The sequence below is a fragment of the Microbacterium sp. NPDC077184 genome (assembly GCF_040687055.1).
GTDB lineage: Bacteria > Actinomycetota > Actinomycetes > Actinomycetales > Microbacteriaceae > Microbacterium.
In genome coordinates this window covers 1-54,825 of record NZ_JBFBMM010000010.1, presented here as the reverse complement: position 1 = coordinate 54,825, position 54,825 = coordinate 1, and the positions used below count along the sequence as shown (strand labels likewise).

Annotated in this window: 61 protein-coding genes and 1 riboswitch (1 of these 62 only partly in view); of the genes, 37 read left to right on the top strand and 24 right to left on the bottom strand. The window is 72.1% G+C overall.

The genetic code is table 11. The annotated features are described in order from the left end of the window. Nucleotides 1-760: the 3' portion of a LysR family transcriptional regulator gene (locus AB0O93_RS15545; RefSeq protein WP_363344882.1), read on the top strand. 221 nt of this gene lie to the left of the window's left edge; only the last 760 of its 981 coding nucleotides appear in the window; its start codon lies beyond the left edge, outside the window; the stop codon is at nt 758-760. A gap of 23 nt (nt 761-783) precedes the next feature. On the opposite strand, the gene AB0O93_RS15540 is transcribed toward AB0O93_RS15545, so the two are convergent. From AB0O93_RS15540 to AB0O93_RS15530, 3 genes are read right to left on the bottom strand one after another with little or no spacing between them, the layout of a single operon-like run. Continuing rightward, entirely contained in the window at nt 784-2,748 is a 1,965-nt protein-coding gene (locus tag AB0O93_RS15540) for an AarF/UbiB family protein (RefSeq protein WP_363344880.1), read from the bottom strand. Between the two features lie 55 nt (nt 2,749-2,803). Next, nucleotides 2,804-3,028, bottom strand: a complete 225-nt coding sequence (locus AB0O93_RS15535; RefSeq protein ID WP_363344878.1) for a hypothetical protein — start codon at nt 3,026-3,028, stop codon at nt 2,804-2,806. Next, on the bottom strand, nt 3,025-4,506 hold the full coding sequence (locus tag AB0O93_RS15530; protein ID WP_363344876.1) for an SDR family NAD(P)-dependent oxidoreductase: 1,482 nt from the start codon (nt 4,504-4,506) through the stop codon (nt 3,025-3,027). The genes AB0O93_RS15535 and AB0O93_RS15530 overlap by 4 nt, the downstream gene beginning before the upstream one ends. Nucleotides 4,507-4,539: 33 nt before the next feature. Here AB0O93_RS15530 and AB0O93_RS15525 point away from each other — a divergent pair, with 33 nt between their 5' ends. Next, nucleotides 4,540-4,932: an NUDIX domain-containing protein gene (locus AB0O93_RS15525; protein WP_363344874.1), complete on the top strand. Its 393-nt coding sequence runs from the start codon at nt 4,540-4,542 to the stop codon at nt 4,930-4,932. Between the two features lie 17 nt (nt 4,933-4,949). Here the strand turns inward: AB0O93_RS15525 and rlmN are convergent, their stop codons facing one another. After that, nucleotides 4,950-6,194 carry a 23S rRNA (adenine(2503)-C(2))-methyltransferase RlmN gene (gene rlmN / locus AB0O93_RS15520; RefSeq protein ID WP_363344872.1) on the bottom strand — a complete coding sequence of 415 codons (1,245 nt, stop codon included), beginning with the start codon at nt 6,192-6,194 and terminating at the stop codon, nt 4,950-4,952. A gap of 60 nt (nt 6,195-6,254) precedes the next feature. On the opposite strand from rlmN, the gene AB0O93_RS15515 reads away from it, so the two are divergent. Genes AB0O93_RS15515 through AB0O93_RS15505 form a run of 3 tightly spaced genes read left to right on the top strand, consistent with a single transcriptional unit; the run spans nt 6,255 to nt 8,272 of the window. Continuing rightward, a complete protein-coding gene (locus AB0O93_RS15515) occupies nt 6,255-6,731 on the top strand; it encodes a GNAT family N-acetyltransferase (RefSeq protein ID WP_363344870.1) in 477 nt (158 codons plus the stop codon). A gap of 1 nt (nt 6,732) precedes the next feature. After that, nucleotides 6,733-7,593 carry a hypothetical protein gene (locus AB0O93_RS15510; protein WP_363344868.1) on the top strand — a complete coding sequence of 287 codons (861 nt, stop codon included), beginning with the start codon at nt 6,733-6,735 and terminating at the stop codon, nt 7,591-7,593. A gap of 40 nt (nt 7,594-7,633) precedes the next feature. Then, nucleotides 7,634-8,272, top strand: coding sequence for a LysE family translocator (locus tag AB0O93_RS15505; protein WP_363344866.1), 639 nt, complete (start codon nt 7,634-7,636; stop codon nt 8,270-8,272). A gap of 23 nt (nt 8,273-8,295) precedes the next feature. Here the strand turns inward: AB0O93_RS15505 and AB0O93_RS15500 are convergent, their stop codons facing one another. The 6 genes from AB0O93_RS15500 to AB0O93_RS15475 all read right to left on the bottom strand — a co-directional run bounded on the left by AB0O93_RS15500 (nt 8,296) and on the right by AB0O93_RS15475 (nt 13,721). Then, entirely contained in the window at nt 8,296-9,174 is an 879-nt protein-coding gene (locus AB0O93_RS15500) for an NAD(P)-dependent oxidoreductase (RefSeq protein ID WP_363344864.1), read from the bottom strand. Then, nucleotides 9,171-9,971, bottom strand: a complete 801-nt coding sequence (locus AB0O93_RS15495; protein ID WP_363344862.1) for an enoyl-CoA hydratase/isomerase family protein — start codon at nt 9,969-9,971, stop codon at nt 9,171-9,173. Before AB0O93_RS15495 ends, AB0O93_RS15500 begins: the two co-directional genes overlap by 4 nt. A 17-nt stretch (nt 9,972-9,988) precedes the next feature. Then, nucleotides 9,989-10,750 (bottom strand): SDR family NAD(P)-dependent oxidoreductase, encoded by a 762-nt coding sequence (locus tag AB0O93_RS15490; RefSeq protein WP_363344860.1) that lies wholly within the window; start codon nt 10,748-10,750, stop codon nt 9,989-9,991. Between the two features lie 81 nt (nt 10,751-10,831). Beyond that, a complete protein-coding gene (locus AB0O93_RS15485; RefSeq protein ID WP_363344858.1) occupies nt 10,832-11,620 on the bottom strand; it encodes an energy-coupling factor transporter transmembrane component T in 789 nt (262 codons plus the stop codon). After that, on the bottom strand, nt 11,617-13,074 hold the full coding sequence (locus tag AB0O93_RS15480; RefSeq protein WP_363344856.1) for an ATP-binding cassette domain-containing protein: 1,458 nt from the start codon (nt 13,072-13,074) through the stop codon (nt 11,617-11,619). Before AB0O93_RS15480 ends, AB0O93_RS15485 begins: the two co-directional genes overlap by 4 nt. Before the next feature lie 11 nt (nt 13,075-13,085). Further along, a complete protein-coding gene (locus tag AB0O93_RS15475) occupies nt 13,086-13,721 on the bottom strand; it encodes an ECF transporter S component (RefSeq protein WP_363344854.1) in 636 nt (211 codons plus the stop codon). Next, nucleotides 13,714-13,823, bottom strand: a riboswitch (TPP riboswitch). (Overlaps the previous gene by 8 nt.) Before the next feature lie 38 nt (nt 13,824-13,861). On the opposite strand from AB0O93_RS15475, the gene AB0O93_RS15470 reads away from it, so the two are divergent. Next, on the top strand, nt 13,862-15,274 hold the full coding sequence (locus tag AB0O93_RS15470) for a D-alanyl-D-alanine carboxypeptidase (RefSeq protein ID WP_363344852.1): 1,413 nt from the start codon (nt 13,862-13,864) through the stop codon (nt 15,272-15,274). Nucleotides 15,275-15,294: 20 nt separating this feature from the next. Here AB0O93_RS15470 and AB0O93_RS15465 read toward each other — a convergent pair whose 3' ends face one another. The 4 genes from AB0O93_RS15465 to AB0O93_RS15450 are packed head-to-tail and all read right to left on the bottom strand — an operon-like array spanning nt 15,295 to nt 18,720. Then, nucleotides 15,295-16,254: a DnaJ domain-containing protein gene (locus AB0O93_RS15465; protein ID WP_363344850.1), complete on the bottom strand. Its 960-nt coding sequence runs from the start codon at nt 16,252-16,254 to the stop codon at nt 15,295-15,297. 12 nt (nt 16,255-16,266) lie between these two features. Next, nucleotides 16,267-16,806: a hypothetical protein gene (locus AB0O93_RS15460; RefSeq protein ID WP_363344848.1), complete on the bottom strand. Its 540-nt coding sequence runs from the start codon at nt 16,804-16,806 to the stop codon at nt 16,267-16,269. Then, complete coding sequence (locus AB0O93_RS15455; protein ID WP_363344846.1) at nt 16,803-17,651, bottom strand: LssY C-terminal domain-containing protein; 849 nt, start codon at nt 17,649-17,651, stop codon at nt 16,803-16,805. Before AB0O93_RS15455 ends, AB0O93_RS15460 begins: the two co-directional genes overlap by 4 nt. Before the next feature lie 7 nt (nt 17,652-17,658). Continuing rightward, nucleotides 17,659-18,720, bottom strand: a complete 1,062-nt coding sequence (locus tag AB0O93_RS15450; RefSeq protein WP_363344844.1) for an enoyl-CoA hydratase/isomerase family protein — start codon at nt 18,718-18,720, stop codon at nt 17,659-17,661. 98 nt (nt 18,721-18,818) lie between these two features. On the opposite strand from AB0O93_RS15450, the gene AB0O93_RS15445 reads away from it, so the two are divergent. After that, on the top strand, nt 18,819-19,826 hold the full coding sequence (locus tag AB0O93_RS15445; RefSeq protein WP_363344842.1) for an ATP-binding cassette domain-containing protein: 1,008 nt from the start codon (nt 18,819-18,821) through the stop codon (nt 19,824-19,826). Beyond that, complete coding sequence (locus AB0O93_RS15440) at nt 19,823-20,644, top strand: ABC transporter permease (RefSeq protein ID WP_363344840.1); 822 nt, start codon at nt 19,823-19,825, stop codon at nt 20,642-20,644. Before AB0O93_RS15445 ends, AB0O93_RS15440 begins: the two co-directional genes overlap by 4 nt. Here AB0O93_RS15440 and AB0O93_RS15435 read toward each other — a convergent pair. Further along, entirely contained in the window at nt 20,637-21,068 is a 432-nt protein-coding gene (locus tag AB0O93_RS15435; RefSeq protein WP_363344838.1) for a hypothetical protein, read from the bottom strand. The two genes, AB0O93_RS15440 and AB0O93_RS15435, sit on opposite strands and share 8 nt — an antisense overlap. 103 nt (nt 21,069-21,171) lie before the next feature. Here AB0O93_RS15435 and cofG point away from each other — a divergent pair, with 103 nt between their 5' ends. Genes cofG through cofC form a run of 4 tightly spaced genes read left to right on the top strand, consistent with a single transcriptional unit; the run spans nt 21,172 to nt 26,736 of the window. After that, nucleotides 21,172-23,592, top strand: coding sequence for a 7,8-didemethyl-8-hydroxy-5-deazariboflavin synthase CofG (cofG, locus tag AB0O93_RS15430; RefSeq protein ID WP_363344836.1), 2,421 nt, complete (start codon nt 21,172-21,174; stop codon nt 23,590-23,592). Continuing rightward, complete coding sequence (locus AB0O93_RS15425; RefSeq protein WP_363344834.1) at nt 23,589-25,085, top strand: NAD(P)/FAD-dependent oxidoreductase; 1,497 nt, start codon at nt 23,589-23,591, stop codon at nt 25,083-25,085. Before cofG ends, AB0O93_RS15425 begins: the two co-directional genes overlap by 4 nt. After that, nucleotides 25,082-26,095 carry a glucose-6-phosphate dehydrogenase (coenzyme-F420) gene (gene fgd, locus AB0O93_RS15420; RefSeq protein ID WP_363344832.1) on the top strand — a complete coding sequence of 338 codons (1,014 nt, stop codon included), beginning with the start codon at nt 25,082-25,084 and terminating at the stop codon, nt 26,093-26,095. Before AB0O93_RS15425 ends, fgd begins: the two co-directional genes overlap by 4 nt. Further along, nucleotides 26,092-26,736, top strand: a complete 645-nt coding sequence (gene cofC, locus AB0O93_RS15415; RefSeq protein ID WP_363344830.1) for a 2-phospho-L-lactate guanylyltransferase — start codon at nt 26,092-26,094, stop codon at nt 26,734-26,736. Before fgd ends, cofC begins: the two co-directional genes overlap by 4 nt. Before the next feature lie 3 nt (nt 26,737-26,739). Here the strand turns inward: cofC and AB0O93_RS15410 are convergent, their stop codons facing one another. The 9 genes from AB0O93_RS15410 to AB0O93_RS15370 form a co-directional block, all read right to left on the bottom strand. Continuing rightward, nucleotides 26,740-27,483 (bottom strand): sulfite exporter TauE/SafE family protein, encoded by a 744-nt coding sequence (locus tag AB0O93_RS15410; RefSeq protein ID WP_363344828.1) that lies wholly within the window; start codon nt 27,481-27,483, stop codon nt 26,740-26,742. Next, on the bottom strand, nt 27,480-28,502 hold the full coding sequence (gene cofD, locus AB0O93_RS15405) for a 2-phospho-L-lactate transferase (RefSeq protein WP_363344826.1): 1,023 nt from the start codon (nt 28,500-28,502) through the stop codon (nt 27,480-27,482). Before cofD ends, AB0O93_RS15410 begins: the two co-directional genes overlap by 4 nt. After that, nucleotides 28,499-29,338 (bottom strand): uroporphyrinogen-III synthase, encoded by an 840-nt coding sequence (locus AB0O93_RS15400; RefSeq protein ID WP_363344824.1) that lies wholly within the window; start codon nt 29,336-29,338, stop codon nt 28,499-28,501. The genes cofD and AB0O93_RS15400 overlap by 4 nt, the downstream gene beginning before the upstream one ends. 171 nt (nt 29,339-29,509) lie before the next feature. Beyond that, on the bottom strand, nt 29,510-29,803 hold the full coding sequence (locus AB0O93_RS15395) for a hypothetical protein (RefSeq protein ID WP_363344822.1): 294 nt from the start codon (nt 29,801-29,803) through the stop codon (nt 29,510-29,512). Then, complete coding sequence (locus AB0O93_RS15390; protein ID WP_363344820.1) at nt 29,793-30,194, bottom strand: phage holin family protein; 402 nt, start codon at nt 30,192-30,194, stop codon at nt 29,793-29,795. Before AB0O93_RS15390 ends, AB0O93_RS15395 begins: the two co-directional genes overlap by 11 nt. A 1-nt stretch (nt 30,195) precedes the next feature. Further along, nucleotides 30,196-30,570 carry a hypothetical protein gene (locus AB0O93_RS15385; RefSeq protein WP_363344818.1) on the bottom strand — a complete coding sequence of 125 codons (375 nt, stop codon included), beginning with the start codon at nt 30,568-30,570 and terminating at the stop codon, nt 30,196-30,198. A 101-nt stretch (nt 30,571-30,671) separates the two neighbouring features. Further along, complete coding sequence (locus AB0O93_RS15380; protein ID WP_363344816.1) at nt 30,672-32,177, bottom strand: FAD-dependent oxidoreductase; 1,506 nt, start codon at nt 32,175-32,177, stop codon at nt 30,672-30,674. Nucleotides 32,178-32,252: 75 nt separating this feature from the next. Then, nucleotides 32,253-32,603, bottom strand: a complete 351-nt coding sequence (locus AB0O93_RS15375) for a HepT-like ribonuclease domain-containing protein (protein WP_363344814.1) — start codon at nt 32,601-32,603, stop codon at nt 32,253-32,255. Beyond that, on the bottom strand, nt 32,600-33,052 hold the full coding sequence (locus AB0O93_RS15370) for a helix-turn-helix domain-containing protein (protein ID WP_363344812.1): 453 nt from the start codon (nt 33,050-33,052) through the stop codon (nt 32,600-32,602). Before AB0O93_RS15370 ends, AB0O93_RS15375 begins: the two co-directional genes overlap by 4 nt. Nucleotides 33,053-33,182: 130 nt before the next feature. On the opposite strand from AB0O93_RS15370, the gene AB0O93_RS15365 reads away from it, so the two are divergent. The 25 genes from AB0O93_RS15365 to AB0O93_RS15245 all read left to right on the top strand — a co-directional run bounded on the left by AB0O93_RS15365 (nt 33,183) and on the right by AB0O93_RS15245 (nt 54,236). Then, nucleotides 33,183-33,746 (top strand): HhH-GPD-type base excision DNA repair protein, encoded by a 564-nt coding sequence (locus AB0O93_RS15365; protein WP_363344810.1) that lies wholly within the window; start codon nt 33,183-33,185, stop codon nt 33,744-33,746. Between the two features lie 138 nt (nt 33,747-33,884). Next, complete coding sequence (locus AB0O93_RS15360; RefSeq protein WP_053546989.1) at nt 33,885-34,217, top strand: hypothetical protein; 333 nt, start codon at nt 33,885-33,887, stop codon at nt 34,215-34,217. Between the two features lie 20 nt (nt 34,218-34,237). Continuing rightward, nucleotides 34,238-34,549 (top strand): pore-forming ESAT-6 family protein, encoded by a 312-nt coding sequence (locus tag AB0O93_RS15355; protein ID WP_053546988.1) that lies wholly within the window; start codon nt 34,238-34,240, stop codon nt 34,547-34,549. Between the two features lie 19 nt (nt 34,550-34,568). Beyond that, nucleotides 34,569-34,913: a DUF6507 family protein gene (locus AB0O93_RS15350; RefSeq protein WP_363344807.1), complete on the top strand. Its 345-nt coding sequence runs from the start codon at nt 34,569-34,571 to the stop codon at nt 34,911-34,913. Continuing rightward, nucleotides 34,913-37,510 (top strand): hypothetical protein, encoded by a 2,598-nt coding sequence (locus tag AB0O93_RS15345; RefSeq protein ID WP_363344805.1) that lies wholly within the window; start codon nt 34,913-34,915, stop codon nt 37,508-37,510. Before AB0O93_RS15350 ends, AB0O93_RS15345 begins: the two co-directional genes overlap by 1 nt. Beyond that, nucleotides 37,507-37,983, top strand: a complete 477-nt coding sequence (locus AB0O93_RS15340; protein WP_363344803.1) for a hypothetical protein — start codon at nt 37,507-37,509, stop codon at nt 37,981-37,983. The genes AB0O93_RS15345 and AB0O93_RS15340 overlap by 4 nt, the downstream gene beginning before the upstream one ends. Next, a complete protein-coding gene (locus tag AB0O93_RS15335) occupies nt 37,980-38,864 on the top strand; it encodes a hypothetical protein (protein WP_363344801.1) in 885 nt (294 codons plus the stop codon). Before AB0O93_RS15340 ends, AB0O93_RS15335 begins: the two co-directional genes overlap by 4 nt. Nucleotides 38,865-38,908: 44 nt before the next feature. Continuing rightward, nucleotides 38,909-39,532, top strand: coding sequence for a hypothetical protein (locus tag AB0O93_RS15330; protein WP_363344799.1), 624 nt, complete (start codon nt 38,909-38,911; stop codon nt 39,530-39,532). A 142-nt stretch (nt 39,533-39,674) separates the two neighbouring features. Beyond that, entirely contained in the window at nt 39,675-40,145 is a 471-nt protein-coding gene (locus AB0O93_RS15325; RefSeq protein WP_363344797.1) for a hypothetical protein, read from the top strand. Nucleotides 40,146-40,321: 176 nt separating this feature from the next. Then, a complete protein-coding gene (locus AB0O93_RS15320; RefSeq protein WP_363344795.1) occupies nt 40,322-40,663 on the top strand; it encodes a hypothetical protein in 342 nt (113 codons plus the stop codon). 52 nt (nt 40,664-40,715) lie between these two features. Continuing rightward, nucleotides 40,716-41,231 carry a hypothetical protein gene (locus AB0O93_RS15315; protein ID WP_363344793.1) on the top strand — a complete coding sequence of 172 codons (516 nt, stop codon included), beginning with the start codon at nt 40,716-40,718 and terminating at the stop codon, nt 41,229-41,231. Beyond that, nucleotides 41,228-41,353 (top strand): hypothetical protein, encoded by a 126-nt coding sequence (locus AB0O93_RS15310; RefSeq protein WP_363344791.1) that lies wholly within the window; start codon nt 41,228-41,230, stop codon nt 41,351-41,353. Before AB0O93_RS15315 ends, AB0O93_RS15310 begins: the two co-directional genes overlap by 4 nt. Nucleotides 41,354-41,362: 9 nt before the next feature. Next, nucleotides 41,363-41,758 (top strand): Imm61 family immunity protein, encoded by a 396-nt coding sequence (locus tag AB0O93_RS15305; RefSeq protein ID WP_363344789.1) that lies wholly within the window; start codon nt 41,363-41,365, stop codon nt 41,756-41,758. A gap of 78 nt (nt 41,759-41,836) precedes the next feature. Continuing rightward, the gene (locus tag AB0O93_RS15300; RefSeq protein WP_363344787.1) at nt 41,837-42,061 is read left to right on the top strand and encodes a hypothetical protein; all 225 of its coding nucleotides are present in this window, start codon (nt 41,837-41,839) and stop codon (nt 42,059-42,061) included. After that, entirely contained in the window at nt 42,058-42,360 is a 303-nt protein-coding gene (locus AB0O93_RS15295; protein ID WP_363344785.1) for a hypothetical protein, read from the top strand. Before AB0O93_RS15300 ends, AB0O93_RS15295 begins: the two co-directional genes overlap by 4 nt. 40 nt (nt 42,361-42,400) lie before the next feature. Beyond that, complete coding sequence (locus AB0O93_RS15290) at nt 42,401-43,093, top strand: hypothetical protein (RefSeq protein WP_363344784.1); 693 nt, start codon at nt 42,401-42,403, stop codon at nt 43,091-43,093. A gap of 130 nt (nt 43,094-43,223) precedes the next feature. Then, entirely contained in the window at nt 43,224-43,694 is a 471-nt protein-coding gene (locus tag AB0O93_RS15285; protein WP_363344782.1) for an NfeD family protein, read from the top strand. Between the two features lie 53 nt (nt 43,695-43,747). Next, on the top strand, nt 43,748-45,229 hold the full coding sequence (locus AB0O93_RS15280; protein WP_363344780.1) for an SPFH domain-containing protein: 1,482 nt from the start codon (nt 43,748-43,750) through the stop codon (nt 45,227-45,229). Between the two features lie 117 nt (nt 45,230-45,346). Continuing rightward, nucleotides 45,347-46,114: an FHA domain-containing protein gene (locus AB0O93_RS15275; protein WP_363344778.1), complete on the top strand. Its 768-nt coding sequence runs from the start codon at nt 45,347-45,349 to the stop codon at nt 46,112-46,114. A 1-nt stretch (nt 46,115) separates the two neighbouring features. Then, on the top strand, nt 46,116-47,258 hold the full coding sequence (locus AB0O93_RS15270; protein WP_363344776.1) for a DUF6177 family protein: 1,143 nt from the start codon (nt 46,116-46,118) through the stop codon (nt 47,256-47,258). Then, on the top strand, nt 47,258-47,530 hold the full coding sequence (locus AB0O93_RS15265; protein ID WP_353998696.1) for a hypothetical protein: 273 nt from the start codon (nt 47,258-47,260) through the stop codon (nt 47,528-47,530). Before AB0O93_RS15270 ends, AB0O93_RS15265 begins: the two co-directional genes overlap by 1 nt. Then, entirely contained in the window at nt 47,527-48,876 is a 1,350-nt protein-coding gene (locus AB0O93_RS15260; RefSeq protein WP_363344774.1) for a hypothetical protein, read from the top strand. Before AB0O93_RS15265 ends, AB0O93_RS15260 begins: the two co-directional genes overlap by 4 nt. After that, nucleotides 48,873-49,688 carry a hypothetical protein gene (locus AB0O93_RS15255; RefSeq protein WP_363344772.1) on the top strand — a complete coding sequence of 272 codons (816 nt, stop codon included), beginning with the start codon at nt 48,873-48,875 and terminating at the stop codon, nt 49,686-49,688. Before AB0O93_RS15260 ends, AB0O93_RS15255 begins: the two co-directional genes overlap by 4 nt. Next, nucleotides 49,685-53,878, top strand: coding sequence for a type VII secretion protein EccCa (gene eccCa / locus AB0O93_RS15250; RefSeq protein ID WP_363344770.1), 4,194 nt, complete (start codon nt 49,685-49,687; stop codon nt 53,876-53,878). The genes AB0O93_RS15255 and eccCa overlap by 4 nt, the downstream gene beginning before the upstream one ends. Then, nucleotides 53,868-54,236: a hypothetical protein gene (locus AB0O93_RS15245; protein WP_363344768.1), complete on the top strand. Its 369-nt coding sequence runs from the start codon at nt 53,868-53,870 to the stop codon at nt 54,234-54,236. Before eccCa ends, AB0O93_RS15245 begins: the two co-directional genes overlap by 11 nt. Nucleotides 54,237-54,825 lie beyond the last annotated feature (589 nt).

Sequence of the window (54,825 nt, the reverse complement as noted above, 5' to 3'; positions counted from 1 at the left end):
GGCCGCCGCCGGCCGCGACGCGGTCGTCCGCGCGACGCGGCAGCTCTCCGGGCGTCTGCGCGTGGGCGCGGAGCAGTGCCTGGGCGTCGTGGACGTCCCCCCGCTGCTCGAAAGATTCCACCGCCGCTACCCTCTGGTCGACATCCACTTCGTCCAGGCCGGATCGCACGAACTGGCCGCCCAGGTCCGCGCCGGAGACCTCGACGTCGCGTTCGTGGCGACCACCGATCATCTGGCGTCGATGAGCCCGGCCGAGCTCGGAAAGCGTCCGCTGGTGCTGCTCGTGCCGCCGGGGGACCCCCTGGCCGCGTCCGCGCGCGTGGAGTGGGAGCAGCTGCGCGAGCGCGACTTCATCGACTTCCGCGAGTCGTGGGGCGTGCGGACCCTCACCGACGCCGCGTTCGCCGCCCACGGCATCACCCGCCGCGTCCCCTGCACGGTCGACGACATCCACACGCTCCTCGACCTCATCCACCGCGGCCTCGGGATCGCGCTGGTCCCGCAGCACGTCGCCGCGAAGCCGCAGGCGGCGGGACTCGTCACCGTCGCCCTTCCGCCGGAGGAGACCCCGGTCTGGATCGTGTCGGCCATCGCGTCGAGCACCGCCGAGCCCGCGGCGCTGCGCCTGCTGGAGATCCTCGACGTCGACGCGCAGGCCTGCGGCGTCGACGGCGCGGCGTGCACGGATACCGCGGCCGGGGAGCCGGAGACGCGGGAGACAGGAGCGGCCGTGCCCGTCGTGGCGGTGACCACGAGCTGACGCGGAACCCACGCCCGTCCCGCTCATCGACGCCGGAAGGCGCTCCGCAGCGACCGCAGGAGGAGCAGGAGCCCCCCGAGACCGGCCACGCTGCCGAGGAACGCGAAGGCCGGGACGTCACCGGTGAGCATGGGGCCGCCGTCGTCGACGGCGAGCAGGATGCCCGCGAACAGGAGGGTCGAGCCGACAACGGTCGTGGTGAGGCGACCGGCGAGCCCGTCGACCCAGCCGCGCTCGTCCGGCGATTCGAACGAGCGCAGGCGGACCGAGAGCGTCCCTTCCTCGAGTCCACGGGAGATGCTCTCCACTCGCCGCGGCATCCGCAGCAGCTGCTCTGCGAGGAGCGCCGACCAGGTCTGCAACGACATCGCGGCATCCTCGGGCGACACCAGCTTCGTCGCCATCCGCGGAGCGATGGTGAGCGCCCGCCCCACCATGTCGTAGTCGGGACACACCCGCCGGAGCGTGCCCTCCAGCGACGCCAGCGTGCGGAAGACCAGCAGCAGCGACGGCGGCAGAGCCATCCGGTTGCGGCGGAGGACGTCCAGGAGGAGCCGGAAGACGTTCTCGTCCATCCCGGGTCCGCCCCTGCCGCGCGAGCTGCGTATGCGGGTGAGGATGACGCCGATGTCGCGTTGCAGCGCCGCCGCATCCACGCCGTCGGTGCCGCACATGAGCAGGACGACATCCGTCACGGCGACGTCGTCCTCGTTCGCCATCGCGATGAGCATCGGCACCAGGAGCCGCCGCATGCTGCGCTCGAGGATGCCGACGGCGCCGAAGTCGATCAGGGCGATCCCGCCCTCACCGTCGAGGATGACGTTGCCGGCGTGGAGATCGGCGTGGAACACCCCGCGCACGGCGATCTGGTCGAACACCGATTCGAGCAGCCGGTCGGCGACCTCGCGCGCGTCGTCCTCGTCGAGCGCTCCGGGCGCCAGCCTCGCGAAGGGGGTGCCGTCCACCCGCTCCTGCACGATCATCTGCGCCGTGGAGAACTCCGGCCAGACCCGGGGCACGCGCAGGCCCGCCGCGCCGGATGCCTCGACGGCACCGCGCAGCATCCCGCTGTTCGCGACCTCGACGCGATAGTCCAGCTCCTCCCGAAGGGCGCGGGCGAACTCGTCCACGAGAGCGGCGGCACCGTAGGCACGCGCCCAGTCGGTCCGCCGCTCGGCCTCGGCGGCGAGCCGGACGAGGATGTCGAGATCCGTCGTGACCTGTTCTCGCGCGCGAGGGCGCTGGATCTTCACGACGACCTCCTCGCCGTCGAGGAGGCGCGCGGCGTGGACCTGAGCGACGGATGCCGCGGCGAGCGGAGTCGTGTCGATCTCGGCGAACACCTCCTCGAGGGGGCGACCGAGCTGCGCGCGGATGGCTTCCCGTGCCTCCTCCCACGGGATCGCGGTCGAATCCATCTGCAGGGTCGAGAAGGCGTCGATGAGCGCCGGAGGAAGGACGTCCTCGCGGGACGACAGCACCTGCCCCAGCTTCACGAAAGTCACGCCGGCGTCGTTCATGGCGGCCACCAGCGCTGCGGGGAGATCGTCGTCATCGCCGCGGCGCCGCCCCTCGTAGAACGTCAGGCCGTGCCTCGATCCGATCGCGAGGATCTGCGCGTACCGCTTCGCGCGGGCGCGGCGCCGGATGGCGTTCCTGATGACAGTGATCGGATTCCGCCAGCCGCGCGACGGCCAGAGGAACTCGACCGTGAGCACGGCGATCACGACCGCGGCGAACGTCCAGCCGATCGTGAGGGCGAGGAAGGCCACGGCGATCGGACCGCTGACCGTGAAGACGCCGGCGGAGTAGACCTCGGCCTGCTCGAGCGTCCAGATCGCCACGGGCGCGGCGACGAGGAAGACCACCCCCGCGACGACGACCGCTCGCAGCCACCCGACATGCACGTCGAGGAGGCGACGGACGACCCAGGCCGTCGTGACGGCGAAGGCGATGAGGATGAGCGTGAGGACGAGCCAATCCGGCATGGCCCGATTCTGTCAGCGGCCGCACGCGGCGTGAAGTGCGAGGCGGTCCTTGCGATCAGCCGCGTCCGCCCGAGCCTCGGCGCGCACGCGGCGGCGGAGAGGGCGGCACCTCTTTCGCGGCGATGATGTCGGCCACGGCGATGCGCTCGACCCCGCGCTTGCCGTCGACCACCACCGTCTCGGCGTCCGCGCCGAGCAGCTCGCCGAGCGCGTCGGTCGCCTGCCCCGACGGCAGCAGGTACCGCACGACGACGCGACGGCCGGGCTCGGGGAGCGTCACCACGAGCCCCGCGCGTAGTCCTTGAGGAAGACGCCGAACAGGTCTTCGCCCGCCTCGCCGCGGACGATCGGGTCGTAGACGCGGGCGGCGCCGTCGACGAGGTCGAGAGGGGCGTGGAATCCCTCTTCGGCGAGGCGCACCTTCGTCGGGTGCGGACGTTCGTCGGTGATCCAGCCGGTGTCCACGCTCGTCATCAGGATGCCGTCGGACTCGAACATCTCGCGCGCGCTGGTGCGGGTCAGCATGTTGACCGCCGCCTTGGCCATGTTCGTGTGCGGATGCCCGGGGCCCTTGTATCCGCGGCCGAAGACGCCCTCCATCGCGCTGACGTTGACGATGTAGGTGCGACGCGCGGCGCTGGCGGCCAGCGACGGTCGGAGCTTCGACACGAGGAGGAACGGCGCGGTCGTATTGGCCAGCTGCACCTCGAGCATCTCGAGCGGATCGACCTCGTCGACGCGCTGGGTCCAGGAGTTCACGTCGTGGAGATCGGGGATGAGCCCGCCCGCGTCGATCGCGGTGCCGGCGGCGAGTCGGTCGAGCGAGCTCGACCCGGCCAGCATCGCCTGCTCGGTGAGCTCGTCGGCGCGCTCGGCTGCCGCGGCGAGGATCGGATGCGCCGTCACGGACCGCTCGAGCGCCTGCGGGTGCTGGTCGTTCGTGTGCCCGAACGTCACGAGCGCGGGAAGCGGTCCGTCCGGGAGCGGCGCGAGTTCGGCGTCGACGAGCGGCTGGTACGCGCCCGGTGAGCGACGGACGGTCTGCGTGGCGTTGTTGATGAGGATGTCGAGGGGGCCGGCTGCCGCGACGTCGTCGGCGAGCCCGAGCACCTGGGCGGGGTCGCGCAGGTCGATGCCGACGATCTTCAGCCGGTCGATCCACTCGGGGGCGTCGGGGAGACTGCGGAACCGGCGCACGGCATCCCGCGGGAATCGCGTCGTGATCGTCGTGTGCGCACCGTCGCGCAGGAGACGCAGGGCGATGTACATGCCGATCTTCGCGCGACCACCGGTCAGCAGCGCCCGCTTGCCGGTGAGGTCGGTGCGCGCGTCGCGCTTGGCGTGACTCATCGCCGCGCACGACGGACAGAGCTGGTGGTAGAACGCGTCGACGCGCGTGTACGGCTGCTTGCAGATGTAGCAGGGACGCGCCTTGAGCAGGGTCCCCGCCGTCGGCGCGGTCGTCGCCGTCGAGATCGGGATGCCGCGGGTCTCGTCGTCGATGCGGTCGGGCGCTCCCGTGGCCGTCGCCGCGACGACGGCGCGGTCGGCCCGGGCGATGGCCTCCCGGATCTCACGGCGCCGCACGCGCTTGACGGCCTTGAACATCTTGGCCGTGGCCTGGCGCACGGCGACGAAGTCGGGATGCGTCTCGTCGAGTCCGGCCATGCCCTCGAGCACCCGCAGGGTGGCCGCGAGATCGTCGGGATCGATGCCGGACGGCGCCAGCGCGGTGGGGGCGGAGGTCTCGTCGGGCACAGGAGATTCTACGTCGCCTGTTAGCGTGCGACGATGACCTCTCCGCGCCGCATCCATGTCTCCGCGGCTGTGATCGTCGATGCGGAGTCCCGCCTGCTGCTCGTCCGCAAGGCCGGCACGACGGCGTTCATGCAGCCGGGCGGCAAGCCCGAGCCCGGCGAGACGCCGGCCGAGACGCTGTCGCGCGAGCTGGCCGAGGAGCTCGGACTGCACCTCGACCCCTCGGCGTTGCGGGCGCTGGGTCGATACGAGGCGGCCGCCGCCAACGAACCGGGCTTCGTCGTGGTGGCCGATGTGTTCGCCGCCGACATCGGGGCTCAGCATCCGGCGATCGGAGCCGAGATCGAAGAGCTCCGCTGGGTGTCGCGCGCCGACGCGCAGGACCTCGAGGTCGCCCCGCTCGCGCGGGACCACTTCTTGCCGTAGACGCGCGCGGAGAGGCGTCAGGCCTCGGTGGGCGTCGCCTCGGCCGCGGCCTCGTCCTCGGTGGTGGCGACGAGCTGACCGCACGCTCCGTCGATCTCCTTACCGCGGGTGTCGCGGAGGGTCGTCGGGATGCCGGCGTCGTTGAGGCGACGGACGAACTCGTTCTGCACGTCGCGCTCCGACGCGGTCCACACCGACCCGGGCGTCGGGTTCAGCGGGATCGGGTTCACGTGCACCCACCCGCGCCCGCGGGCGTTGAGCTTCTCGGCGAGGAGGTCGGCGCGCCAGCCGTGATCGTTCATGTCCTTGATGAGCGCGTACTCGATCGACACGCGCCGCTTCGTCTTGTCGAAGTACTCGCGTGCGGCATCCAGCGCCTCGTCGACCTTCCAGCGCGAGTTGACCGGGATGAGCTCGTCGCGCAGCTGGTCGTCGGGAGCGTGCAGCGACAGCGCGAACGTGACGGGGATGTCCTCGGCGGAGAGCTTCCGGATCGCGGGGACGAGACCCACCGTCGACACGGTGATCCCTCGCGCGCTCATGCCGAGGCCGTGCTTGTTGTCCACCATGACCCGCACCGCCTGCATCACGCGGGCGTAGTTGGCCAGCGGCTCCCCCATGCCCATGAAGACGATGTTGCTCACGCGCTCGGCGCTGTGGTCGTCGCGCTTCTTGCCGCCGAGGCCGCCGGCGGCGATGAGGGCGTTGGCGCGCACGATCTGCTCGACGATCTCCGCCGCCGACATGTTGCGCGTCAGCCCCGCCTGCCCGGTCGCGCAGAACGGGCAGTTCATGCCGCACCCGGCCTGACTCGACACGCACAGCGTGATGCGGCCCGGGTAGCGCATGAGCACCGACTCCACGAGGGCGCCGTCGTGCAGCTTCCAGAGGAACTTGATCGTGTCCCCGCGGTCGGTCTCCAGACGCCGCACCTCGGTCAGGAGCGGCGGCAGCATCCCGTGGACGAACTCCTCGCGCCCGTCGGCGGGGAGATCGGTCATCTCGGCCGGGTCGTGCGTGTAGTGGGTGAAGTAGTGCTTCTCGAGCTGCCCCGCCCGGAAGCCCGGCAGCCCGAGCTCCTTGACCTTCGCCACGCGCTCCTCGGGAGTGAGGTCGGCGAGGTGGACGGGCGGCTTGCCGCGCTTGGGGCTGGCGAACTGCAGCAGCGGCCGGCCCTCCTCGTCCTTCTTCTGCGACCAGCCCTCGGTGCGCGGGCGGACCTGTCGCGGCTCGGTGCGGCGCACGGGGGGCGGAGTGCTCATCCTCCGAGGGTACGGGAACGGCCTGGCCGCCGCCCGTGTGCGCGGCACTAGCGTGGACCCATGGGTCGGATCACCGTGCGCGACATCACCCCCGACGACGCCGGCGAGGTCCTCACCCTCCAGCGTGCCGCGTTCGTGCAGGAGGCGCTGATCTACCGATCGGTCGACATGCCCCCGCTCACCCAGACCCTCGACGAGGTGCGTGCGGAGCTCGAGGAGAACCTCGGATGCGTCGCCCTCGACGGGCCGCGCATGGTCGGCGTGGTCCGCGCCCGCCGGGACGGTGACCTCCTCCTCATCGGCCGGATCGCCATCGCCCCCGACCAGCAGGGCCGCGGCATCGGTACCACCCTGCTCGACGCCGTCGAGACGCGCGGCCGCGACGCCGGTGCGACCGAGGCCGAGCTCTTCACCGGGTCGCTCAGCGAGGCCAACCTGCGCCTGTACGAGCGGGAGGGCTACCGCGAGACCCAGCGCGTGCCGGGAGACGACGGCACCGAGCAGGTGTTCCTCCGGAAGCCCCTGACGAAGGACTGACATGGATGCCGCCTCCCGCCGCGAATTGGACGCCCTGCGTCGTCGCGCGTGGGGCGCGGGCGGCGGACTCGACGACGACCCCGCGGCGCAGGCACGGCTGGCCGAGCTCGAGGCGGAGAGTCGCGCCGAAAGCTCAGCCGGGCCGCCCGCACGAGGTGTCACCGCCGCGCCGGATGTCAAAGACAGGCCGGATGTCACCGCCAGGCCCGCCGCACCGGGCGTGGCCGGACCTCCGGCGGCGGACCCCGAAAACCCTCACCCGCAGCACCCGCAGCGACCCGCATCCCCGCGACGGACCGGACACCGCGCCCGGCTCGCTGCGGCACTCGTCGGCGGCGCCGCCGCCGTGACGCTCGCGGGGGCGTTCCTCGCGCCTCTCCTGGGAGACACGCTCCCCGGCGCCGACCACACCGAGCTGCGCACGATCGAGGATGCCGTCCGCGACGCGACGGTGTTCCTCGACGCCCCCGAGGCCCTGACCCTGTTCACCGTCCCGCTCGACGGCAGGCTGAGCGACATCACCGGCAACACCGCGACCCTGATCCCGCCCGCGCTGCCCGGCGACCGCGACAGCGAGTGGATCACCCCGGCCGGGCGCTACTACTCCGGTCAGCTGTGGCGGGCCCGCGCCGACTCCGACGAGCTCTGCCTCGTCGTCGAGCTCGCCGCCGGCACCCGCGGCACCTGCCTCCCCGAGGAGGCGCACCGCCGGAACGCCCTGCTCGTCGTCATCCCGGCATCCGACATCCCCGCCGATGACCGTCCCGAGGGGATGACCGAGACGGATGCCGTCGGCTTCTGGTGGCGAGCGGACGACAACGTCGAGGTCGTGCTCGCACCGCTCCCCGCGACAGCGCCGTGATCCCCGCGGCGCCGTGACGGGCAGGCAGTAGCCTGCTCCCGTGGTTCCCCTCGAGAATCTCCTCGCCTTCACGCTCGCCGCCCTGGTGCTCATCGTCATCCCGGGGCCGAGCGTCCTCTTCACGATCGGTCGCGCGCTCGCACTCGGACGCATCGGCGGCCTGCTCAGCGTGCTCGGGAACGCCCTCGGACTCCTCCCGATCATCGGCCTCGTGGCCTTCGGCGTCGGCGGGATCGTCGCGCGGTCGGCGGTCCTGTTCACCGCGGTCAAGATCGTCGGGGCGCTCTACCTCGCCTACCTCGGCATCCAGGCGATCCGTCACCGGAACCGCGCGGCCGGCGGCGCCGACGCGACCCCGGTCGCGGGATCGGCGTGGCGACAGCTCGGCGCCGGTTTCGTCGTGGGGGTGACGAATCCGAAGAGCATCGCGTTCTTCGGCGCGGTCCTCCCCCAGTTCGTCGACCTGGATGCCGGAGCGGTGCCCCTGCAGATGGTCGAGCTCGGCCTGGTGTTCTTCGCGCTCGCCCTCATCTCGGACGGCGCGTGGGCGCTCGCCGCCGCGGCGGCGCGCACGTGGTTCGGCCGCTCGCCGAAGCGCCTTGCGACGCTGTCGGCCACCGGTGGCGGCATGATGATCGGGCTCGGGGGCGTCCTGCTCTTCAGCGGATCGACCCACTGACCCGCCCGGCGGCCGACCCGTCCTCAGAGGAAGATGTCGGGGAAGAGCGCGTCGTCGGGGGTGCCGGGCACCGCGGCGTATCGCGAGAAGTCGGTGACGCCCGCCTCTTCCAGCACGTCTTCGACGATGAGCGTCTGACCGGTGTACGACGACGCCGGCCGCGTGACGACCTCGTAGGCGGCGTCGGCGTAGATCTCCGGCGTGCGACTGACCTTCATCATGCGGTCGCCGCCGAGGGAGAACTGCACTGCGGCGGTCGCGATCGTCGTCCGCGGCCACAGCGTGTTCGCCGCGATCCCGGCGGAGGCGAACTCCGCCCCGATCCCGAGCGTCGCCATGGTCATCCCGTACTTCGCCAGCGTGTAGCCGGTGTGGGCGCCGAGCCACTTCGGCGAGAGGTTCAAGGGCGGCGAGAGCGACAGGATGTGCGGGTTCTCGGCATCCTTCAGCATCGGCAGCGCCGCGCGCGAGAGCAGGAACGTCCCGCGCACGTTGACGTCCTGCATCAGGTCGTACTTCTTCATCGACAGAGCTTCGGTGCCCGACAGGTCGACGACGGAGGCGTTGTTGACGACGACGTCGATGCCGCCGAACTCGCCCTGGGTCATCAGGACCGCCTCGGTCACGTCGTCGTCGTTGCGGACGTCGCCGACGATCGGGAGGGCGTTGCCGCCGGCCGCACGGATCTGCTCGGCCGCGGTGTGCACGGTGCCTTCGAGCTTCGGATGCGGGGTGTCGGTCTTGGCGAGGATGGCGACGTTGGCCCCGTCGCGGGCGGCGCGCAGCGCGATCGCCAGACCGATGCCGCGGCTGCCCCCGGAGAGGAGCACGGTCTTCCCCGCGAGGCTCGTGCGCGACGCACTCGTCTCGCCGGGGGTGTTCACGGAGTCGTTCTCGGTCATCGGGCGTCCTTTCCGGAAGCGAAGGCCCGGATGCGTGCGGCCGCCTCCGGGGTGTCGAATCGTGCGCCGATCGTGGCGGACTCATCGGCGAGGTTGGCGGCGAAGTCGCGCTCCGCACCGGCGCGGACGAGCCGCTTGGCCTGACCGTACGCCCCCGTGGCCCCCGAGAGCCAGCTCCGGGCGACGGCGAGCGCCCGCTCGGCGACGTCGGCGGCCGGGACGACCTCGGTCACGAGACCCCAGTCGAGGGCCGTGTCCGCATCGATCGTGACGTCCTGCAGCAGCATCCGCAGGGCTCGTCGCTGACCGACGGCCGCGGGGAGGAGGGTGGAGACCCCGAGGTCGGGGGTGAGTCCGATCTCGGCGTACTTGCTCACGAAGCGCGCACTCTCGGACGCGACGATGTAGTCCGCCGCGAGCATGAGGCCGAGCCCGCCGCCGGCGACGGCGCCCTGGACGGCGGCGACGACGGGAATCGACGATTCCACGAACGCACGGATGCCGTCGTGGATGACGTGCGCGGTCTCGGTGACGGCCCCGCCGTCGGCGCCGGACGTGGCCATCTCGCGGACGTCGCCCCCGGCGCAGAACGCCGGCCCCGACGCCTCGAGCAGGATCGCCCCGACCGTGTCGTCCGCGGTGATCTCGCGCGCGATGTCACGCCAGCGTCGACCCATCGCGAATCCCATCGCGTTGAGCGACGCCGGACGGTTGAAGCGCACGCGTGCGAGAGCACCCTCGCGCGTGAGCAGGATCGACGAGGCGTCTGCGCCCGTGTCGGTGCCCTCTGCGGTCATGTCGGTGCCTTCCACGCTCATTTCGGTGCCATCCGGATCGCGCCGTCGAGGCGGATCGTCTCGCCGTTCAGGTAGCCGTTGTCGACGATCGCCATCACCAGGCGCGCGTACTCGTCGGGTTTCCCGAGCCGAGCCGGGTAGGGCACCTGCTGGCCGAGCGAGTCCTGCGCGGGCTGCGGGAGACCGGCGAGCATCGGCGTCTCCATGATTCCGGGCGCGATGGTGACCACGCGGATCGCGTGGCGGGCGAGCTCGCGGGCGATGGGGAGGGTCATCGCGTGCACGCCGCCCTTGCTGGCGGCGTAGGCGGGCTGTCCGATCTGCCCGTCGAAGGCGGCGACGCTCGCGGTGCTGACGATCACGCCGCGATCGCCCGACGCGTCCGGCTCGGTGCGGGCGATCGCCGCGGCGCCGTGGGCGATGACCGTGTAGGTGCCGAGGAGGTTCACCCGCAGGATGCGCTCGAAGTCGGCGATCGGGGTGGGGACGCCGTCCCGGTCGAGGACCTTCGCGGGCGGGGCGATCCCCGCGCAGTTGACGACGACGCGCAGGGGGCCCGCCTCGCTCGCCTGCGCCACGGTGGCGGCGACCTGCTCGGGGTCGGTCACGTCGGCCGCGGCGAAGGACGCGCCGATCTCGGCCGCGACGGCGGCCCCGGGAGACCCGGGGAGGTCGACGAGCGTGACGGCGGCGCCGGCGTCGATGAGGCGTCGGGCCGTGGCGAGGCCCAGGCCGCTGGCACCGCCGGTGACCAGGGCGGCGGAGGAGGTGAGGTCCATCCGTTCTCCTTCGAACTGCGCCCGGAGGCGTCGACATCACATGTCAGCTTAGGCGGGACTGCGTCTCACGAGGAATCGGGGTCAGCCGGGGCCGAGGATGAAGTTCCACGTGCCGACGGCGAGCGCGGCGGCCACGGCGACGAGGGCGATCCCCGCCCCCACGGCGATGAGCGCCCATTCGCGCCCGCCGAACGTCGAGATCCGCGCCCACGTCCGCGGCCCCGGAGCCCCGAAGCCGCGCGCTTCCATCGCGGTGGCGAGCTTCGCCCCGCGACGGATGGACAGCACGAGCAGCGCGAACGCCATCCCGAGGAACCGGCGCAGCCGCCCCCGGTCGGCAACGCCGCGCGCGCGGCGGGCGAGTTCGAGCGCGCGCCAGTCGTCGAGGAAGAGGCCGACCATCCGCAGGCCCGCGAGAGCGCCGAGCACGAACCGCGCCGGAAGACGCCAGATCTGCGACAGCCCGTCGGCGAGATCGGTGGGGTCGACGCTCGCGAACAGCACGACCGACGGCAGGGCGATGGCGAGCACGCGGAGCGTGGTCGCGAGGGCCAGCTCGAGCGATCCGTCGCTGACGCGCACCGCGAGCCACTCGACGTAGATCTGTCCGCTCGTCCGCCCGTAGAGGGCGATCGTCACGCCGGTGAGCGGAGCGAGAGCCCAGACGAGCCACGTCCGCCGCCAGAACTCGCCCCACCGGAGCCCCGCCCACGGCATCAGGAGCAGCTCGACGAGGAGCGCCGCGCCGGCCGAGACGACGTCGAGGGTCAGCACGAGCGGCACGGTGAGCACCATCGTCGCGGCGAGCTTCGCCACGGGGTTCACCCGCGCCATCGTGCTCGTGCGCGCCCGATCCGGTGCCAGCGTCATCGCGTCGCTCCGCGGATCTCGACCCGCGTGGCACGGAGGGCGCGCACGACGTCGGCGTCATGCGTGATCGTCACGATCGCGGACCCCTCGTCCCGCAGGCGCGCGAGGAGCGCGACCATCTCCGCCCACGTCCGCGCGTCCTGCCCGAACGTCGGCTCATCGAGGACCAGCACCCGGGGCGCCGTGGCGAGCGCCGCGGCCACCGTCAGGCGGCGCTTCTCCCCACCGGAGAGCGTGTACGGGTTGGCTGCGGCCAGATGATCCAGCCGGAGCCGCGCGAGGAGCTCGTCGACCACGGCCTCCCGCGCCGCGGCATCCTGTCCGAGAGCGCGCGGCCCGACCTCGAGCTCCCCCCGCACCGTTCGCTCGAGGAGCTGATGCTCGGGATCCTGGAAGACCGTGCCGATCCGTGTCAGCAGCTGGCGGGAGCGCCAGCGGATCGGTGTGGGACCCGCCCCGGCGGCGAGCGCGTCGGATGCCTCGAGGAGACCGGATGCCGGAGCGATCAGCCCCGCGAGCGTCAGCCCGAGCGTCGACTTCCCCGACCCGTTCGGCCCGGTGATCGCCAGCGCCGCGCCGGCGCGGACCTCCAGGTCGATGCCGGAGGCCACGGGGCTGCCCGCCACCCGCTGCACGGCCAGGTCGCGCGCCCGCAGCAGCACGTCACCGGGCGGCGACGCGGGAGGAGCGGGGTGCGGCGGGGGCGAGGCGGGGACCCAGACCCCGGCATCCGTCAACCGCGCGCGCTCGGCGCCCAGGACCTCGTCGGGTGTCCCGTCGGCGATCACCCCGTCGCCGCCCGCACCGAGGACGACCACGCGCGTGACCAGCGGGAGCCACACCTCCACGCGGTGCTCGACGACCACGAGGGTCGCCGGATGGGCGTCGAGGAGTCCACCGACCGCGGCGCGCACCTCCGCGGCCCCGTCCGGATCGAGGTTGGCGGTGGGTTCGTCGAGCAGGATCAGCCCCGGCCGCATCGCGAGGACGCCGGCCAGCGCCATCCGCTGCTTCTGACCGCCGGAGAGCTCCTTCGTCGGACGGTCCAAGGGGACGTCCAGCCCCACGGCGTCGCGGGCGGCGTGCACGCGCGGCCAGATCTCGTCGTGCGGGATGCCGAGGTTCTCGCAGCCGAAGGCGATGTCGTCGCCCACCCGGGCGAGGATCACCTGCGCGTCGGGATCCTGCAGGAGCAGGCCCGCGCGCCCGCGCGCGGCCTCCGCGGGAACGTCGTCGAGGAGCAGCTCCCCCTCGGACTCGCCCTCCTCGGCACCGCCGAGGACACCCGCGAGCCCCTGGAGGAGCGTGGACTTCCCGGCCCCGGATGCGCCGAGGAGGAGGACCCGCTCCCCCGGCTCGATCCGCAGGTCCACGCCTCGCACCGCCCAGGCGCGCCGCGACGCGTGCCGCCAGCCCCACCCGCGCACCCGCACCGCGGCCGCGGCGCCCGGCATCCGCGACACGCTCAGACGCGGGTGCGGTGCGCGCGACCCGACGCGAACCGGTCGAGCGCGCCGGTGGCGGCGAGCCCGCGCGCGATCGCCCACGACAGGGCACCGGCGATCACCGCGCCCGAGATCATCGTGCTGACGAGGTAGACCACCACGAAGGTGATGTCGGCGCCGGCGTACCAGAGCAGGAGGTTGTTCACGCCGCCGAAGAGCGCGGCCCCGATCCCCGCGAGGACGGCGACCGGCAGCGACCAGCGGCGGTAGAAGAAGGCGAGGAAGACGAGCTCGGCGCCGAGGCCCTGGATGAGGCCCGCCTCGAGCGTGAGGAACGCCCCCCACGTGTTGCCGACCAGCGTGAGGGCCGACACGGCCGCCGCGACGAGTTCGGTGTACACCGCCGCGCCGGGCTTGCGGATGATGAGGGCGCCGAGGACGCCCGCGAACAGCCAGGGTCCGTCGAGGAGTCCCTGGAGCCCCGGCAGGAGCGGTTCGAGGAAGGCGCTCGGACCGCGGTACGCGACGTTCCAGAGCAGGAAGACGAGTCCGCACGCGACGCCGAGGACGCTGGCGACGACGATGTCCACGACGCGCCAGCGGTGGGTCCGCGGCGGCGTCGAGGTGGGGACGGACGTGGACGTGGATGCAGACATCGATGCTCCTCCCTGCGCCGGCATGATCCGGATCAGGTTCGACGGTCGAAGCGTGGTTCGCTTCCTCTCAGCCCGGCTCACCGGACTCCCGTGGTTGTGCGCTCGAGTATAGCGGCGCCCGGGCGCGGTATCTTGGCCGGGTGAGCGTGGACGAAGCCCCCGCGACGACGCGTCGCGCCCGTCGGGAGACCGTCGCGTCGACGACGGGCCCGACCCCGACGGGGGCGCTGGCGTGGGTCGACCCGGAGCGGGTGACGGGCGCGTCGACCCGGACCGACTTCGCCACGGCATCCGCTCCCTTCGTCCCGGTCGAACCCGACCTGCTCGCCGACGCCCCGCGCCGCTCGATCCTGCGCCCGGGGGTCCTCATCCCGGTCGGCGTGTTCGCCGCGCTCGCCGGCGCCTACGCCGCCACCACCCTCCTGTGGCCGCTGCACGCCGTGGCACCGGAAGTGGCCCCCGTGCAGGTCGAGCCGATCGCCTCGGTCGCAGCCGTCCCGGCCTGGCCGGGAGTGGGTTCGGCGGCGATCGCCGTCGAGGGCATCGACGGGACGCTCGCGTCGTCGCTGGATCCGGCATCCATCGCCAGCATCACCAAGGTGGTCACGGCGCTGATGATCCTCGACGAGCTGCCCCTCGCGCCGGGGGAGCAGGGACCGGAGTACCGCTTCGGCTACACCGACATGCTCGAGTACTGGGATTACCGCGCCCGTGGCGAGTCCGCCCTCGACGTGCCCATCGACGGAGTGCTCACCGAGTATCAGATGCTCGAGGGCATCCTCGTGGGCTCGGCGAACAACTACGCCGAGCGTCTCGCGTCGACGATCTGGCCCTCGGACCAGGTCTTCTCCTCGGCGGCGCGCTCCTGGCTGTCGACCCACGGCATCCCCGGGGTGACCGTCGTCGAGCCGACGGGGATCGACGGCGGCAACACCGCGACGGCCGAGTCGCTCATCCCCCTGGCCAAGAAGGCGATGGAGAACCCGGTCGTCGCCGAGATCGTCGCGAAACAGGCCGTCGAGCTCCCGGGCGCCGGCCGGGTGGAGAACACCAACGGACTCCTCGCCGACCCCGGCGTCCTCGGCATCAAGACCGGCACCCTCGACGCGTGGAATCTCCTGTCGGCGAAGGATGTCGTCGCCGGCGACACCACCGTCCGGCTGTACGCCGCGGTCCTCGGTCAGCCCGACGACGCCGCACGGGTCGAGGCCTCGCGCGCGCTGTACGCGCAGCTGGAGCAGGAGCTGCAGCCTCGACCGTCCGTCACCGCCGACACCGTCGCGGGGCTCGTCCGCACGGAATGGGGCGAAGAGGTCTCGATCGTCACCGCGAGCGACGCGGCCGTCGTCCTGTGGAACGGCGGTGCCGGAACGGTGTCGACCCGGTACGACCTCGGCGACGCCCGCACCGCCGGCGACGTCGTCGGAGCGCTCTCGGTCGACGGTCCGCTCGACGACGCCCTCGTCGACCTGCGGCTGGCCGAAGACATCGAGCCCCCGAGCGCCTGGTGGCGCCTCACCCACCCGCTCGAGCTCTTCGGCCTCGACGACTGAGGCGGGAACCGGCGCGGACCTCAGGCGAAGCGGACGCGCTGCTGCAGCCGCGTGCGGGCGTCGAAGACCTCGTTGCCGCCCATCGCGCGCGCGCCCGTGAGCCCGCGACGGAGGATCGTCGACAGCGCACTGCGGGCGACGACCGCGACGGGCACGCCGCGCACCTTGCCGAGCTCGGTGATCGCCTGATCGAGGTCGTCATCGGGAAGCACCACGATCGCGCCGCGGAACCGCACCCCCGCCGCACGCCCCATGCCGCGCACGCGCGCGACGAGGTCCGCGATCGGCGTGCCCACCACACCGTCGCCCACGATCTCGCCGCGGCGGACACCGACCGGTCCGCCGAAGTCCTCCGACAGCACCCCGTAGAGGCCGCTCGGGCCCAGCACGATGTGGTCGATCTTGTCGTCGGGCCCCGCGTCGCGTCCTTCGGCCATCACGTCGTGCCACACCGTGTACCCCATGCCGAGATCGGCGACGATGCGGGCGGTCGCCTCCTCGGCGAGCGCGTCGGCGAGGAGGCGCCGCAGATGGTGCGGGGCGGTGCGCACGAGAGCGGGGTCGTACGGGTCCTCCAGCGGAACGCCGCGGCCGACCCACTCGCGCATGAGGTCGAGGTAGCGTTCGCGTCGCCAGCCGCCCGGATGCCCGTGCGAGCGGGCGCGCGGACGGGTGTCGCGCGAGGCCGCCCGCGGGGCGCGCCAGGAGGTGGCATCGGAGGCCGACCCCGCGGCATCCGACCACTCCGGCGCCTCGCTCGAGCCGAAGCCGTGCCCGCGGTCGTACGCCGCGCGCGCATCGGCGGTGCCGACGAGCTCCCACGCGCGCTGGACCTGCACGAAGGTCGCGGCGTCACCGCCGGTGTCGGGGTGGGTCTGTCGCAGTCGCAGGCGGTAGGCCTTGCGGAGGGCGTCGTCGTCGACGTCGGGGGCGACCCCCAGCACGTCGTACGCGGAGGCCGACAGCGGGCTGTCGAACATCCCGCTCCTTCCTCAGTCGTTCTCGGGTCGTCTCTCGTTCCGGCGGGCGTAAGCCGCCGCGCTGCGGCTCGACAGCGCGAGCAGCAGCAGGATGTCCAGGCTCAGCGACAGGAACGTCCCGTCCAGGGTGATCTCCTCGCCCCGCACCCACCACGCGGTGAACACGGTGCTGATGGAGATGACCGAGAACAGCATGACGAGCACGCGCGGCCAGTTATGGCCACGATAGATCAGGATTCCGAGCACGGCGTCGGCGAGGACCAGGATTCCGCCGCCGACGAGCACGACGCCGAGGAGGAGCGAGCGGACCTCCGGATCGTTGAGCGCCGCATCGGATGCCGTGACGGTGCCGAAGAGGGAGTCCCATTCCCGCGCGAGCTCCAGGAGCACGAAGGCCCCGGCGATCGCGCGGAGCAGCACCAGGAACGTCCCCGCGACCGTCGTCGCCGGGCGCGGCATGTCCGGGTCGTAACGCACGGGCGACAGCAGCCTCGCACCCGGCTCGTACGCCGGGCGCTTGCCGGGCACATGCGGAGGGGGTGCAGAACTCACGACGTCGCCTCCTCACCGCGCGGCTGCGCGTCGCCGGTCACGGCGCGGACATCGATGATCGGCAGATCCCCGTCGGTGCGGATGCTGTCTCCGCCGCCGTTGCGGGAGTGGTACCCGGTGGCGAAGTCGGCGATGACGTCCACCCGCACGCGCGGGTCGGCCTCCGACACGGTACGGACGATGTGGTCGCGCTCGACATCCGTGTCGGCGTCGATCTTGTGGGTGACCTGGAGGGTGAACAGCGACAGGCCCACGCGCGTGTCGAAGGTGCCCGCCGCGAGCCAGTCCACCCGGGTTCCGCCGGGAAGCAGCCAGCCGTCCGGGCACCGCCAGAACCGCACGTGGTGGCGCTGGGCGGGATTGCCGTCGACCTCCTGCTGGTAGGCGAAGTCCTGCTGCCGCCCGAACAGGAACAGCGGGCTCACCGGAGCCTCGTGGTAGCTGCGCCGACGAAGCGTCGAGGTGATGATCCGCCACGACGACGCGAGGGTGACCGGGTCGGCCTTGGTCCATCCGGCGCGGCGCATCGCCTGCTCGATCTGCGCGCCCTCGCCGAGGAGGGCGAGGTTCACGGGATCGCCGAGGAGGCCGTCGCTCGTGCGCGTGCGGCCGATGAAGTAGTCCGGCACGTAGACGGTCGTGAGGATCCGGTGCAGGCGCGGCAGCACCAGGTAGGCCAGCAGCACCCAGAAGCCGATGAAGAACGGCAGCCCCCACCACCCCACGCGGAACGACTCGGTGAAGCTGAGGTAGGCCAGCCACACCGCCGCGAGGCCCGCGAAGACGAAGAAGAACCAGTCGACGGCGATGCCGAGCGAGTACGTCCGTCGGCGGGTCCGGGTCATCGTCCCCTCACCCCCGGAGCGGCTCGTCGGGGACGAAGGCGAGAGCGGATGCCGCGAGTCCGGGATCGATCTCCGCGAGCGTCGCGGGCTGCCACCGGGGCGACCGGTCCTTGTCGATGAGCTGCGCGCGGACGCCCTCGGGAAGGTCGGGCTGGGTGTGGGCGAACCACATCACCAGCCCGTACTCCTGAGCGAGCGCCGCACGGAGGTCGGGCAGCTCGCGCGCGCGGCGGACGGCGGCGAGGGTCACCGTCAGCGCCGTCGGCGAGAGCTCCTCGAGGGTGTCGGCGGCGGCGTGCGCGGCATCCTCGTCGCGCGCCCGGAGCCGCTCGATGATCTCGGGGACCGTGTCGGCGGCGAACGCGTCGTCGATCCAGACGCGCGCGGCGGCGAGGCGGGACGGTTCCGGCGTCTCGTCGAAGAGGAGCACGAGCTCGGTCGGGGTCTCCGGATCCGCACGCCGCTCGAACGCCTCGCGGAGGGCGTCGAGGTGCGCGCGGGGCACGCAGTGGTCGGCGAATCCGGCGTAGACCGCGTCGCCGGCATCCATCGTCCCGCCGGTGAGCGCGAGGAACTCCCCGAGCCTGCCCGGCGCGCGGGCGAGCAGCCACGAACCGCCGACGTCCGGGGTGAACCCGATCCGGGTCTCGGGCATCGCCAGGCGCGAGGTCTCGGTGACGATGCGAATCGCCGCGTGGCCGGCGACGCCGATGCCGCCTCCCATCGTGATGCCGTCGGCGAGCGCGATGACGGGCTTCGGATACTCGGCGATGCGGGCGTTGAGCGCGTACTCCTCCTGGAAGAAGAGCGCCACCTCCGCCGGGCGTCCCGCGGTGATGCGGGCCGCGAGGTCGCGCACGTCGCCGCCCGCGCAGAGCCCCCGGTCGCCCGCTCCGTCGATGAGGACGGCCTCGATGTCGGTGTCGTCCTCCCACCCGTCGAGCGCGGCGTGCAGGGCGCGGATCATCTCGAGGTCGAGGGCGTTGATCGCACGGGGCCGATTGAGCGTCAGCCACCCGAGTCTGCCCGCGGGACGGGCGAGGACGGTGGGCGCGGCGTCGTCGGTCACGGCACACACGTTACCGGGGCGTTTCTGCATCGCCGCGTCCGTTCCGACAGGATGGGAGGACCTGACCGCAGAACGACGACACCGACGAAAGGCGCGGCATGCCCGACGCACTGGCGCTCGAGTTCACCGGACTCACGAAAGACTTCGGCCGCATCCGCGCCGTCTCCGACTTCACCGCCCGCGTCGAACCCGGACGGGTGACGGGCTTCCTCGGTCCCAACGGCGCGGGGAAGACCACCACCCTCCGCATGTTGCTGGGACTCGTCCGCGCCACTCACGGGTCGGCGACCATCGGCGGGCGTCCCTACGCCGAGCTGCGGCATCCGCTGCGCTCCGTGGGTGCCGCGCTCGAAGCCTCCAGCTTCCACCCGGGCCGCACCGGCGCGGGGCATCTCCGGGTCCTCGCCGCGGCGGCCGGCCTCCCCCGCACCCGTGTGGACGAGACCCTCGCCCTCGTCGGACTCTCGGATGCCGCCGGCCGGAAGGTCGGGGGCTACTCGCTCGGCATGCGCCAGCGGCTGGGCCTCGCCTCGGCCCTTCTCGGCGACCCCGGCGTCCTCGTGCTGGACGAGCCGTCCAACGGCCTCGACCCCGAGGGCATCCGCTGGATGCGCCGGCTCCTGCAGGAGCTCGCACGCGAAGGGCGAACGGTGCTCGTCTCCTCGCACCTCCTCGCCGAAGTGCAGCAGACCGCCGATGCGGTGCTGATCATCTCCCGCGGACAGCGCGTCTTCCAGGGCGGCCTCGACGACCTCGCCGATCCCACCGAGTACGCCACCGTCGTCGACGCCCCCGACCGCGACGGCCTCCTCGACGCCCTCGCCGCCGCCGGGGCGAGCGTGGAGGTCATCCGCGGCGGCATCCGGGTCGCCGATCGCGACGCGGCCGAGGTCGGCGCGATCGCCGCGGCCGCGGGCGTGGCCCTGTCCGGCCTCCAGCGACGCGGCCCCGCGCTGGAGGAGGTGTTCCTCGACCTCGTCAACGGCACGCGCGTCCACACGCCGACGGCGACGGATGCCGCGGCCCCGGCCGAGGCGGAAGCACCGACCGAGGACGCGCCCGCCGACGAAGACGTCACGACCGAGGAAAGAGGTGACCTGCGATGAGCCTCGCCACCGCGGTCCGCTCCGAGTCCGTCAAGCAGATCACCACCTCGATGTGGTGGCTGCTCGCGATCATCCTCGTCGCCTACGTCGCCTTCACCGCGGCGGCGCTCGGGTTCGTCTTCGCCGCCTCGGCGAGCGGCGCACTCCCCGGGCAGCAGATGACGATCGACCCGTCGATCCTCCCGCCGACGATCTACAGCTCCGCCACCTCCGTCGGCTACGTCTTCCCGCTCCTCATCGGCACGCTGATGGTCACGAGCGAGTTCCGCCATCAGACGCTCACTCCGACCTTCCTCGCCTTCCCCCGGCGCGGCACGGCGCTCACGGGCAAGGTCGTGGTCGGCATCCTGCTCGGCCTTGTCTACGGCGTGCTCGGAACGCTCGCGGCCGTCGGCGCCGGCGCGGGGTTCCTCGCCGGTTTCGGCATCGACACGGGCCTCGGTGAGGCCGACACGTGGGCGCTCATCGGGCGGATGCTGATCGCCTTCGTCCTGTGGGTCCTCATCGGCATCGGCGTCGGCGCGCTCGTCCGCAACCAGGTCGGCGCCGTCGTCGGCGTGCTGGTGTTCACCCAGTTCCTCGAGCCGATCGGCCGTGTCGCCGGCTCGTTCGTCGACGGTCTCTCCGACGTCGTCCGATTCCTCCCGGGAGCCGCGGGCGACGCCCTCGTCGGCGCGAGCGTCTTCACCGGCATCGGCCCGACCGGCGGCGACGGCGGGACGCTCGAGTGGTGGGTCGGCGGCATCGTGCTGCTCGCCTATGCCGTGGTGTTCCTCGTGGTCGGGTGGGCGACCACCTGGCGACGCGACGTCAGCTGACGCCGGGAGCGATCACCGGAACCGCCGCGGTCTCGACGATCTCGACGACATCCGTCGCCGCGTCGTCGGCGTCCACGTCGATCCGGAGCGCCTGGACGAGCGCGAGTCCGTGACGGGTCGTGAGGAGGATCCGTTCGAACTCCTCGTGCCCCTCGAGGTCGATGACGACCCCTTCGCGGCGTCGGCGGATCATCGCGAAGTCGTCGCCGCCCGCCGAGCGCCAGCGGCCCGCCGCGACGATCCCGCGCACGTGCGATCCCGGGCTCGGGACGCCGCGAAGCCAGGTCCAGACGTCCGCGGTGAGCTGGACCTTCCCGATCTGGGACCGCTCGACCAGCACATTCTCCTTGCGGAATGCGAGGAGGCGCTCCGACCCCGACAGCGCGATTTCGAGCCGGGTGGAATCGAGCAGGAGCGTGACCATGCCCCTAGTCTGCCAGCGTCGCGGCGCGCGTTCCGGGGCGTTTGCTCACAGGAGCGCAACGATCCGCGACGCGACGGATGCCGCGCGGTGGGAGACTTGAGCGATGACCCTGCTCGGCTCCGCGGTGCACCGCGCGCTCGATCGCGTCCGCTCCGGCGCCGCGCTCGACGCCGATGACGCCGAAGCGCTGCTGGCGGCATCCGGTCCCGACGAGGAGACGCTCGCCGCCCTCGCCGGCAGCCTCCGCGACGAGGGGCTCGCCGCGGCCGGACGCGCCGGGGTCATCACGTATTCGCGCAAGGTGTTCGTGCCGCTCACCACCCTCTGCCGCGATCGCTGCCACTACTGCGTGTTCGTCGACACCCCGGGCCAGCTCGCGTTGTTGCGGAAGCCCGCGTACATGTCGCCCGAGCAGGTGCTCCAGGTCGTGCGGCAGGGGCAGGCGCTCGGGTGCAAGGAGGCGCTGCTCACCCTCGGCGACCGCCCGGAGGAGCGCTGGCCCGAGGCGCGCGCATGGCTGGACGACCACGGCTTCGCGTCCACGATCGACTACGTCGCCCACGTCGCCGCGCTCATCACGGCCGAGACCGGGATGCTCGTGCACGCCAACCCCGGCGTGATGACGGATGCCGAGCTCCGACGCCTGCGCACCGTGTCGCCGTCGATGGGCATGATGCTCGAGACGACCTCGCGGCGGCTGTTCGAGGAACGCGGCCAGGTCCACTACGGCTCGCCCGATAAGGACCCCGATCTCCGCCTCGCCGTCATCGAGGACGCCGGGCGTCTGCGCGTGCCGTTCACCACCGGCATCCTCGTCGGCATCGGCGAGACGATCCGCGATCGGGCCGAGTCGCTGGTGGCGATCCGCGACGCGCACCTCCGTCATGCGGCGTCCGGACGCGGACACGTGCAGGAGGTGATCGTGCAGAACTTCCGCGCCAAGGCGCAGACGGCGATGCGCGACGCCCCCGACGCCGATCTCGACGAGTACGTCCGCACCGTCGCGGTCGCGCGTCTGGTGATGGGCCCGCACATGCGGATCCAGGTGCCGCCGAACCTGTCGGACACGCGCGAGTTCGCCCGGCTCGTCGCGGCCGGGATCGACGACTGGGGCGGGGTCTCGCCGCTCACCGCCGACCACGTCAACCCCGAGCGCCCGTGGCCGCACGTCGACGATCTCGCCGCGGCCACCGCCGACCTCGGCTACACCCTCCGCGAGCGCCTGACGGCCCATCCCGAGTACGTCCGGGACGCCGGGACGTGGATCGACCCCGGCCTCGCCCCCGCCGTCGCCGCCCTCGCCGATCCGGATTCCGGCCTCGCCGCGGCCGCTTCCCCCGCCTCCGCGGTCGGTTCCCCCGTCTCCGCCGTCGGTTCCCCCGTCTCCGCGGTCGAAAACGCGGGACGGATCGACCCCGACAACCCGGCAGAACCGGCGGGACCCCCATCCGTCCCGCGTCCTTCACCGCGATCGGGCGCCACCCGCCTGGCCGAACGCGCCGCCGACGACCCGGCGAGCCTCGACGACCCCGAATGGGTCGCCCTCCTCGAGGCCACGGGGGAGGCGCTCGACGTCCTCGCCCGCACCGCGGACGACGTCCGCCGCTACACCGTCGGCGAGGCGGTGAGCATGGTCGTCAACCGCAACCTCACCTCCAGCGGTTTCCGTGCGTCGCCGACCGGTGAGCCCGGGACGTTCTCGCTCGACGAGGTCGCCGAGATCGCCGCGGATGCCGCCGCCCTGGGCGCGACGGAGATCTGCGTCCAGGGGCGCCTCCCCGACACGGAGGACCCCGCCGCGTACCTGGCGATCGCGCGGACGATCACGGCCGCAGCTCCCGCCCTCCACCTCCACGCGTACCGCCCGCAGGACGTCCGCGACCTCGCCGACCGCGGCGGCCTCGGCCTCGACGGCGCCCTCGCGGCTCTGCGGGACGCCGGCGTCGACACCGTCCCCGGCACCGGCGTGAAGGTGCTCAGCGAACGCGTTCGCACCCTCGTGGCCCCCGACGACCTCGACATCGCCCGGTGGGAGGAGGGGATCATCGCCGCCCACGAGGCGGGGTTCCGCTCGACCTCGGTGCTCTTCTACGGTCACGTCGAGACCGGAGCCGAGCGCATCGCCCACCTCCGCCGCCTCCGGGGAATCCAGGAGCGCACGCGCGGGTTCACCGAGTTCGTGCCGATCCCCCTCCCCGGTCCCGCCGGCGGCGTCCCGCTCGTGCCCGGGCGCGCCGCCATCGACGAGCACCGCGCGATGGTCGCGGTGTCGCGTCTGCTGCTCAGCGGCAGCATCGCTCACGTGCAGATCCCGTGGACCCGCGTCGGCCGCGACGCCGCCGCCACCCTCCTCCGCTCCGGCGGAGACGACCTCGGCGGCACGCTGCTCGACGGGCGCGTCCGCCCCGACACCGGCATCGAGCAGGGACTCGAGTTCCCCCGAGCGGATGCCGCCCGCCTCGCCGCGCGACTCCTCCGGCCGTTCCGCCAGCGCACCACGGACTACCGCGAGGCCGCCCGGTGACCGCGCGCCGCGTGGAGGTGGCGATCGTCGGCGCCGGGTTCGCCGGGCTCGGGATGGCGATCGCGCTCCAGCGGGCGGGCCGCGACGACTTCGTGCTGCTCGAGCGGGCGGCATCCGTCGGCGGGACCTGGCGCGAGAACACCTACCCCGGCGTCGCGTGCGACGTGCCGGCGCACCTGTACGGCTTCGCCGAGTACCCGCGCCCGGATGCCCCGGGGATCTACGCGCGGGGCGCCGAGATCCGCGCGTACCTCGAGGACGTCGCCGCCCGCGAGCGTCTCGGCGAGCGCCTGCGCCTGCGCACCGCCGTGACCGCGGCGAGGTGGGATGCCGCCGCGAACGTCTGGCGGATCGAGACCGCGGGCCCCACCGCGGAGGCGTTCGAGGCCGAGGTGCTGGTGCTCGCGTGCGGGCGGCTCACCGAGCCGTCGATCCCCGACATCGCCGGTCTCGAGACCTTCCCGGGGCCGATGTTCCACTCCGCGCGCTGGGATCACGACGTCCCCCTCGCCAGCGCCCGGGTCGCGCTCGTCGGCACCGGCGCGAGCGCCATACAGATCCTCCCCGAGCTCGCCCGCACCGCCGCCCACGTGACGCTGTTCCAGCGGACGCCGGCGTGGATCGTGCCGCGCGGCGACGCGCCCTACACGGATGCCGAACGCCGGCGTCTGAGGGACGACCCCGATGCCCTCGCACGCCTCCGCCGGACGCTGTACCTCCAGGGCGAGGAGCGCTTCGCGTCGCGCTCGGGGGATGCCGCGGCCTCGGAGGCTGCCCGCGCGGAAGCCCTGGCGCACCTGCACGCCCAGGTCGCCGACCCCGCCCTCCGCGCCGCACTCACTCCCGATTACGCCTTCGGCTGCACGCGCGTGCTCCTCTCCGACGACTTCTACCCCGCCGTCGCAGGCGACCGGGTGACGCTCGAGCCGACCGCCCTCGCGCAGGTCGACGGCGGTCGTCTGATCTCCGCCGCGGGCCGCGCGCACGACGCCGACGTCGTGATCCTCGCCACCGGCTTCGCCTCCGCGCAGCAGCCCTACGCCGACCTCGTGGTCGGCGAGGACGACGTCACCCTCGCCGAGCACTGGGCCGCGGGCATGACCTCGTTCGCCTCCACCGTGGTCTCGGGCTTCCCGAACCTCTTCGTCCTCAACGGCCCGAACGCCTCGCTCGGTCACAACTCCGCGGTCCTGATGATCCAGGAGCAGGCCGCGTACGCCGTGAACGCCCTCGACCACCGCGACACGATGCCCGACGGCGTCCTGCGGGTGCGACCCGACGCCGAGGCCGCCTACACCGCGGAGATCGACGCGGCGGCGGCATCCACGCCGTGGATCACCGGCGGATGCCGCAACTGGTACGTCGATCCCCGCTCCGGCCGCCTCACCCTGTTGTGGCCGGGCACAGTCGACGCCTTCCGCGCGCGGCTCGCGCGCACCGACGGATCCGAATTCGCCCCCGCAGCGGCGCGGGCGGGAAAGGGAGCACCATGACCATCCCCCTCCGTTTGGGATACAAGGCCTCCGCCGAGCAGTTCGGCCCGGGCGAGCTGCTCGATTTCGCCGTGATCGCCGAGGAGGTCGGGTTCGACTCGGTGTTCGTGTCGGACCACCTCCAGCCGTGGCTGCACGACGGCGGTCACGCGCCGGCGTCCGTTCCGCTCCTCGGCGCGCTCGGGGCGCGCACCTCGCGGGTGCTCATCGGCACCTCGGTGCTCACCCCGACCTTCCGCTACAACCCGACCGTCATCGCCCAGGAGTTCGCCACCCTCGGCGCACTGTACCCCGGACGCGTGATCCTCGGCGTCGGAACGGGCGAGGCGCTCAACGAGGCGAACCTCGGCTTCGCGTGGCCCGATCCCCCCGAGCGCTTCCAGCGTCTGAAGGAGGCCCTCGGCCTCATCGATCGCCTGTGGAGCGAGGAGCGCGTCAGCTTCGACGGCACGTTCTACACGACCAGGAACGTGACGATCTACGACCGCCCCGATGAGCGCGTGCCGGTCTACATCGGCGCGGCGGGCCCGGCCGCGACCCGCCTCGCGGGCCGGATCGCCGATGGCTTCATCACCACCAGCGGGAAGAAGCCCGAGCTCTACACCGACACCCTCCTCCCCGCCCTCGACGAGGGCCTCCGCAAGGAGGGGCGCACGAGGGACGACATCGACACCCTCATGGAGGTCAAGGTCTCGCTCGCCGACACCCTCGAGGAGGGCCGCGAGAAGACGCGCTTCTGGGCCCCGCTCGCCCTCAGCCCCGACGAGAAGATGGGTACGGACGACCCGATCGAGATGCAGCGCCTGGGCGATGCGCTCCCGATCGAGCGGGCCGCGTCGCGGTTCATCGTCTCGGACGATCCCGACGAGCACGTCGAGCGGATCGCCTGGTACGTCGAGCAGGGCTTCCGCCACCTCGTCTTCCACGATCCGGGTCACGACCAGGAGGCCTTCCTCCGCCGCTACGGCGCGGAGATCCTCCCGCGTCTGCGCGAGCGTTTCGGCGCGTGACCGACACCGCCCGCCCCGCCCGCTGGGTCGTCGTCGTCCCGGTCAAGCCCGCCGGTGAGGGGAAGTCGCGCCTACAGGTCGACGGCGCCCGTCGCACCGACCTCGCCCGAGCGATCGCCCTGGACACCCTCGCCGCCGTCGCCGCGTCGCCCCGGGTGCTGCAGCTCGTCGTCGTCGGCGATGACCCCCAGCTCGCCCGGGAGGCGGCGATGCTCCCCGCGGTCCGCTTCGTCCCCGACCCGCGGCCCGGCGGCCTCGACCGCGCCGTCGCCGCCGGTGTCGAGGCGATCGATCCGCGGGCCGTGCTCCCCCGCGCCGCCCTCCTCGGCGACCTCCCCGCCCTGCGCGCGGACGACCTCACGGCGGCGCTCGATCTCGCCGCGGGCGTCGATCGCGCCGTGGTGGCGGATGCCGAGGGCTCGGGGTCGACGCTCGTCACCGCCGCCGCGGGGGTGCCGTGGGCGTCGTCCTTCGGCGACGGCTCGCTCGCCCGGCACGTGGAGAGCGGATGCCGCCTCCTCGACCTTCCGTCGTCGTCACCGCTCCGGCGCGACGTCGACACGATCGCGCAGCTCCGCGCCGCCCTCGCACTCGGAGTGGGTCCGCGGACCGCGGCCGCGAGCGCGGGGCTTCCTGTCTGAGACTCAGGCGAAGAGGAGGTACAGGGCGCCGAAGAGCGTCGCCGCCACGACGAGCCGTTCGAACAGCCGCTGCGACAGACGCGGCGCGAGCCACCGCCCGAAGATCGCCGCGGCCACGACGATCGGGGCGAGCACGAGGTCGAGGAGCAGTCCCTCCGGGGTGATCAGCCCGAGGCCGACGGAGAACGGCACCTTCGAGATGTTCACGATCGCGAAGAACCACGCCGCCGTGCCGAGGAACTCCTTCACGGGCATCCGCGCCGCGAGGAAGTACATCGACATCACCGGACCCGCGGCGTTGGCGACCATCGTGGCGAAGCCGCCGAGCGTGCCGTAGGCGGCCGCGGCCACCCGCGGGGCACGGCCGCTCGCCGCGGCGCTGCCGAACCGTCGGCGGAGCAGCGTGAAGGCGACCACGACGAGCAGGATGACGCCGATCACGCGCGTGACCGCGGTGTCGTCCGCCACGGCGAGGAACGCCACCCCGAGGAGTATGCCGACCCCCACCGCGGGCGCGAGCCGCACGAGCGCCCGCCCGTTCACGTCGCGGCGGTAGGCGATGAGCGCGATCATGTCGGCGAGGATCAGCAGCAGCAGGATGGTGCCGGTCGACTGCCGCGCCGGCAGCACCGCGGCGAAGATCGCCACGGCGATGGTCCCGGATGCCGGGACGGCGGTCTTGGACAGACCGATCACGACCGCAGCGACGCCGAGGAGCACCCATGCTCCCGCGCCGAGGTCGATCACGTCAGGCCCGCCGCCCGGAGGGCGTCCTCGGCCAAACGCGCCGAGCGCGCGGCATCCGTCATCCACAGCGGCGTGACGACGGGGCGGATTCCGGCGTCGGCCACGCGGGCGGCCGCGCCGGCGTCCTCCTCGGCCAGGAGCCACGCATCCAGCAGGCCGGAGGGATCGCGGCGGGCACCGTAGTGCGCGGCGACGGCGGCAGCGTTCGTGTCGACCCCGATAGCGGTGAGGCAGACATCCGCCATCCCGCGCACGACCCGCCCGCCGATGATCGGCGAGACGCCGACGACCGGCGCCGCGCTCGCGCGCATCGCGTCGCGGATGCCGGGCACGGCGAGGATCGGTCCGATCGAGACGACCGGGTTCGAGGGGGCGAGCAGGACGACGTCGGCGTCGGCGATCGCCTCGATGACGCCCGGCGCGGGGACAGCCGCGGCGATGCCGGGATTGTCGAAGCGGAGCGGACGGAGGGCGGCACGGTGCCGCGTCCACCACTCCTGGAAGTGCAGGATGCGTTCGGATCCGGGTTCCCCGTCGGGAGCGTCGGCGGCGACGGTCACGCGGGTATCGACCTCGGCATCCGTCATCGGGATGAGGCGCGCTCCGAGGCTCCAACGGCGACCGAGCCGCGCGGCGACCTCGGTCGGCGTGGCGCCCTCGTGCAGCCAGCCCGTCCGGGCGAGGTGGGTGCCGAGGTCGAGGTCGCCGAGGGTGAACCACGGCCAGCCGGACCCCCACGCCTGCAGCTCGGCGCTCACCCGCTCGCTCTCGCCCGCGCGACCCCAGCCCCGCTCGGTGTCGCCGACGCCCGCGAGGGCGTAGAGGAGCGAATCGTGGTCGGGCTGCAGGCGGACACCCGAGAGCCACAGGTCGTCGCCGGTGTTGACGACGACGGTGAGGTGCGCCGCCGTGTCGTCGATCCCGCGAGCGCGAAGGGCGGCGCGGACGCCCAGGACGAAGCGCGATCCGCCGACACCGCCGGCGAGGACCACGATGCGGGGGCCGCCCGCGCGAATCATCCGCGGTCGTACGGCGGCAGGGGAACCGCGCCGGTGCGCGGGGCGAACTCGTCTTCGGCGTGCGGGAGCGTGAAGCGCGCGACGGCATCGATGAGCGCGTCGACCGTCTGCTGATCGGCGATCACGTCGACCTCGAGGCCGGCCTTCAGGGCGTCGCTCGCGGTGCGCGGGCCGATCGCGGCGATGATCGTACTCTCGGGGACCTCGGGGAACTGCTCGTGCACCTGCTCGGCGACCGAGCCGCTCGTCACGAGGATCGCGTTGATGCGTCCCGACCGGACGTCTTCGGCGATCCGCTCGGTGACCGGAACACCGACGGTGCGGTACGCCACGACGCTGCGGACGCGATGCCCCGCCTCGGTCAGCATGTTGGTCAGCACGGGCTTGGCGATCTCGCTCCGGAGGGTCAGGATGTCGCGCGCCTGCGGTTCGAGCCCGATGAGCTGCTCGGCCATGCCTGCGGCGGAGTTGTCCTGCTCGGGGACGAGGTCGACGCGGTATCCGACCGCGAGGAGCGCGGCGGCGGTGGTCTCACCGACCGCGGCGACCTTGGTCGACGCCGGGATGGCGGCGCGATAGGCGTAGAGCACGTCGACGGTGGTCGCACTCGTGACGGTCAGCCAGTCGAACCGGCCGGCGGCGAGGTCGGCGAGCGCGTTGTCGAGGCTCGCCTGGTCGTTCGTCGGCGCGAAGTTGATGAGCGGGGCGATGACGGGCGTCGCACCCTGACGGCGGAGGGTGGCGGCCACGCCGTCTCCCCAGGGGCCGCCGCGGGGCACGAGCACGCGCCAGCCCGCCAGGGGCTTGGGCGGACGGTGTGCTGCGGCAGAATTCATGGCATCGACTCTCGAGGTGCTCGGTCGGCCGCCCTCACCTCGAGCAGCCGCCACGCGGGACGAATCGGGTTCGCGCGGTCGGCAGCATCGCACCATTGCACTGCCTTGCATGCGAGCATACCCCTGGGCGCGGGGCTCGCGGACGTTCCGGCCACCGGGGCCGGCGCCGCGTCAGCGGGCGTAGCCGCGGACCAGCGCCCACACCGCGGTGCCGATCAGCGCGGCCGCACCGACGACGGCGGCCGCGGCGAGGCCCGGTTCGCGGCGGCGGAACTCGCGCGCCTGGGCGACCTTCTCGTCGACGACGTGGCTCACACGGCGCGGCACATTGGCCTTCACCTCGATCGCGGCCAGGGCCGCCTTCAGCTCGGCGCGCGCCTTCTCGACGGGATCGGTGATCCCGAGTGGGACCCCCGTGCGGGGCACCGGGATCGGGGCCCGGGAGTTCCTCAGGTCAGAGTCCATCGCGGATCGCCTCCACATCTTTCGCCAGCGCCTCGGCGGGGTTCTCCGCCTTCGCCATACGGCGGAAGCGGAGGATGCCGAAGAGCGCGAGCACACCGGTAAGCAGCAGCATCGCCAGGAAGAGCGCCAGCGCCGAGAGCCACACGGGCCACCACGACGACAGGCCGGCGATGATGAACGCGCCGAGCGCCGGGATCGACCAGAAGAGCACGACGAGGGCGGCGACGAGCCACCCGGCGCCGATGCCGGCGTCCTTGGCCGTGCGCTTGACCCAGCCCTTGGCCGCGTCGATCTCGGCGACGACGAGGTTGCGTACCAGTTCGGGGATCTCGCCGACGAGGGTGAAGATCGAGTCGTCGGCGCGATCACGGAAACCGCGCGGGGTCGTCATGTCAGGAACCACTGCCTTCGGTCGAGAGGTCGTCGGCGGCCTTCTTCGCGGCGTTCGCCGACACCTTCGCGGTCTTCTGGATCTCGTCGGCCGATTCGGCTCCGGCAGCCTTGACGCGCTCTACCCGCTCCTCCGCCGTGCCCTTCGACGCCGCGGCCTTGGTGACCTTCACGGCAGAGTTCCACAGGGTGCTGGGGAGAGCCATCGCCGCGGATGCGGCGAACTCCTTGACCTTCACGACCTGGCGTTGCACCGGTTCGGCGCTCCAGACCTTGTCGGCCTGGGTCTTGATCTGCTCGTAACGCTCGCGACCGGCGCGCGTGCCGAGGACGTACCCGACGGCCAGTCCGAGGACCACTCCTGCTTTGCCCCTCATGGGGTCTCCTCACGATCGGTTCTGCGCTGGAAAGTGAGTCCCAGAGTAGCGGCGTATGCCGATTCCGGCATCCGCCCTTGACATTGCCGTCGATACCCGGTTCACTCACCGCGCTCGGCCGCGAACAGGCGTGCGCGTCGGACCCGTTCGGTCTCGTCGGCGGCGTCGGCGACCACGCGCGCGAGCCCGCTTCCGGACACCCACGCGCCGACCACGCCGAGCCCGTCGACCCCGGCGACACGGGCGCGGATCTGCTCCGCCTCCTCGGGCTGCCCGAGGGCGGATGCGGGCCGTGCGAGCTCGAAGCGGGCGCGGTGGGCGTCCGCGACGGCAGAGAGGTCGACGCCGAGGAACGCCTCCGCTTCGGTGCGCGCGAGCTCGATCGCGTGGGCGTCGCCGAGCGCCGCCGTCGCGGGGGCCTGAAGCGAGGATCCGAAGGCGACGGTGACGAGCTGACGCCCGGCGCCGAGCGCTCCGGCGAGCCACGGCCAGCGCGCGGACTCGACGACCACGCTGTCGGCCGCGCCCGTCCCCGGCACGGCGTGCACGGTCGCGGCCCGCGGCGCGGCATCCGTGTCCGACGTATCGACGACGAGGGTGACCACCTCGCGCGTGACAGACAGGGACGTCCCGAGGTCGCGGCCGAGGAGTCCGCCGAGGAGGCGCCGCGCATCGGTCTCGCCGGTGGCGACGATCACGAGGTCGGCGACGCGCGTGGGGGACGACTCCCCCTCCTCGCCCTCGTCGTCGACGAGCACGTGATCCTCGTCCACGGCGACCTCGTACACGTCGCCGACGCGGACGATGCGCTCCACGCGCGTGCCGGTCTCGATCTGCACGTCGCGCTCGACCAGGCGCGCGACGAGCGCGTCGACGAGCTGCGGCATTCCGCCGTCAAGGCTCTTCAGCGGGGCGCTCCCGCCCTGCTCGGCGCGTTCGGCGCGCAGCTCCGCGATGGCGGCCTGCAGCGATCCGGTGCGCGTGAGGGCGGCGTTGAGCTTCGGCACGACGTGCCCCACGTCGATCTCGTCGGGCGACAGCCCGAACCCGCCGACGCTGAAGGGGGCGACCAGGCGGTCCACGACGTCCTGCCCCATGCGGGCGCGCACGAGCGTCCCGAGATTGCGCTCGCTGCCGATCGTGAGCGGGGGGCGCACGCGGTCGAGATAGGCGCGCCACGTGCCGCTCCACCCGATCACCGCGCGCACGGACTCGTCCCACGCGTTCTCGGGGATGCCGAGGATCGTCGCCTCCGGCGCGGGCACCACCCCGACCTTGGGCACGCGGGCGATCCAGGTCGCGGTCTCCGCCGCCTCGACGACCCGGTCGGTCAGGCCCGCGTCGTCGACGAGCGCGTCCACGGCACCGCCGCGTGACGACCAGCCCCAGGGACCCGCACTCACCGTCGTCCCGGCCAGCTCGACGCGTCGGAGCGTTCCGCCGAGCTCGGGCGCGGCCTCGAGCACCGTGACGGCCATGCCGACCTTCGCGCACTGCCACGCCGCGGCGAGGCCCGCCAGACCTCCGCCCACCACGACCACGCGGGTCTCGCGGGCGCGGGCGGCAAGATCGTCGACGGTCATTCCGGCTGCACTCACGGAATCCATCCTTCCATTCGGACCTCCCGGCCACCTGGACGGCGGATCGGTGCGGTGGGTCCCTGGGTGAGCCGTGGCGGGTGGTCAGTCGCGGGCTTCATGGGCGAGGAGCGACGCGACCTCGGCACGCACGCGGGGCAGCTCGAGATCGATCGTCGCCCACACCGCGTCGTAATCCGTCGCCTCATAGTGATGCGCGAGCCGATCGCGCATGCGCTTGATGCTCGACCACGGCACCTCCGGAGTCGCACGCATCATGTCATCGCTCAGCCGTGCCACGTTCTCGCCGATCTTGATGATGACGGACTCGGCCGCAAGCCCCGGGATGTTGAGATCGTCCGAGACGTACCACTCGTGTCCGCGACCCGCGAGTCGGATGCCGACGTCGCACAACCGCACGATCTCGCGCAGCGAGCGCTCGTCCTTCTCCGTCACGCGGCCACCGCAGACCGAAGGATCGGATGATCGGCGGGGAGAGCACCGTCGGTGACCACATCGACCGGAACGCCGAGAAGGCGCTCAGCAGCAGTCGCGAACTCGGCGATCGCCAACAACCCGACCTCCGGTGACCGGGTGACGAGGAGATCCAGGTCGCTCTCCGCCGTGTCGGCGCCCGCGACGGCGGAACCGAACACGCGGACGTTGCTGAGCCCGTACTCCGCAGCGAGCCGCTTGAGTTCGTCACGGTGCTGTTCGAGCGCCTCGCGAGGGAACGGGCGGAGCGCCGATTGGAGCCTCTCCACCATCGCTGCCGAGGGATTGCGTCGACCCGCCTCGTACGCGGCGATGTTCGGCTGAGCCACTCCGCTGCGCGCAGCGAGTTGCGACTGGCTCAACCCTGCTCGCTCACGTCGCTCTCGCAGTTCACGCGGCACCTCACTCATATCATGACGATATCGCCCTGAGGAGTCGAAGGAAAGACGCGAGCTCGAGCCGTGGCGCGGTCGCGACGCGGTGCGCGCGCCGACGTCGAAAGGCCGACACGCCTGAACGTCGCCCTGGCAGACTGAGCGCATGACGCTGCACATCACCGGGAACGCCGCGGCCGACGAGCTGCTCACCGACGATCCGCTCGCGCTCCTCATCGGCATGCTGCTGGACCAGCAGGTCGCGATGGAGGTCGCCTTCGCGGGTCCGCTGAAGATCCGCGAGCGCACGGGGGCGATGGATGCCGCAGCCCTCGCCGGCTACGACCCGGACGCGCTCGTCGAGGCCTTCCGCGAGAGCCCCGCGGTGCATCGCTATCCGGGGTCGATGGCGGGGCGCGTGCAGTCGCTCTGCCAGGCGGTCGCGGAGGACTGGGACGGGGACGCCGCGCAGATCTGGACACGAGACGATCCCGACGGCGCCACGGTGCTGAGGCGCCTGAAAGCCCTCCCCGGCTTCGGCGAGCAGAAGGCGAAGATCTTCCTCGCCCTCCTCGGCAAGCAATACGGCTTCACGGGCGACGGATGGCGAGAGGCCGCGGGCGCGTACGGAGACGAGGGATCCTTCCGGTCGGTCGCCGACATCGTGTCGCCGGAATCGCTCGCGAAGGTGCGCGATTACAAGCGGGAGATGAAGGCCCGCAAGGCCTGACGCGCCTACCACAGACAACCTGTCCACCGAAAGGGGGACAGACGTCTTTTGCGGGCCTGGGTTAGCCTGTCGAAGTTCTTCATCGAGGACCTGATCGGTGCGCGTGCGCGCGGCCGAACGACGAGAGGAAGTGGACGCATGAAGTTCGCCATGGGTGCTGACACGCTGAGCGTGCTGACCAAGACCACCTCGGGCTCCAGCGACGAGCTCGCCGCGCTGGTGCGCCAGCTGCTCGAGGCGGCCGAGCCGCTCGAGGGCCGCTTCCAGGGCGCCGGCCGCTCCGCCTTCGACCGCTTCAAGGCGCGCACCGACGCGATCTCCGGTGAGCTGAAGGCATCGCTGGACGCCGTTCTCGTCGGTATCGGCGGGATGAACCGCTCCTTCCTCGAGGGCGAGTCCGCCATGGTCGACTCCACCCAGTCGCTCGAGTCGGGGTCGCAGTTCGACGCCGCCCGTTTCGGATCGCGCTGAGCGCAGAGAGGACGATCACCATGGCCAATCAAGGCGACCGTCGCGACTACGACATCGCGGCATCCCAGAACGCACAGGACAACTTCAACCGCGTCGCATCCCAGCTCGAAGCCGTCATCGACCAGCACGACCGCGATGTGCAGGCGGCGATGGCCGACTACACCGCGGAAGGCGTGTCGGAGGACTACCGCGCCAAGGAGCTGCGGTGGAAGAACGCCGCCGCCGAGGTCCGCGGCATCATCCAGACCCTGCGCTCGTCCCTCGAGCGCAACGACGAGTCGGCGCAGGATGCCCTCCGCAAGGCCCGCGCCGCTGTGGAGTCGATCGGCTGAGCCGGTCTGAATCGAGCCCATGACGAACTGGAGCATCCAGCCGTCGGGGGTCGCTGAAGTTCTCCAGTCCGTCAACCCGCACGCCGAGGCGCTCGGGACGGCGCTGGCTGAGCTCGCGCCGGCCCTCGAGATCGCCGTGACGGCGACGCAGTCGCCTGCCATCTCCGAGGCGGTGCAGTCCTACTTCCAGCAGGAGGAGGCACCGCGCATCCAGGCGATGAACGAGCGCATCGGTGCGGCGGCGAACGGCGTGGTCACCGCCACGCAGGCGTATGTCGCCGGAGATCTGGAGATGGCCGCCAACGCGCAGTCGGCCAGTGTCGCCGCGATCTTCCCGCCCTCGCTCCCGCGGGGGGTGATGTGATGGCGACCGCGATCAACCCCGAAGCCATCCCCGGCGCCGACCTCGATCCCGACACGATCGAGGCGCAGGCCGGCGTCGTCACCTCCGTCGCCTCGCGCGTGCGCGAGAACGGCTCGGACGTCCACCTGAAGTGGCAGGGCATGGCGGGGGTGTATTCCGCTCCCGAGTCGGGGCGTCTCCTCGGCCTCATGCAGCCGGTGTCGTCACAGGCGACGGCGGTCGGAGACAACCTCGACGTCGTCGCCGGGGCTCTGAAGCGCTTCGCCGCCGACATCCGTCCGATCAAAGCGGAGCTGGACTCCCTCCGCGCCCAGGCGGTCGCGTTCAACGCGGAGATCGCCGGCGGCGTGAGCGTGCGCGAGGTCAACCCCGCGTGGATCAACTCCCAGTCGAGCTACGGGGGCGCGGCCTCCTACTCGTACTCGTCGTCGTCGCTCGGCGGCGGGTCGACCTCGACCGCCGACATCCCGCAGTACCGCACGGTCAGCAAGGAGTGGCACGAGGTCCAGTCGTACGTCGACCGCAACAACGACCTCATCGGTCAGGTCAACGCGCAGCAGACGGCCCTGTGGGAGGCCGAGCGCGCGTGCGCCAACACGATCCGCGCGCTCTACGGCGCCGCGGGCCTGCGCGCGTACCAGTCGGAGGACGACGCGCTCGGCTACGGACTGTCGGAGATCCCCGAGGGCACCGAAATGCCGTGGGGCGCCGAGGTGGAGCGCACCGAGGGCTGCGGCGAGGCCACCGCGAAGTTCGTGTTCAAGGACTTCCTGTGGGAGGGCATCGCCGTCGGCGGCGTATGGGGGACGATCGAGGGCCTCGGCACTCTCGTCCTCGGCTACAACCCCGAGACGGGCGACTGGTTCTCCGGTGACGCCTACGGCGCCGCGTGGGGCAACCTCGGCATGCTCGGCGCCGCCGGGCTCATGAACAGCGGGCTGCTCGCCCCGATCTTCCAGGCCGATTCCCTCGCCCAGTCGATGGGCGGCGACGGATTCCTGCCGCAGGAGGTGCGCGACTTCAAGGCGGATGCCGACGAGGTCGCCGTCAACACCGGCAAGGCGCTCATCGCGTGGGACAAGTGGGCCGATGACCCGGGTACCGCGCTCGGCGAGAGCGTGTTCAACGTCGGCACGATCCTGATCCCCGGCGGCGCCGCCGTCGCCGGCGTCAAGACGGCCGGGACCGCGGCATCCGTGCTGTCGAGGATGGCGCGCGCGGTCGACGTCATCGATCCCGGTGCGTGGGCCGTGAACGGCGCGACGCGCCTCGGCTCGCTCGGGCTCGGCAGCCTCGACAACCTCATCGGCAAGGTCGACGGCTTCGAGTCGCCGAACATCGAGGTGTACACCGCCACTGACGCCGCGTCCGGCATGCAGCTGCTCGACGACTTCGGGGTCGACCCGAACACCGTCACTGCGCGCGTGGACGGCGCCGGCAACAACGTCCTCGAGTTCCCCGGCGGGAAGATCGAGATGCCCGCGGGCACCTTCGACAACGCCGCGGGCGGCGCAGTGCGCGCCGCCGACGGCGGGGCGGAGACCTCGGTCGCAGCTCCCGTCCGCGAACCCGAGCTCGTCACGTCGGGCGGCGCGCGCGGAGAGACGACCCCTGGCGCGGTGAACTCCATCGTCGACGACGCCCCCGTCCGCACCGAGACCGGCGGCACCGGTGGCGAGTCCACGGTCGTCCGCGAGCCCGACACCGCCACGGGCGGCGGGAGCGGCAGCAACGGTGAGGGCACGGGTGGCTCCGGCGGGCCAAGCGGCGGATCGCGTGACGTGGCCGATGGCTCCGGTGGGGCAGGTGACGGCAACGGCAGTGGCGGCGGGCAGTCGTACGTCGGCTCCGACGGCAAGGTCTATACACCGTGGACGTCTCACGACCAGGTAGTCCAGTTCCGCGACTCCGAGCCGGTCATCACTCAGGTGGCAGCCGATCGCGGCCTCACTGTCGCCGATGTCCACCAACTTCTGCATGAGCGGCCGGTGACGACACTCAGCCCGGATGAGGCGCGTCTCGTCCTTGAGATCCGCGAGTCGATCCCCTCGCCGGTCAACGGCGAGATCATGCAGAAGGTGATCAGCCACACCGAGCATCTGGATCTACTACGCGACAAGTACGGCGACGGCGGCTCGGTCGGCGGGTTCGTCGCGCGTGCCGCGGACGCGCAGAAGTTGGTGACCTCCGACGCGATCGCTCACGGCTTCGGTCTGGATTACGGCCCGGGTCGGACATTCGATGGCCAGTGGCTGGCACCCGATGGCTCGATCGGTGACGTATACGCCGTGCGGTTCGCGAAAACCGACGCGCACGACCTGCAGACACCTCTCCGCGACACGGCCGATCAAGCGGACGTCACGGTCGACGCTTCCGGCAACCCCTACTACCACCCGGCGAGCGTCGCGCCGCTCGGACCGGACAACCCCTACACGGGCAACGGCTTCGTCGGCGACGGCGCCAAGGAGCTCGTGCCCGAGTACCACCTGCCCTCCCGCGTTGCGTACGAGTCGGGAACAGAGGTCTGGAGGATCACTCCGAACGGCGACGAGATTCTTGTTGCCGCCAAAGTCGGCGACAAGTGGGTCCGATTTTGATCGCTGAGACACCATCGACATCGACACTGCTGTGGCCGAGCGGCTGGTACGTACGCACCGACACCGGCTGGTACCAGACGTCACGGTTCGCGAAGTCGGGCGCGTCGTACCCGGATATGCCGCTCTACATGGGGCCGGGAGACACGCAACACGACGTGCCGATCTCTGATGTGCGGGAGATCGTCCGGGTGCGTGCGACCGCGGAGTACCACGGCGTCAGATTCACCCTGGGGACCGTGTGGCACACCGGAAACGAAGACCATTTCGTGCGCCATCCCGTCCCGTTTGCATCGCCCGGGCTCACCGCCCTGCTCTACGCGGATGGACCTGAGGCCGGGTCGATCGCAGCGCACGTTCCGGGCGCGCGATTCGACGCCCACCGAGACACCGTGGTGACCGTCGAGCCCGCGGTGAGCGACATCCGCAATTACGAGAAGACGATCGAACCAATCGTTGGAGTGACACAGGCATGACGGAACTCCTGCAGAAGGCAGTCCTCCCGGGCCGTGAGTCGGCGTGGGTCGGCGGAGACGACCTGCTGTGCGGCTTCGTGGTCCGTGCGGCGGATGCGGCGTGGGCCAAGACTCCTCGTCAGCTGTTCGATGTGCACGGACTGGGGTTCCCCGGGTCGCCGTTCACCGCCGAGTCGAAGGCAGTGGATGTCCTGAGGTTTCCCGCGTCGCCGTATGCGCGACTGATCAATGCCACCGGCGCACCCGTCGGAGCGGATGTCGAGCCGATGGGCGAAGGCTTCATCGAGCACGCGCCGTTCACCGGCAACGGATTCGCCGCAGGGTCCGAGAACCACATCGTGCCGGTGTGGTGGCTGGAGCCGATGCGTGTGCCTGCAGGCTCTGAGCTGTGGCGAATTCACTCCGACGGTCGGGAGGAGTTCATCAGCGTCTACGCGAACGTCGCATCGGGCTGGCAGCCCGCCCCCACACCCCGCATCGGCGCTTCCGACGTGTTCGGCGTCTTCGCGGAGTGGCGCGGCGTGCAGGTGCTCGCCGACCCGCTCCCTGACGGGGGCGTGGTGATCGCATCCTTCACGGAACAGCCGGGTCTGAAGCTCACCGAGCGAGGCCTGTGGGCCGGGCGGGTCGATGCCTCCGAGGTGACGACGCCGTTCGCGCTGAAGCTCACCGGCCTCTGGCGCCAGTTGCCGTTCCAGATCGTGCGCCGGTGGCAGCAGGACGGCGCCCTCCACGCTCGCGGCGTGTACATGGGACGCGACTCTCGCGCCGCGGAGGCCGCGGGTCTGGAGAAGACCGACGCCGCCGTCTATGAAGCAACCCTCCCCCTGGCGGAGCTCACCGACATCCAGGGAGTACAACTCGTGCCGAGCGGCGAGTGAGCGGCGTGGATAGGCCTGCGGGATGGGATGACGCGATGCGTGTCATGAGCATCGTCAAGACGACGTTGCCTGGTCGCGTCAGCGATGTGTATGTCGATCTCGATCAGAACATCCGTGGGGTGACGGGTGTGCTCTACGACGCGTTCGTCTTCAGAATCGGACTGGAACAGCCTCGGGGGAACCTCGCCGCGGGCATCCAACTAGCCGGCGGCAGGGTTGTCACGGCGCCCTTCGGTCACCGCTTCACCCTCAACAGCGACGACACGTCCATACGGGGAGTGCTGAGGCAGATGGACGAGTGGGCGCGCCTGCAGCTCCCGGACAAGTATCTCGAGCGGTTCTACCCGCCGACCGCACAGCCGGCGAAGAAGGCCGAGCAGGCCCCGGAACCGGAGACCGTCGAGTACGACTACTTCGCCCAGATCACCTACCGCAACGGTGTCCGCGTCCCGGTGCGGGTCTTCCGCACCGCGGGCGGTCAGGACGAGACATACGGTGCGAAGGGGCAAGACTGGATGCCCGATACCGCCGGCCTGCTTCGGGAAGACCGCCTCGGTGTGCGCGACCACGAGATCTGGCCCGTCACCCGCTCGCAGGCTGTCCAGGCCATCCTGATGATCGAGTCCGGGAACTACCGCCCCCTGGACATCCCGGGGATCCGCGACTGACACCGACGCGGGAGGACGTGCTGAAGATCTCGGTTCACGATCGTTTCCGGCGTCTTCCGGAGAAGAGTGGCGCCGACGCCCTGGCCGATCCCCTCACCGTGGACACCCCAATTCCGCCGACGAACGTGCATGGTCTCGTCGCATGATCCGGGTGTCGCCGTGGTCGGATGACCTGATGTGGCCGGCCGGGTGTTTCGTGCGGACAGCTGCAGGATGGCGCAAGTCGTCTCGGGATGCCCAGTCCGGCGATGAGTACGAGGACATGCCGGTGTTCGTGGGCCCCGGTCTGGAGCGGGTGCGCGTGCCCATGTCCGATGTCCTGGAGGTCGTCCGCATCCGCGCGTACGCCGAGTATGCCGGCATCCGTTTCCGAATGGGGGCCATGTGGCGAGAGGGCGAAGAGTACGTTCGCGAGCCGATCCCCTTCACATCCGAGGACGTGACGGTTCTGCTGTGGAGCGACGGCCCCGACAGCAGCGACATCGCTGAGCGAGTGCCCGGTGCGATGTTCGACGTGCATCGGGACACGAGAGTGTCCGTTCACGCGAGGGTCTGCGACGTGACCGACTACGAGAAGAACGTCGAAGCGCTCACGATCGGAACGAAGGAATGACGGAGGATCTTCCCCGCACCGCTTCGACACCCGTTCCCACGGGCTGGCAGGACGGGATGGTGAGGAACGCAGGTCCCTACGCGCGTATCGACGGCGCCTGGCGGGCCGCACGGGGCGTGCCCGAGCCTGGTTCCGACGCGATTCACCTGCACTCGGCAGAACCTCGCGCCGATACGGTGCCGATCGACCGCGTCCAAGACGTCGTGATCGTGCGTCCACTCTGCTCATACCGCGGCGAGCGCTTCGAGCTCAGCCGAGTCTTGGACGGTGCCGGCGACATCGTCTGGCACCCCGTGTCCGCGGGTTCCTCGGATCATGTCGCCACGCTGCTCATCTACTTCCGAGACCCCGCGCACCGCCGGGTCGCCCGCTGGGTGGGTTTCACCTCGAACCCCCTCATGGAGTTCGTCGGAGGCCGTGTTCCCCTTGCCGACATCTCGGACTATCGCGAAGACATCAGCCGTCCGCCGCAGAGCCTGCAGGCCTCCCCTGCACCGGAGTCCGACCGTGTCCGGTGATGCCGAGCTGTGGGACGGCCTGACCGAACACATCCATTCGACGATGGGTCAGGTGGGCATTCCTAAGATGCTCGGCGCATCCAGCGAGGACGAGGCGCGAGAAAAGTGGCTCCAGCGGGTCACGCCGTTCCTGGCCGACCTGCGCGAGGTCGTCGACGTCGAGGCGGCCGGGCCCGCGAGATTCCGGGTCGATGACGCGTTGATCCTGCAGCTGGGCATGCACGATTTCACTCTGGGAGTGGACGAGAAGCCGCTGATCGAGACAAGCTACTTCGTCGACCCCGCGGGGGCGGTGCTGGCCCTCGTCGGGTGGGAGAGATGGGGAGATGAGTGGCTCGACCTCCTGAGAAGCCAGGGAACACCCCGTCCGATCCGTATCAATGACTCTCCGTTCGGTCCCTGGCAGATCCTTCTGTGGGTTGCCCAGAACTCTCCGCACCCTGGTCGGTGGCTCGTCGGAGAGACGCCTGTCCACGCGGAGATCGGAGGGCTCGGCGAAGACCTCGGATATTCCGTCGTCTCCGACATCTTCCGTGAGCGGGTCGCGCGTGGCGAGGGGAATCCATGACGGGTTCGATCCTGCAGAAGCTACCCGCAGCCTTCGTCGAGTGGGTGGAGCGCACGGGCTACACGCCGGAGGGCAAGGGCGAGGCTCTCGTCATCGCGAACAAGGGCGGCGAACTGAGGTAGGGCATCCGCGTGCCAGACGGTCGCATCGTGCTCAGCCGAGCAGAGCGCGCGGAGGAGCCCGCGGTCATCCTCTCGGCCTCCACCCGCGACCCGGTTGTCGCCCACCTCGTCACCGTGACGGGTGACGATCGCCGCGCGGCACAGGGCCTCACCCCGATCCGGCTCCCTTCCCGCTGGGACGAGCCGGCACCGGGGTTCACGGCCTCACGAAACCCATCGGGATGGGCTGAACTTCGGAGGACCGGTTCCGATGAAGTGATCGTCGCGATGGCCGGTCACGACATGGTGCAGCCCGTCGTCTCGCTTTCGTACGTCCCGAACATCGATCTCGCGCTTGTCCTCACGTCATACGAAAGCCCCTCGGGTACCCCTCGACTGACGCGCTTCGTCGCGCACGACCGGTGAGGCGAGAATCGAAGCAGGTCCTCATTCGGACGATTCGGGAGGGAGCGGACGTGGCACACCGGAAACGAAGACGAATTCGTGCGCCATCCCGTCCCGTTCGCGTCGCCCGGGCTCACCGTCCTGCTCTACGTGGATGGACCCGAGGCCGGTTCGATCGCGACGCTCGTGCCGGGCGCGCGGTTCAACGCGCACCGTGACACCGTGGTGACGGTCGAGCCCGCAGTGATCGACATCCGCAACTACGAGAAGACGATCGAACACATCGTGGGAGATTGGGGCCATCGAGATGAGACCGGACGATGATTCCCGTCAGTGAGACGCTGTTGGAGTACCGCGGCAGTCGTTTCTCCTGGTTCTCCGGCGGTGATGACCACGTGTACGTCCGCACCGACGGTCCGCGCGTTCACGACGACTTCCGCGATGCGGTCGAGTTCAGCGACAATGCCAGGGATCCGTGGGTGAACGCCGGAACCGCGCCCGATGCCGCTGTGGCTGCGGGGTTGTCGGGGAATCAGAACGACGGATGGTCGGCCCTGGTCTCGCCGGACGAGGTAGCGGAAATCAGCGTGGAGATCACACGCCATCCGATGACAGGCTCATGATGGCGAGAGGTCGTTCAATCCGAGACGAAGGAGGCCCGGGATGACACCGGTTCCGCGACCTGACGGCCTGTACGGGCGTCTGGATGGGGTCCTGTACGCCGCCAATCGCGACACCCGGGGGGACCTCGTGGTGACGTCCGACGATCCGGCGACCCTCGAGCGCGGGTTCGAGGACCGCTACGGCGTCGGGAGGTACACCCGGGCGGTCTCTCCGGGCGAACTCGACGAGCTGTTCTCGGTCTCCCACGAGGGGACCTTCCGCGGGGCTGAGGTCTCGGTGGCCGTCAACGCGCGGGGGCGGGTGCTGGTCGGGACCTCCCGCGCCGACCTCGCCCACACGCTCGATCTCCCCCGGGTCGACAAGGGCTGGTGGGAACGCGAGATCGATCTCGACGACCCGGATCTGGTGATCCGCGAGGTTCTCGAGCAGCATCCGGTCGGCGGGACGGAGAACACCACAGACGCGGATGCCGGCATCGACCCGGACCGCTACTTCGCACAGTTCGGCCCCGACCGCACACCGAACGGTCTGCTGCGCCGCCACGTCACGCCGGCCGGTTTCGAAGACCAGGTCCTCCGGGACGTCGATGTCTGGGCTCCCGATCGCCACGCGAGCGTGCAGACCGCGATCATCAACGCCCTCGAATCACCCCTGGAAGAGATCACCACCGACCAGGCCTGCGAATTCGAACAGATGGTGGCCCAGCGGAGCTACCGGCCGTTCTCGTCCTGATCCACAGTCCCGTCTCGAGCGGACCGCGCTTTCCGAGAGATTTGGACCCTTTGTCCACATATCGGGATGCCGCGCCTGCGCGCACCGACCCCGCCCCCTAGGCTGAAGGCACACTGCCGAAGGGGGACTCGTGCTGCTGCCGTTCCTGATCGTGGGCGGGGTCGGTCTGGCCGTCCTGCTCATCTCGCTGATCGTCGGCGACATCTTCGACCACTTCGAGATCGGCGAGGGGGCGATCTCGGGCACCGCCCTCGGCATCGCCGCCGTCGTCTTCGGCGCCGCGGGGGTCTTCACCTCGCAGTCCGGCCTCGACATCATCTGGGCCTACGTGCTCGGCGCCGTCTTCGCGATCGCCGCCTATGTGCTCGCCCTCGTCGTCGTCAAGCGCCTGACCAAGACCTCCGACGGCGCACCGCTCAGCGCCATCGGACTCACCGGCGTCTCGACGTCGCCGATCTCCGCGTCCGGCGGCGAGGTCAGCCTCGACGGCCCCGGTGAGATCGAGCGACGCCTCGCATACTCCGACGAGCCGATCGCCGAGGGCCTGCGCATCCGCGTCATCGCCCACAGCGGCACGCGCGTCAAAGTCATCCCCGAGTAAGTCCCCTCGGGTACCACCCTGTCGTCCCCACTCCCCACCTCCGAGAGGACCCCATGTTGGACCCGCTCCTGATCCAGGTCATCGCGATCATCGCCCTCGTCATCGCGGCGGTGGCACTGCTGATCTTCATCGCCCGCCGCATCCGTCGCGTGCCCCCGAACGAAGCCCTCGTCATCGTCGGTCGCGGCGCCGGCCGTGCCGCCCCCGGTGAGAGCATCGGCCAGCGGGTCGTGATCGGCGGCCGCACGTTCGTGTGGCCGATCCTCCAGCAGGGTTTCTCGATCTCGCTCGAGCAGCGCCAGATCGGCATCACCGTCGAAGGCGTCGACAAGAACCGCATCAAGATCGCGATCAAGGCGTCCATCAACTTCAAGGTCTCGGGCACCGAGGAGGGCGTGCGCCGCGCCGCGCAGCGCTTCCTCTCGCAGCAGGGGACGCTGACCGACATCATCCGCGAATCCCTCGAGGGCTCGCTCCGGTCCATCGTCGGCGACATGACCATCGAGCAGATCATCTCCGACCGCAAGAGCCTGTCCGACCGTGTCGTCGCCGAGACGAAGGCCGACCTCGTCGAGCAGGGCCTCCAGGTCGACCTCCTCAACATCAGCGACATCTCCACGCCCGGCAGCGACTACCTCGCCAACCTCGGTCGCGCCGAGGCCGCGCGGGCCCGCCAGGTCGCCGAGGTCAGCGAGGCCGAGGCGTCGCGCGCGTCCGAGTTCGCCCGCATCGAGGCGCAGGAGCAGATCGCCGAGCGCCAGAAGGCCCTCTCGCTCCGCCAGGCCTCGATCAAGGCCGAGACCGACCGCGCGAACGCCGAAGCCGACGCCGCGGGCCTGTTCACCAAGGCCGAGCAGGATCGCCTGGTCGCCCAGCAGGAGCGCGAAGCGCTCGTCGAGCAGGCCCTCGTCACGCAGGAGCGCCTCGACATCGAGATCCGCAAGCCCGCCGAGGCCGAGGCCTACGCCGAAGTGCAGCGCGCGACCGCGCAGCGCGACGCGGCCAACGCCGCCACCGAAGCTGACGCGTTCAAGCGCACCAAGATCGCCGAGGCCAACAAGGTCGCCGCCGTTCAGGATGCCGAGGCCGCCGCCACGGCCGTGCGCCTGTCGGGTGAAGCCGACCGCGACCGCCAGGTCGCCCTCGCCGCCGGTATCGCCGCCGAGGGTGAGGCGCGCGCCGCCGCGACCCGCGCGGAGGGTGTCGCCGAGGCCGACGCGACCGACGCCAAGGCCGAGGCGCTCAAGAAGTACGGCGAAGCGGCCCTGGCGCAGGAGATCATCTCGCGCCTGCCGGAGATCGTCCGCGCCGCCGCCGAGCCGATCGCCTCGATCGACACCCTCACCGTCGTCTCCACCGACGGTGCGTCGGAGATGACCAAGACCGTGGGCAAGGTCCTCGGCGAAGGCACCGAGGTCGTCAAGGGCCTCACCGGGCTCGACCTCTCCGCCCTCCTCCAGGGGATCGCCGCGCGCTCCACGGCGGGTGCCGGAGCGGGGTCCGCCCCGAACGGAGGTTCGACCTCGGCATCCTGAGCCGACGACGCGGGCGGTGTCCACGTCCCCCATATGGGGGACAGGGCGCCGCCCGCGGTCTGGGTTAGCCTGGATCGGCCGTGAAAACCGGCCCCCGACCGGCGATTTCCCCCTGATATGACGACACTTCCGAACGCTCCGATCCCCGAGGTCGATCCGCTCGTCGGCACGGCCCCCGCGCGGCCGCTGTCACGGGTCGCCGCGGCGACCATCGACCTCGCCGCGGTGCTCGTCCTCGCCGCCGTCGCGGTGATCGCCCTCGCGGCGGGTCTCGCCCTCCTCGGTGGAATCCTCATCGTGGCGACCGTGCTCGCCGCGGGTGCGATCGTGCGCGGCCTCGCCCGCTCCGGCCGCACTCCGGGGCACGCGGCAATGGGGACGCGCACCGTCCGCCGCTCGACCGGCGCCTCCACCGGCCGGGCGCTCCTCCCCGCTCTCGCGCGACGCGATCTCGGCACGGTCGACCTCCGGCGCGGGCGCGATCCGTTCGCCCCGGCGCTGGCGCCCTTCGCGTTCCCCGACCGCGCCGCCCTCCCGCCGGCACGTCCGGTGCGCGGCCGGGTCCCCGTCATCGAACTCGATTCGGGACAGCGGGTCTCCCTCGCCTCGGCGCTCGTACTCGGCCGCAACCCCTCGGCACCTGTCGACGCGCCCGCCGAGGTCTACCAGTGGCCCGACCTCTCGCGGAGCCTGTCGAAGTCGCACGCGCGCCTGGAGTGGGACGGCCGTCGCGTGTGGGTCACCGACCTCGGCTCGACCAACGGCACGTTCCTGCGCACCGACGCGGGCTCCCAGCCCTTCCTCGCCTTCCAGCGCACCCCCATACCGGCCGATGCGACCCTCGAACTCGGAGATCGCGAGCTCTCCGTCCGGACGGACGGCTGACGTGGGCCCCTCCTTCGCACGCCACCCTCTCGAGGACGGCGCCGGCCCCGGCTGGTCGGCGACCGAGACCCGCGCGCCGGTGATCGCGCTGACCGCGGGGATGAGCGACTACCTCCACCGCGTCACCGGCGACGGCGCGCGCGCGATCGTCATCTCGGGTCCGCACAGCCGGATGACCCCCGTCCTCGCGGACGCCCTCGCGGCGGTCCGCGGGCACTGGGTCATCCGGAGCCCGGAGGATCCCGCCGCGGTCGGCTACGACGCGCGCACCGGCCGCCGCCTCGCGCAGATCACCGACGTCCTGTCGGCGACGGCGCCGCTGTCGGCATCCGATCTCCACCCCGTGTTCCTGCGCGCACCGATCTCGAGCCGGCTGCAGCTGGTGGCGACGATCTCCACGCGCCACCGGGTCTCGCGACCGGTCCGGCTCGGCGGCGTGATCGAGGCGGCCACCGAGACGCTCGTCGACGGCGCGCCCTCGGCATGGGGTCCGACCGAGCCGCTCGTGGCCGCGTGGGACCGCGACGACCTCACCGAACGCACGCGACGACGGATGCCGACCGAGAGCCGCTGGGCAGCGAGGGCGTCGGCCGAACACGCACTGCTGTCGACCCTGCAGGTTGCGCGCACCTCCGAGGGCCTGGAAGAGACCACCCGCGTCTGGGCCGAGCTCGGCGGCCCGGGCGACGCGAGGACCGCGGATGCCGCGCTCTTCGCCCGGCGCCTCCTCGCGCGCGCCGCCGATGTCGGGATGCCGCTCCTGGGCATCGCCTTCGCCACGATCGGCGCGCCCGACCTCACCGTGCGACCGCTGACACCCGCCACCCCCGAGCCTCTCGCGCTCCTCGTCGGCCCGCCCGGCATCCGCGCGCTCGGTGTGGACGCGGCATCCTGGGTCGCGCAGCACGGCGGCACGGTCGTCGGCAGCCCCCGCATCCCGGGCGCCCTCGTCCCCCTCGGCTCGGTCGACGGCGGCGGCTGGACGCGTCTGACGGAGCTGCTCGGCACCCTCGACGGCACGCGCCTGTCCGCGCTCCTCGGGGTGGCACCGGAGGTCGCCGCGGCGCTGCGGACCGCCGACGCGGACGCCGCCGCCTCCTCGGCGGCCGCACCCTCCTCACCCCGGCCCGGAAGCGAGGCCTGATGCCCGACCAACGCGACACGGTCCTCATCGAGCAGGCCAAGATCGAGCGGATGCGGCTCGGCGCCGCCCTGCTCTACGGCCACATCGGCGAGCGCCGCACCGTCAACGACCACCTGAAGCGCCTGATCGGGTCGCTCATCGTCGCGGCCGTCGCCTGCGCGGTCTGCGTCGGGGTGTCCTTCGTCGTGCAGCTCCTCGCCGACCGCGCCGAGGCGAGCACCGCCCCGGCCGCGGCATCCGTCATCGTCGTCCTCGCGGAAGAGACCTCATGAGCATCTACACCCGCCTCACCGTCGCCGGCGCCACCCGTCGCAGCGAGGTCGTCGTCGCCAGCCGCGAGCCCCTCGGGGCGGCCGTGCCGCGCCTGCTCGACCTGCTCGACGAGACCTCGGGGACCGTATCGCGTCCGCTCACGCTCGTCACCCCGGACGGCGAGCAGCTCGACATCGGCCTCTCGCCCGAGCAGCTCGACCTCGTCGACGGCACCCTGGTGCGCCTCGTGCGGCTGGATGCCGCGCCGCCGCCCCCGGTCGTCATCGACGTGACCGACGCCGCCGCCGACGCCCACGACGCCCGCCCCGACCGGTGGGACGATCGCGCGCGCATGATCGCCGGCGGCACCGGGATCGCGCTCGCGCTCGCCGCGGCGGGCCTGCTCGCACCCTTCGCCGAACCGGGCCTCGCCGTGGCGACCCTGCTCGCGGCGATCGTGGTGCTCCTCGGCACCGCGGTCGGCCTCGGGCTCCTCGGCCTCCGCCGCGTGTCGGCGTGCGTCGGCGCCGCCGCCGCGGGTCTCGTCCTGCCCCTCGCCGTCGCGTCGTCGAGCGCCGCGCTGGCCGCCGGAGCTGATCCGGGCGCGGCGCTGCTGCTCGCGGCATCCGTCGCCGTCGCCGCCGGCGGAACCGCCGTGCTGCTCGGACGCGGCGTGGCCCTGCGTGCGCCCGGTGCCGCCGCGGGCGGCGCGTGGGGCGCGGTGCTGGCGAGCATCCTCCTCGGGATGCTGATGGCCGGGGTCGCTCCGGCACCCGCCGCGGCGATCGCCGGGACGCTCGCCGCCTTCGCCACCGGCCCGCTCCCCTGGATCGCGCTGTCGGCCGCGGGCCTCACCGACCTCGATCGCCGCGTCGCGCGCGGCGAGCGCCTGGACCGCCCGCGGGCCTTCGCCTCGATCGACGACGCCTATGCCGCCCTCACCTGGAGCGTCGCCGGGGTCGCCGCGCTCCTCGCGATCACGGGAACAGCCCTCGTGCTCGCCGACGAGCTGTGGAGCGGCCTGCTCGCGCTCGCCTTCGCGCTGATCGCCGCGCTCCGCTCGCGCGCCTTCCCGCTGCGGATGCAGGGCTGGGCCCTGTGGGCCGCCGTCGCGGCGATCGCGCTCACGGCCCTCCTCACGCAGCTGGCGGGCGAGCGGTCGTGGCTCGGCGTCGCCGCCGCCGCGGCCGGCGCCGTCCTCGTCGCCGTCGCGACCCTCATCGCCCCGCGCGAGCACACCCGCGCGCGCCTCCGCGGCTTCGGCAACGCCCTCGAGACCCTCGCGGTCGTCTCGCTCCTCCCGCTCCTCGTCGGCGCGCTCGGGATCTACCCCGAACTCCTCGGCATGTTCGGCGGCGGATCGTGAGCCTCGACGTCCGCGCCCTCCCCGCCGCCCTGTTCGGCAGCGCCGCCGCCGAACGCGCTCGCGTGACCGGCTGGCACCGCGCGATCTCCATCGAGCTTCCCACCACCCGGCGGATCGGGTTCCTCTCGCTCGCCCCCGGAACGGGCACGAGCACCCTCGCCCACCGCGTGACCGGCATCCTGGCCTCCCGGCGCAGCGAACCGGTCCTCGCCGTCGACCTCTCGTCCGGCGCGCGTTCGCTCGGGGCCCGACTCGGGGCCGACCCCACGTCACCCGACGACACCCGCGCGGGGGCGCGCACGAGCGACGACGCCCGGAACGGCCTCCCCTCCGGCGACGGCTGGTTCGCCGTCCGTCCGGCTCCGCACGACGCGACGGATGCCGCAGAACCCGCCGCCGCCGAGAGCTGGCTCTCGGAAGTCGCGCCGATCGCCCGCTTCTTCGAGGTCACCGTCACCGACTTCGGGGTGCGGCATCCGCTCGTCGACCTCGCCACGTGCGCGGCGCTCTGCGACGTGGTCTGCCTCGTCGCGGACGCCGGTCGCACGGCCACCGAGCTCGCCCGCGCCGTGGTGCCCGCCATCGTGTCGCTCCCCGAGCGACCGGCCGTCGTCCTCGCCCTCGTCGACCACGCGCGAGCGGGAGACGCCGTGGCCCGCGCGGTGGACGGCGCCCCCGCCCCGGCCGTCGCGATCCCGTTCGACGGCGGACTCCAGGCGGATGCCGCGCCCCGCACGCGACCGGCCGAACGGGCGCTGCTGCGCCTGACCGCCACCCTCATGGCGGCATCCGCATCGGAGGTCGCCGCATGAGCGTCCACGTCGTCCACCGCCCCGCGCGCATCATTGAGCCCGTCGAGGCTCCCGCCGACATCACGCTCGCACCGCCGCCGCCGATCGGCGAGGGGTCCACGGGATTCCCGATCCAGTCGCTGCTGCCGGTCGTGGGCAGCCTGTCGTCGATCACGATGATCGTGCTGTTGCGCAACAACCCGATCATGGTCGTCGTCGGCGCAGTCATCCTCGTCGTCGCCCTGGTCGGCGGTGTCGGCATGGCCTTCAGCGCGCGCGGCAACGCCGCCCGCCAGCGCCGGGTCCAGCGCGAGCGCTACCTGGACTACCTCGAAGAGCTCCGCGCCGACGTCCGCGAGACCGCCGACGCGCACCGTGAGGCCACGCGGCGCCTGCATCCCGACCCGGCGACGCTCGTGGAGATCGCCGCGAATCCCGCCCGGCGCTGGGAGCGGCGGCCGAGCGACGCGGATTTCCTCCACGTGCGCCTCGGCACCGGCGACCTCCGCGCGGTGGACGTGCTCCTCCCGCCGGAGCAGAACCCGGTGCAGCCGTTCGACCCGGTCATGAAGAGCGCGGCGGAGCGGGTCGTCCGCCTCGCCGGCATCGCGCAGGGCACCCCCGCGGTGCTCGACCTCGAGCGCGGCGGACACGTCTCGCTCATCGGCGAGCGCGCGCAGACCCTGCCGGTGTGCCGGGCCCTCGCCGCGCAGATCGCGGCCCTGCACTCCCCCGATGACGTCCACCTCGCCCTCGTCGTGCCCGAGGAAAGCCTCGGCGACTGGCGCGGCTTCGACCTCCTCCCGCACCTCGCCGGCGCCGAGCCCGCGCCGGGTGCGGTCGCCGCCCGCCGGGTCGCCCCGACCGTCGACGACCTCCTGACCCTCATCGGCGGGGAGCTCCGCGACCGCAGCGCGACGGCCGCCGCCGCGCGGCGTGCGGGGCGGCGCACCAAGCCCGGTCGCCTCATCGTCTTCATCGACGAGGGCACCGAGGCCGCCCGTGCGCTCCCGCCGCTGGACGCCGTCCTCGACCTCTCCGCCCTCGGCATCACGGTCATCCACGTCGTCGACGACCGCCTCAAGGAGCCCTCGACCGTCACCGCACGCGTCACCGTCACCGGCGGTGCGGGCGAGGGCGGGGTCGGCGCGCCGGAAGTCGTCGAAGCGGCGGAGGACGCGCTCGTCGAGGCCGTGATCGAGACACCCGGGAGCGGCGAGCCGGCGGTCACCGGCATCCGTCCCGATCCGGTGGATGCCGCACTGCTCGAGGTCATCGCGCGCCCGCTCGCCGGGCTCCGCCTCACCCGCACGAGCGCCGTCGACGCGCAGGGTGCCCTCGCGCCGGACGTCACCGAACTCCTCGGCATGGACGACGTCGAGAACATCGACCTCCGCGACGCGTGGCGCCCGCGCTCGGCCGCGGACTTCCTCCGCGTCCCGATCGGCGTCGACGACCGCGGCGGCCCCGTGCTGCTCGACCTCAAGGAGTCCGCGCAGCTCGGCATGGGCCCGCACGGCATCTGCATCGGTGCGACCGGGTCGGGCAAGAGCGAGCTCCTGCGGACGCTCGTGCTGGGTCTCGCCCTCACGCACTCCCCCGACGACCTCGCGATGATCCTCGTCGACTACAAGGGCGGTGCGGCCTTCGCGCCGTTCGCGCACCTCCCGCACGTCGCCGGCCTCATCGACAACCTCGCCGACGACCCGCAGCTGACCGAGCGGGCGCGCGAGAGCATCCAGGGCGAGGTCGTGCGGCGCCAGCGTCTGCTGAAGGAGGCCGGGAACGCGGCATCCATCGGCCACTATCGCGAGCTGCGCCGTGAGAGGCAGGACCTACCCGCCCTGCCCCACCTCTTCCTCGTCATCGACGAGTTCGGCGAGCTGCTGACGGCCGAACCCGACTTCGTCGAGCTGCTGCTCACCATCGGCCGCATCGGACGCTCGATCGGCGTGCACCTGCTGCTGTCGAGCCAGCGGATCGAAGGCGGGCGCCTGCGGGGCCTCGACACCTACCTGTCGTACCGCATCGGGCTCCGCACCTTCTCGGAGGCCGAGTCGGCGGTCGTCCTGGACACCCCGGACGCCTTCCACCTGCCGGCGATCCCCGGCTTCGGCTACCTCAAGGTCGACACGTCGGTGTACACCCGCTTCCGCGCGGGGTACGTGTCGGGACCCGTCCCCGAGCGGCGCGAGGACGTCCGGCCCGACGATGCGCCCCCGCCCGTGCGCGAACTCCCCGCCTACGACCTCGTCGCCGACGAGACCGAGGACGACACGGATGCCGCGCCCGGCCCTGCCGCACCGACGACCGGCCGCACCCTCGTCCAGGCCGCGACCTCGCGTCTCTCGCGCGGTGTCGCCCGCACCATGCCGGTCTGGCTGCCGCCGCTTCCGCCGGTGCTGACCCTCGGCGGCGTCCTGCCGAGTGCCGAGCAGCGCGCCGTGGGCGACCTGCGCGCACCGATGGGGCTCCTCGACGACCCGACCCGCCAGCGGCAGGCGCCGTGGATGCTCGACCTCACCCGCTCGGGCGGGCACGTGTCGATCACCGGCGCCCCCCAGTCGGGGCGATCGACGTTCCTGCGCACGCTCGCGGCATCCCTCGCCTTCTCCCACTCGCCGCGCGAGGTCAGCATCTACGGCATGGACCTCACCGGCGGCGGCCTCAGCCGTATCGAGCCGTTCCCGCACGTCGGCGGCGTCGCGACGCGCGGACACCGCGAGCGGCTCACCCGACTGCTCGAGGAGCTCACCGCGATGCTCGCCACGCGCGAGCAGGTGTTCCGCGAGCAGGGCTTGGACTCCCTCGCCGACCTCCGTCGGCAGCACGCCGCGGGGCGGATCCCGCAACTGCCGAGCGCCGACGTGGTCCTCCTCGTCGACGGGCTCGGGGCGTTGCGCACCGACTTCGAAGACCTCGAGCCGGCGCTGTCGGAGCTCCTCGAACGCGGCGGCAGCTTCGGCATCCATGTCGTGGTCACCCTCTCGCGGTGGAACGAGCTGCGGATGAACCTCCAGAGCCTCATCGGCACGCGCCTCGAACTGAAGCTCAACGACCCCGCCGACTCGCAGATCGCGCGGAAGCTCTCGGCGACGCTGCGCGCCGACGAGCCGGGCCGCGTGCTCACCGACGACAAGCTGTTCGCGCAGGTCGCCCTGCCCCTGCTCGAAGAGGTCGACGACGCCGACGTGGGCGAGGCGCTCGAAGCCATCGCGCGCGACGCCGCCGCCCGCTGGGGCGGTCCGGGTGCGGCGCCGATCCGCCTGCTTCCCGACGACCTCGCCCCCGCGGAGCTGCCGGACCCGCTCGACGAGCCGGACGAGATCCCCCTGGGCCTGCGTCAGGACACGATGCAGCCTGTGACGCTCGACCTCGCCACGCGCGACCCGCACCTGCTCGTCCTCGGCGACAGCCGCTGCGGGAAGACGACCGTGCTGCGCGGCATCATCCAGGGAGCCATCGACCGGCACTCCCCGGAGGAGCTGGTCATCGCACTCATGGACGCCCGCGGCGACCTCGTCGGCGACATCCCCGACGCCTACCTCGGCGGTCACGCCACCAGCGGGCGTCAGGCGCGGCAGCTCGCCGAGTCGATCGCGGTCGAGCTCGACAAGCGGGCCGGGAACCGGGATGCCGCGGGCCCGCGCATCCTCGTCGTCGCCGACGACTTCGACATCCTCGCCGCCGGCGGGGCCGAACCGCTGCGGCCGCTGCTGGCCTCGCTCGCGTCGGCCCGCGATCTGCGCCTGAACGTCGTCGTGGCGCGGCCGGTCGCCGGGGCATCCCGCGCGATGTTCGATCTCGCCCTGCAGTCGGTGCGCGACACCGGCGGCACCGCGCTCGTGATGTCGGGCGACCGCTCGGAGGGGCAGCTGCTGCCCAAGCTCTACGCCGAACCGATGATCGCCGGACGCGGTCGCCTCGCCCGCCGCGGCGAGCGCCCCGCGCTCGTGCAGATCGCCCGCTTCGCTCCCGTCGGGGGCGGGGAGGGCGCGGCGGGGGCCGGGGTGGCGGCGCCGGTGGCTTCGGAGCCAGTGGCCGCTGCGGCGGAGCCCGTTGCCGCGGAGTTCGCGCCGGAGCCCGTGGCGCCGGAGCCGGTCGGTGTCACGCCGGTCACGGCGGAGCCGGTGATCACCGATGTGCCGGAGTCCGGGCCGGACGACGACGAGCCGCCCATGCGACGCCGAAGGAGACGCGATGCCCCGTAGCAGCGTGGTGCTGAGCCCGAGCGCGCTCGGCGCCGACGAGATCGGCGCTGCTGCACGGCGGGTGTGGGAGCTGGCGGGGGCGACCGCGCCGCTGAACCTGCGCGAGATCGACGACGGGGCGGCGCTGCAGGTGCGCGGCGGCGAGACGGTGGTGCTCACCGTGCTGCGCCCGCGGCTCCTGCCGACGCTCGACGAGGTCTCGCGGCTCCTCCCCGGGGTGGCCGACCTGCCGTCCGGCACCCGGTTCTGGTCGGATGCCTATACGCCGTGGGAACCCGAGGGCGCGATCGGCGTCGCGACCCTCGACGCCGCGGTATCGGCATCCGGTGCCCGCGTCGTCCACCACGGCCTCCGCTGACCCCGGCGCCGCCTCTCGCCTCGCCCGCCGCCTCCGCCTCCCGTACCGAACTCCTCCATTCCCGGCCGGAACCGGCCGAAACCGCCGGTTCCGGCGCGAATCAGCCCGGATCAGAGGAGTTCGGCATGCCCCGGCGCCACCCGGACCACACCGGGCGCCGCCCCGCGCTCGACGGCGCGCGCGTGCCCCGGCGGAGGGTACGTCTGCCTGTGCGCTCGTACCGAACTCCTCAGATCCGCGGGGAAGACGGCCAAGACTGTCCGATCCAGCCGCCGCGAGTCCGGATCGGAGGAGTTGGGTACGCGAGCCCGGTCGGGTCCCGGCGCCACCCCCGCGATTGCCGACCAGCGCCCACGGGAGCGCCTCTACCCGCGCTCCCCGTACCGAACTCCTCCGATCCGCGCCCGAAACGGCCGAAGCACCCCGATCCGGCCCTCACGCCCACGGATCAGAGGAGTTGCGCACACCCGCGCCGGCCGCGGCTGTCACCACGGCGGGTGACGTCCCGCTGTGTGGTGGATTTTCTCAACACCGTGCGGGTCAGCTGTTGTGATTATGCCGCGGTCAGTTCTGGGATCGCCACCTCCTC

Excerpts from the sequence above, each read along its gene's own strand:
- AB0O93_RS15355 (WP_053546988.1), top strand. The coding sequence starts at position 34,238 with ATGGCCAATCAAGGCGACCGTCGCGACTACGACATCGCGGCATCCCAG.
- rlmN (WP_363344872.1), bottom strand. The coding sequence starts at position 6,194 with ATGAGCACTCCGCCCCCCGTGCGCCGCACCGAGCCGCGACAGGTCCGC.
- AB0O93_RS15465 (WP_363344850.1), bottom strand. The coding sequence starts at position 16,254 with ATGTTCGACAGCCCGCTGTCGGCCTCCGCGTACGACGTGCTGGGGGTC.
- AB0O93_RS15275 (WP_363344778.1), top strand. The coding sequence starts at position 45,347 with ATGACGACACTTCCGAACGCTCCGATCCCCGAGGTCGATCCGCTCGTC.
- AB0O93_RS15260 (WP_363344774.1), top strand. The coding sequence starts at position 47,527 with ATGAGCATCTACACCCGCCTCACCGTCGCCGGCGCCACCCGTCGCAGC.
- AB0O93_RS15290 (WP_363344784.1), top strand. The coding sequence starts at position 42,401 with ATGACACCGGTTCCGCGACCTGACGGCCTGTACGGGCGTCTGGATGGG.
- eccCa (WP_363344770.1), top strand. The coding sequence starts at position 49,685 with ATGAGCGTCCACGTCGTCCACCGCCCCGCGCGCATCATTGAGCCCGTC.
- AB0O93_RS15350 (WP_363344807.1), top strand. The coding sequence starts at position 34,569 with ATGACGAACTGGAGCATCCAGCCGTCGGGGGTCGCTGAAGTTCTCCAG.
- AB0O93_RS15370 (WP_363344812.1), bottom strand. The coding sequence starts at position 33,052 with ATGAGTGAGGTGCCGCGTGAACTGCGAGAGCGACGTGAGCGAGCAGGG.
- AB0O93_RS15490 (WP_363344860.1), bottom strand. The coding sequence starts at position 10,750 with ATGGACCTCACCTCCTCCGCCGCCCTGGTCACCGGCGGTGCCAGCGGC.
- AB0O93_RS15485 (WP_363344858.1), bottom strand. The coding sequence starts at position 11,620 with ATGACGCTGGCACCGGATCGGGCGCGCACGAGCACGATGGCGCGGGTG.
- AB0O93_RS15360 (WP_053546989.1), top strand. The coding sequence starts at position 33,885 with ATGAAGTTCGCCATGGGTGCTGACACGCTGAGCGTGCTGACCAAGACC.
- AB0O93_RS15435 (WP_363344838.1), bottom strand. The coding sequence starts at position 21,068 with ATGGTCACGCTCCTGCTCGATTCCACCCGGCTCGAAATCGCGCTGTCG.
- AB0O93_RS15525 (WP_363344874.1), top strand. The coding sequence starts at position 4,540 with ATGACCTCTCCGCGCCGCATCCATGTCTCCGCGGCTGTGATCGTCGAT.
- AB0O93_RS15455 (WP_363344846.1), bottom strand. The coding sequence starts at position 17,651 with ATGACCCGGACCCGCCGACGGACGTACTCGCTCGGCATCGCCGTCGAC.
- AB0O93_RS15480 (WP_363344856.1), bottom strand. The coding sequence starts at position 13,074 with ATGCCGGGCGCCGCGGCCGCGGTGCGGGTGCGCGGGTGGGGCTGGCGG.
- AB0O93_RS15400 (WP_363344824.1), bottom strand. The coding sequence starts at position 29,338 with ATGAATTCTGCCGCAGCACACCGTCCGCCCAAGCCCCTGGCGGGCTGG.
- AB0O93_RS15245 (WP_363344768.1), top strand. The coding sequence starts at position 53,868 with ATGCCCCGTAGCAGCGTGGTGCTGAGCCCGAGCGCGCTCGGCGCCGAC.
- AB0O93_RS15395 (WP_363344822.1), bottom strand. The coding sequence starts at position 29,803 with ATGGACTCTGACCTGAGGAACTCCCGGGCCCCGATCCCGGTGCCCCGC.
- cofD (WP_363344826.1), bottom strand. The coding sequence starts at position 28,502 with ATGATTCGCGCGGGCGGCCCCCGCATCGTGGTCCTCGCCGGCGGTGTC.
- fgd (WP_363344832.1), top strand. The coding sequence starts at position 25,082 with ATGACCATCCCCCTCCGTTTGGGATACAAGGCCTCCGCCGAGCAGTTC.
- AB0O93_RS15390 (WP_363344820.1), bottom strand. The coding sequence starts at position 30,194 with ATGACGACCCCGCGCGGTTTCCGTGATCGCGCCGACGACTCGATCTTC.
- AB0O93_RS15510 (WP_363344868.1), top strand. The coding sequence starts at position 6,733 with ATGGATGCCGCCTCCCGCCGCGAATTGGACGCCCTGCGTCGTCGCGCG.
- AB0O93_RS15385 (WP_363344818.1), bottom strand. The coding sequence starts at position 30,570 with ATGAGGGGCAAAGCAGGAGTGGTCCTCGGACTGGCCGTCGGGTACGTC.
- AB0O93_RS15310 (WP_363344791.1), top strand. The coding sequence starts at position 41,228 with ATGACGGGTTCGATCCTGCAGAAGCTACCCGCAGCCTTCGTCGAGTGG.
- cofG (WP_363344836.1), top strand. The coding sequence starts at position 21,172 with ATGACCCTGCTCGGCTCCGCGGTGCACCGCGCGCTCGATCGCGTCCGC.
- AB0O93_RS15295 (WP_363344785.1), top strand. The coding sequence starts at position 42,058 with ATGATTCCCGTCAGTGAGACGCTGTTGGAGTACCGCGGCAGTCGTTTC.
- AB0O93_RS15330 (WP_363344799.1), top strand. The coding sequence starts at position 38,909 with ATGAGCATCGTCAAGACGACGTTGCCTGGTCGCGTCAGCGATGTGTAT.
- AB0O93_RS15540 (WP_363344880.1), bottom strand. The coding sequence starts at position 2,748 with ATGCCGGATTGGCTCGTCCTCACGCTCATCCTCATCGCCTTCGCCGTC.
- AB0O93_RS15265 (WP_353998696.1), top strand. The coding sequence starts at position 47,258 with ATGCCCGACCAACGCGACACGGTCCTCATCGAGCAGGCCAAGATCGAG.
- AB0O93_RS15325 (WP_363344797.1), top strand. The coding sequence starts at position 39,675 with ATGATCCGGGTGTCGCCGTGGTCGGATGACCTGATGTGGCCGGCCGGG.
- AB0O93_RS15500 (WP_363344864.1), bottom strand. The coding sequence starts at position 9,174 with ATGACCGAGAACGACTCCGTGAACACCCCCGGCGAGACGAGTGCGTCG.
- AB0O93_RS15380 (WP_363344816.1), bottom strand. The coding sequence starts at position 32,177 with ATGGATTCCGTGAGTGCAGCCGGAATGACCGTCGACGATCTTGCCGCC.
- AB0O93_RS15475 (WP_363344854.1), bottom strand. The coding sequence starts at position 13,721 with ATGTCTGCATCCACGTCCACGTCCGTCCCCACCTCGACGCCGCCGCGG.
- AB0O93_RS15440 (WP_363344840.1), top strand. The coding sequence starts at position 19,823 with ATGAGCCTCGCCACCGCGGTCCGCTCCGAGTCCGTCAAGCAGATCACC.
- AB0O93_RS15345 (WP_363344805.1), top strand. The coding sequence starts at position 34,913 with ATGGCGACCGCGATCAACCCCGAAGCCATCCCCGGCGCCGACCTCGAT.
- AB0O93_RS15495 (WP_363344862.1), bottom strand. The coding sequence starts at position 9,971 with ATGACCGCAGAGGGCACCGACACGGGCGCAGACGCCTCGTCGATCCTG.
- AB0O93_RS15365 (WP_363344810.1), top strand. The coding sequence starts at position 33,183 with ATGACGCTGCACATCACCGGGAACGCCGCGGCCGACGAGCTGCTCACC.
- AB0O93_RS15335 (WP_363344801.1), top strand. The coding sequence starts at position 37,980 with ATGACGGAACTCCTGCAGAAGGCAGTCCTCCCGGGCCGTGAGTCGGCG.
- AB0O93_RS15515 (WP_363344870.1), top strand. The coding sequence starts at position 6,255 with ATGGGTCGGATCACCGTGCGCGACATCACCCCCGACGACGCCGGCGAG.
- AB0O93_RS15445 (WP_363344842.1), top strand. The coding sequence starts at position 18,819 with ATGCCCGACGCACTGGCGCTCGAGTTCACCGGACTCACGAAAGACTTC.
- AB0O93_RS15280 (WP_363344780.1), top strand. The coding sequence starts at position 43,748 with ATGTTGGACCCGCTCCTGATCCAGGTCATCGCGATCATCGCCCTCGTC.